The following is a 57,671-nucleotide window of genomic DNA, read 5'->3' as shown; positions in this document are numbered from 1 at the left end:
CTTAGAAATAAAAATATTTCCGCAATAAATTTAACACCAACAACTTAAACTGACTTATTACCAATATTTATTACTCAATAACCTTAAAACTAACCTAACACATAAAAACATTACCAATCAAGCTAGCCAATTGCATTATTTTAAACTAAATTGGTAATACAAGAATGCAACCATTGGTGTATAGTGGTTTTTAACCATAACATCGCGTTAGAATTTTGACATAATAGTGAATTTTGAGGTAACCTCTGGTATTCACAGTTGGTTTTGACTTTTAGGCCCCAGAGGCCACTATTCCTTAAGGTAATGAAGGTAAAGTATGGGTAATCGTCGCTTATTTTGGCGCATAGTTGATAAAATTGAGTCTTTAATAAATCAAGGCGAATTTTCTGCTGGGAGTCGTTTACCACCTGAACGTGAACTTGCAGAAATGTTTGATGTAAGTCGCCCTACGATTAGAGAAGCAATTATCGCATTAGAAGTACGTGGCAGAGTTGAAGTTAAAACTGGCTCTGGTGTTTACGTAGTAGAACAAAAAAATGCTTCTATAAAATCAAAAGAGATCAGTGCATTTGAACTTACACAAGCTCGCGCATTGATTGAAGGCGAAATTGCCGCTTTAGCTGCTCAAAGCATTACAGAAGAAGAACTAGAGCAACTAAATAAAACGTTAATAGCCATGGAAAAAGGCCTTTATGTTGAGCAAGCTGACCGTGAGTTTCATGAAATAATCTCGCGGGCAACACGCAACAAGGCACTTGAATTTGCAGTATCTAACTTGTGGGATTTACGTTTAACAAACCCACAAATTGTTGCTGACTATAGCAGTGTATGTAAAAACAATAACGAATGCGTTATGGACGAACACACCGCTATTTATACTGCTCTTAAATCTCATGATGCAAATGCAGCACGTACTGCAATGCACAAACATTTTAACCGCTTAATTAATGCTTTATTCGACGCAGTAGAATCGCGCGCACTTGAAGAAATTAAACGTAAAAATGATGAAAAACGAGGCCTTTACTCGCTTGACGGCTTAGTTAATAAAAGTGCCCACTAAAGCCTTTTAACCAACTTATTAAAGTTAGCAAGCGCCTGTTTGCTAACTTTATCGCTTACTTTATTTACTCGCCCTATTTAATATACTTTTAATTGCGCTATTTTTGGTCGCAAACACTTACCTATAAATTTAAAAAAAGATACTATGCCGCCATTAATATCGAGCGGGTTTAGCTTTTATACTCCCTGCATTACAATTTAACTATTTGATAGAGTTACTCAACTCAAGGATAAAAATGCAAGCATCTTCAAAAAGTTACTTACTGGCTATCGTGTGTGTTCTGCTTGCCATGATGACCATTCAAACGGGCGCGTCGTTTGCAAAACAGCTTTTTCCTATTGTTGGCCCTGAAGGCACAACGGCACTTAGGCTTGGTTTTTCTGCCCTTATACTTTGCTTAGTATTTAAACCGTGGAAACACTTACCTACTTCTGGTAATCGTATTTCTATAATTGTGTATGGTTTAAGTTTAGGCGGCATGAACATTTTGTTTTATTACGCTATTGAACTTATTCCGTTAGGCATTGGTGTAGCGCTTGAATTTACAGGCCCGCTTGCTGTTGCCTTGTTTTCATCGCGCCGTAAACGTGACTTATTTTGGGTTGCGTGTGCTATTGCAGGTATATTACTTTTACTTCCTGATATGAGCGGCCAAGACAGTCTTGATCCGTTAGGTGTAGCGCTTGCGCTTGGTGCGGGTGCATGCTGGGCAGGTTATATATTATTTGGTAAAAAAACGGGCACACAAAGCTCTGGTGGAGCCACTGTTGCATTGGGTATGACTGTTGCAGCAATTGTACTTGTACCTTACGGCGGTATTATGCAAAGTGCCGCATTTTCATGGGAAATTATTCCTCTGGGTATTGGTATTGCTATTTTATCAAGCGCATTACCTTATACTCTTGAAATGGTTGCGCTGCGTAACATGCCATCGCAAGGGTTTAGCGTAATGATGAGCTTAGAGCCCGCAATTGCTTCGCTCGCTGGGTTTATTATTTTAAGTGAGCTACTTACTTTATGGCAGTGGCTAGCTATTTTACTTGTGATAGTTGCATCTGTTGGTAGCTCGTTTTCAAATGCAAAAAAGCAGGTTGCTTAAATAAAAACTGTAATCGACTAATTCTAAAAAATAAAGCCACCGCGTAAGCAGTGGCTTTTTTGTAGCAACGTAATTAGCTTATGGCCTTACCTTGCTTTTTAGTTGTAACCAAATACCCAATCAACGAAATAAGTGGCATGCCCGTAGCAACCAGGGCAATACCTGTCCAACCACCCGCTTCATATAACGGGCTGGCAATAAGCGACCCCACCGCACCACCTACAAATATACTGGTCATGTAAATAGCATTTAAACGTGCTCGGCTTTGTGGCTCTAGTGCGTAAACTGCGCGTTGCCCGAGTACCATATTGGCTTGCACAGCAAAATCAATAAACACACCCGTTAACGCTAAAATTACTATCCCGTAAGGTAAATCAAACAAGCTGGGCAAAAAACAACCAGCTGCTATAACTTTTGCAAGTAAAGAGACCTGATGTGTATAGCCTTTGTCGGCCAAACGCCCAACAATAGGGGCCGCTACAGCACCTGCCGCACCGACAAGTGCAAACAGTGCTATTTCTGATTGCGATAAACCATACTCACGCGCAAGCACTATCGGCACACTCGTCCAAAACAAGCTAAATGATGCAAACATTAACGCTTGAAAAAGAGAGCGTTGGCGCAGCACTGGTTGGCTTATCATTAACTGTTTAAGCGATTTTAATAACTTAAAGTACGTTGTTTTATGGGTTGGTTGCCGAGTTGGAATAGCAAAATAAATTACGCCTGCAATAAACACCATACAGCCTGCGGCAAAATAAAATACAGCGCGCCAACCAAAGTGATCGGCTATTAAGCTCGATATAGGCCTTGCAAGCAAAATACCTAACAACAGACCTGCCATAATATTACCAAGCACCTGCCCGCGTTTTTCATCCGACGATAAATGCGCAGCAAGTGGAATAAGCACCTGAACAGACACCGAGCTTATACCTATCATCAAACATAAAATAAGCATTACATTAGGTGAGTCAGCCAGTGCTGTACCTATTAAACTCAAAAACGACACAGCGAGCGTTATAAGCATTAAGCGTTTATTTTCTATTAAGTCAGCTAAAGGCACTAAAAAAAACAAACCTAAGGCATAACCTATCTGTGTAAGTGATACGATAAGGCTGGCACTATGCGAGCTTAATCCCACCTCTGGTGCTAGTAACTCAATAATAGGTTGAGCGTAGTAAATATTGGCAACAATAAGGCCGCAACACAAAGCAATAATAGTGACGAGTGTATTGCTAAGTGGTTGTGGTGAAATGCCTATTTGAGTCATGTGTGTCCTACTTTACAAAAATAATAAAACCCAACCAGCAAACGCGGGTTGGGTTTTGCTTAATAGCTATAATTTACTTTATTGGCGATGGTTGCCCATGTGGGCTTGAGCGTAAATACTGTTTAGGTGCAGTCACTGTAGCACCAAGCTCTGCAGCTGCATGCCACGGCCAATGCGGGTTATATAAAATACCACGCGCAAGTGCTACGCCATCGGCTTGCTGCTCACTAATAATATCTTCGGCTTGTTGCGCCTCAGTAATTAAACCCACCGCTATAACAGGCATTTTAACCGCTTCTTTGATGGCTGTTGCAAATGGTACCTGAAAATTAGGTTTTACTGGTATTTGTTGCTCAGGGCTTAAACCCGCCGTACTTACATGAATAAAATCGCACCCGAGTTCATCAAGCGCTTTGCTAAGCACTATCGATTGATCTAAATCCCAGCCGCCTTCAACCCAATCGGTTGCCGAAATACGCACACCCACTGCTTTTTCACTTGGGAATACCGCGCGTACTGCTTTAAATACCTCAAGTAATAAACGTATTCTGTTTTCTAGGCTGCCGCCGTAGTTATCATCGCGCTTGTTTGAAAGGGGCGACAAAAATTGGTGTAACAAGTAACCGTGCGCACCATGCAGCTCTATTAAATCAAGGCCGAGCTCATCAGCGCGTTTAGCCGCACTTACAAAGTCTTTAATTAATGAGTCAATACCAGATTGGCTCATTGCTTTTGGCACTGGGCTTTTATCGTCGTACGCAATTGCAGAAGGAGCTACAGTTTGCCAGCCATTTACTTCATCTGGTGCAATAGCACCTACATTTTCCCACGGCTTACCTGTAGAGGCTTTACGCCCAGCATGCGCCAGCTGAATACCAATAGGCATAGAGCTGTATTGTCTCACTGCTTTTAAGCTTTTATCTAACGCTTGTTGTGTTTCGTTATTCCAAAGCCCTAAATCACCGTAGCTAATACGCCCTTCTGGGTTAACTGCTGTTGCTTCTAAAATAAGTAACCCGGCACCACTTAAGCTCAATTGTCCTAAATGAATAGTGTGCCAATCACTAGCAGCGCCATTATTTGCTGAGTACTGGCACATTGGTGCAATAATAATACGGTTATCTAACGTTACTTGCCCTAGTGATAAAGGCGAAAATAGTTGGCTCATTGTTAATCCTTAAAAACACGCACAAAAAAATGCGGACAAAATAAAAAAGAGAATACGAAGCGGCAATCAAACACGCTCACTCAAAAGCTTACACAGCCACTTATAATTACGACTACCACTCATAATGGGGATAAAAATACACTTTAATAGTGCTAATAAAAGTATAAGTAATGACATTATGAGATATATTTTTTAATGTAATTATTTGTTGAGTAAACGCAGTAAAAATCTAGTTTTACAAACTGAATGACTATTTACCTTTAAACAAGGGTACAATTTATAACCTAACCGTACCTAATAACACTAAGCTATTGCTTGTGTTGCCTATTAACTGAATAAAAACCACTTACGAGCACTATATTTATTCTATAAAAGTGAATTAAAATTCAATTTAAACATTCCAAGCCACTTCACTCCCTGATAAACTACTTTACTTAATTAACTGATGTTAAATTTTTGAATCTGGGGATCAATTTTTATGTTTAAACCAAGCTTGTTAACCTTGGCTATTTCGAGCGCTGTTTCTAGCGTATTTTTATTGCCTAATGCCGCACTTGCTCAAGAAGAAGTTGCCGCTAAAAACAAATCACTCGAAGTAATTGAAGTAACAGCAACAAGACGCAGCGGCTCTGTGCAAAATGCACCGTTAAATATTACCGCCCTTGACGCTGATATAATGAAAGATCAAAATATTAGCGAACTTGCCGACGTAGCGCGTTGGGTCCCTGGTTTAACAATTACCGATCAAGGTGGCCGCTCTGGCTCGCCTATTATTGTTCGTGGTTTAAATACAAATTCATCTGGTCCATCGTCAGATGGCGGCACGGTATCTACTTACATTAACGAAATTCCGGTTTCGGTAGATATGCGCCTAGTAGATATTGAGCGTGTTGAAGTATTAATTGGGCCACAAGGCACGCTTTATGGTGCAGGTACATTAGGTGGTGCAATTCGTTACATGCTTAAACAGCCTGAGCTTGATTTTACATCGCTTGAAGTTTACGGCGACCTATTTCAAACAAAAGAAAGTGACTCTTTAGGTGGCGAAGGCGGCTTTATATTTAACCTTCCTATTATTGAAGATAAATTAGCAGTACGCGCCAGCTTAAACGTATATGAAGATCCAGGTTTTATCGATTACGGCTACGTAGTACGCGAGCCAGGCGTATCGTTGCCAGATCCTGATTGGAGCGATAGCTCAGCAGTTAACAACAACCTTAAAAATGTAAAAGACGCCAACGGCGAAACCACCACTACTGGTCGTATTTCTGTACGCTTTAAACCAAATGAATCATTTGAAGGTACGCTTAACTACTTTTACCAAAACCAAGACAGCGAAGGCCGCTCGATTGTTCATTACAACAGCCTTAATGCAAACAACGGCTTAAGCGACGTAATAGGTAAATACGAGTCAGCCTATCGCTTTGAAGAACCACGGATAAAAAAAGATCAATTACTAAGCCTTGAGCTAAAAGCCGACCTAGGTTTTGCAGAGCTAGTATCGGCAACCGGTATTTCGAGCTTTGATGCCGACGGCCAACGCGATCAAACAGACTTACTCATTCGCCTTGATTATGGCTATGAAGAATTTCCTTCGTTTTCAACGTTTACCCGTGAAATAGACGAAGAAGACACCTTCACTCAAGAAATTCGCTTAGTGTCGCAAGGCGACAGCGACTTTAACTGGATTGTGGGTGGTTTTTACAACAAAACAGAAACCGAAGCATCAAGCAGAGAGTTTACCCCTGGGTTTGACCAATTCGCTATTGATAACTTTGGTGGCGAGCAGCTAAGACCTGACTCATTAGAATACTTAGAGCTTACAAAAAGTACCGTCACTGAGTCTGCACTATTTGGTGAAGTTGGCTACCAAGTTACCGATAAGTTAGATATTACTATTGGAGCACGTTTTTACAAATACGATATAGAGTCGCAAGCGGCTTTTGACTTCCCGCTAGCAAATACATTGTATGGTGGAGTAGATCCTGATGTAACCACCGTTGCATACGAAAAAGACGAAGCAGGCGATAACGGTAACTTATTTAAATTTAATGCTAAATACCAGTTCACTGACTCAGTAATGGGTTATGTAACCGTAAGTGAAGGCTTTAGAATTGGTGGTTCAAACGGTTTAGTGTCTTGCCCAGACCCTATTCCTGAGGATCAACAAACAGGCTGTGGTAAACCTGACGAGTTATTATATGAAGCCGACACCACAACAAACTACGAGCTAGGCTTTAAAAGTACATGGTTTAGAAGCCAACTTCACTTTAACGCCGCATTATTTAACGTAGATTGGGATGATGCACAAATTACGGGCGCTACGGATATAGGCCAATTAACATATATTTCAAACGCAGGCAGTGCTAATGCAAAAGGGATTGAAATTTCAACCCGCGCTATTTTATCTGACTCGTTTTCAGTTTATGCAACTTATGCCTACACAAAAGCAGAGCTAACATCAGACGCACCATTTTTGTTTAACGCCGATGGTACCGGTGGCGCAGAAGACGGCGACCGTTTACCTGGCTCACCTGAAAACCAATTTTCGATGGGTGTAAACTATCAAACAGACGTGTTTAACGACAAAACGCTTGATATTAACTACGGTTTAACCGCGCAAAGCGACGTGCTTTCAAGAGTAGGGCTTCGTGATAACGGCGAAACACTACCAGGTTACAGCTTAAGTAATATATCAGCTAAATTAACAGCCGATGCATGGTCAACTACCCTATATGTTGATAACCTATTCAACAAATACGCGGTTACCTCAGTTCGTCGTTCAGATGCCGATATAACATCAGCTAATGGCGCCGACATACAACGTAACTACGGCCATTACATTAATCGCCCGCTTACTGTAGGTGTTAAATTTAACTACAAATTTGAAATATAATTTAAGCGACTTTTAAACAGTCTCATTTTTTAAACACTGTTTTAAGGCTCAAATTTATTTGAGCCTTTTTATTTTCTTTTACAAAATAATAATTACCAAAAACCATGCAGCCAAATTTAAAGCAACTTCATCAAAGCGCAATACAGTCCCTAAACCAAGGTAAAATAGAGCAAGCACACAAAGCCCTAGTGGAGTTAGTTACACAAAAGCCCGACTTTGCTGATGGATACTTTTTGCTGGCCATGGTTAATTTAACTGTTGGGCAAATACACAAAGCCATAAAGCTCATCGAAAAAGCCCTCACCCTTGGTCAAAGTATTGAATACACCGCGCAACTTGCTAAATGTTATGCACTTACTGGCGAATTACAAAAAGCAAAAAACACCGCCTTAACTATACCCATTCAACAAATACAAAAACCGCTCGATGCCGACACCCTAGGCGTAGCCCTTACTCAAGCAGGCTTGCACGAACACGCAATTAACTATTTTGAGTGCGCTATTAAACGGGCTAAGGCAGCTCACAAAGCCCAGCCACAGTTTTATTATAACTACGGTGTAAGCGCTAAGTTTTTAGGATTATTTGATAAAGCACAAGATGCGTTCGAACATGCCATAGCGCTTAGCCCACTTCATCATCAAAGTCATTTTGCGCTAAGCGACTTAACTAAAGCAACCGCACAAAACAATCATATTGAACGCTTAAAAAATGTATTTGAGCAAGTAACACACCCCGATGCAAAACTACATATTGGCCATGCTTTGGCAAAAGAGTATCAAGACATAGGTGAGTTTACTCAGGCTTTTAACGCGTTACAGCAAGGTAAACTAGCAAAACGTGCTGTGCAGCCGTTTGATCATAAAAGCTCAACTGCGTTATTTGAACATATTAAACGCTTAAGTGAACAGCACACACAGGCGCGAGTACAAGGTAACCCTACGGCAGAACCTATTTTTGTATTAGGCATGCCCCGCTCTGGCACCACATTAGTTGAGCGTATAATATCGAGCCACAGCGACGTGCAATCAGCTGGTGAATTACAAGACTTTGGCTTAAGTGTTAAAAAGCTAAGCCAAACGCAAACACCTCACGTGCTCGACTCTCAAACGCTCAGTAAAGCCTACGAGCTTGATTTTAATCAGCTTGGGTCAACCTATTTAAACGCAACACGCGTAATAACAGGCAGCCATAAACACTTTATTGATAAGCTCCCGTTTAACTTTTTTTATATCGACTTAATAACCAAAGCACTGCCAAACGCCAAAATAATTTGTATGCTGCGCGACCCAATGGACACCTGTATTGGCAACTATCGCCAGTTATTCACAATTAATAACCCCTACTACGCGTACTCGCTCGATTTACTCGACACAGCAAAATTTTACAGCCGTTTTTACAAACTAATGCAGCACTTTAGCGCCCTGCACAGCAATATAAAATTAGTAAAATACGAAGAGTTAGTAGCAAAGCCCGAAACACAAATAAAAGAGTTAGTCAGCTTTTGTAACCTAGAGTGGCAAGAACAGTGTATAGACTTTCACTTAAACACCGCACCGGTTTCTACCGCAAGCAAGGTGCAAGTACGCCAACCACTTAACAATAAAGCAATTGGCCGTTGGAAAGCGTTTAAGCCGAATACTGATGAAATTGAAGATTACTTTTTAAAGCAAAATATCAGTTTTGAGTAAAGGTTTTATAGCTTAGGAGTTAGGTGTGTGAACCTTGAATAACCCGCTTGTGCAAGTGTAGGTCGGATAAGCGAAGCGCCATCCGACACAGTAAAACACCTGGCCAATTATTATCAATATTTTATGTTGTCGAGTGAATAGAGAGTGCCAATAGCGAACCTTCAAGGCGTAAATCTGAAATTCTGTTGGGTGGCGCCTTCGGCTTAACCAACCTACCTTTTGACGTAGGTCGGATAAGTGGCGAAGCCACGTCATCCGACAAAAATGATGAATTGACTAGCAACAACACGACTTACCGCGTTTATGTTGTCGAGTGGCCAGAAAGTGCCATAAACTGAAAGTGGCAAAAGGCAAGACGCGACCCCATTATCCTGCTTGATTAAAAGTGTAAATGAGTCAAACGAACAAAGTGTTACTGCACTTATAACCTTGATAGACGTTGATTTACAACTAGGACAAACAGCGCACTCATATTATGGGTCCTATATTAACGTTAATAATAGATTTTAATGCACTTTGTAACTTTTCATTTAACTGTTTCGGGTAGACTTCAGTTAAAGAAACGGAGTCACATTTCTGAAAACTACAAAATGGTATAATGGCGTCTACAAAGGCTGTAATAACTAACGCTTGCTCAAAGTTATGCTGCTCAAAATGTAGTGATTTAATTTCTAAATGAGACGTTTTCCTATGCACTTTACAATCCATACGACCAACAAATTCACCGCGATAAAGTAGCGGTAAGCAAAAGTAACCATACTGTCGTTTCACTGCAGGAACATAACATTCTAGTTGATAGTTATATTGAAAAAGCAACTTGAGCCGATCACGTTGAATGACACTATTATCGAATGGCGAAAGGATCAACATTCGATTATTCAGACGAGGAAGGGGTCGTTCAATCGCCTCGGTTTCCACTAACAATATTTCACCGCTACTCATTTGCACTTGTTGTAAAATGTTCTGCGCTAATCTTTCATTGACCAAGTTTTTCACTGCGTTGCGCAATTCGTTATCTCGACGTAAATAAGTCAAGCCTTTAAGTGAGGTACCCCCCAAGCAGCGGAACTGTTGATCGACAATGTGCGTGGCCAACTCATCCATACTGGGCATTTTTAAGTTTACCTCAGAAGGTAATACCCGTTCAGTTAGATCATACGTTTTTTGAAAACCTTCTCGGTTACTAACCATCAGGTCGCCTTCCATATACAACTGTTCAAGTGCTTTTTTTGTAGGCTTCCAATCCCACCAACCCGCACGTTTTGTTGTATTGGACTCTAAATCTCGAGATCGCAACGGACCGTCGATACGTATGCGTGTTAATAATTCTTGCATCAGCTTGCTATCACGCTCTTTATGCCAATGAATTTGGCCATTTTTAATCGCGTGTTTATAAGGTAATGAGAAGCGAAAATCTTTAATCGGTAAAAAAGCGGCAGCGTGAGACCAGTACTCAAAAATGTCTTTATTGAGTAATAACTGATTGGTCATAGCGGGTTTGAAATTAGGTACTCTAGCATGAAGAATATGATGATGAGCACGCTCTACCACCGAAATAGCATCAATTTGTACGTAACCTATATGGTTAATCGCATTACACGCACCAGCCAAACCACGGCCAAAAGCTTGTGTTTGTAGCAAACCTTGTGCTGACAGGGCAAGGCGACGCAAACGCGCTAGCTGTTGAGGGTGTTTAATTTTAATCATATTTGCCTAAGAGATAATTAACGAGTATCCGTGCAACGTGTAAACCTAAACCTAAACCTAAACCTATTTTAAGGGGTTTGGTTTAAACCGAGCTCTTTTTGTTTTTTCTTTGTCAGGCCTAATGAAACAAGCCGATAAGACTCTTTAAGGTAATATGATAAGTCGTCATCAGTATCATCGTTGCTTTCGTAGTGTTGTATCCATTTCATTCCACGAGAAGCAAAATACGGTGCAGGCTTATAGCTAGGTATTTCACTGAGAAAATGAAAGTTAAGTTCAGATGTTTTAAAAATAAATGCTGGGTTGTCATCTTTTCCCAATCCGCCGATAGCAAAAACCTTTCCGCCGACTTTCCATACATGAGAATTATGCCATTGGATAACATAAGTAGTCGCTGATAGTCCGCGGCAAAAATCATTAAATTGTTTATAGTTCATCTTGTCGATCTTCGTTTGTATAGTCTATTGGCTATAGAGCCCATTATATGGACTTATAAATATATGAGCTCGCTTTATATTTTAGCGATAACGCGCATATAACCTACTGGCTAAAAATGCGCCAATGAGCATTTCAAACCATGCGATTGGGACCAAAGTAACTGCCATTTCCCACGTTCCTAATCCTGAGTTCACAGAGCCTATCCAAAATACCCCCAGCGTTGCCATGCAAGTAACAGTGGCTGATATAACAATCGTTTTTACATTGTGACCAAAGCTTTGAGCGCACAACCAGTAAATAAATACCAAGGTACTCGCCAGTATGGTATCCCATATTCCCCATATCAATGCATTACTGACAGCCATTGGCCCAACGACTAACTTTCCGGCATAGAAGGCCTCCATCATAGGAAACGCGACTAAAATAGCTCTTGCTACCTCGGCGACGTGGATCCAAATACTCGTTAGTAACATCACGAAGATAAATTGCTTAAATTTGAATGTGCTATTCATAAATATCCTGTACTTCCTAGGTTATTGGTTAACTGTGGGTAATTAAAAAATAGATTCTGTAGTGCATGAAACAATGCGAAATATTGAACTAAGAGTAACCAAAAATAGAATTCAAAGCATGATCAAGGACTGACTTTAATTCATCTTCAACCAGACCTACTTTTGCTTGAACAGCCAGTCCATAACTTACTGATAAGAGATAGTTAGTCAGTTTTTCAGCCGTCTGGCCTTGGGGCATATCCGTCTTCGCAATGCCAGACGCGAATAAACCTGTCAATGTTTGCTGAGTTTCTGTTCCTAATTTCTTCATATAAACAACCGCATCTTCTGGAAACGCAACACTATCTGATTCATTAAAACTCTTTACAAGCAAACATCCACGGGGCGTTTCATCGCTGGTGAATAGCTCAATAAGTCCATAGAAACAAGCTTGTAACCGCGCTTTTAATGTTGCATTTGATGGCTCTACTAGATGGCTGTAGTTAACTTCTACATATTGTTTTTGATAATGTGCCAATGCATCTTTGAACAATTGCTCTTTATTGACAAACGTGCCGTACAAGCTCGACGTATTAATGCCAAGCTCAGAAGAAAGATTGGCAACAGAAGTACCTGAATATCCATTGGCCCAAAATAACCGCATCGCTTTATCTAAAACGACTTCTTTATCAAACGCTCTTTTTCGTCCTGCTTTCACTCTGTGGCCCTTAAAAATAATATTAATTAACTCTATTTTGAAGCAGTCACTTCAAAATGTCAATTCGCCCTATTGACATTACAAAGTGATCGCTTCACAATTAACTCAATTCTGAAGCGATCACTTCATAAAAATAAAATAAGTGAACTAAAAATGTTTAAAAAATTCGTACAAATTACGGCGCTATTCAACTTTCCAATCGCACTAGGCATGATTATTTCAGCGCTGATGGCACCTCAAGCAGACACGTTAATTATCACAGTGGTATTGGGCGTATCTTTTATGCTTATGGGCGCTGCGTTACTTTGGGCTACTTCAGACATTAAAACCCGTGCCCCTCTTATTGTTTGGAACGGATTGGTAAGAATGGTCGGCTTTATCATTGTTACATATGCCGCTTCATTAGGCTTGGCTCCAAAGGTATTTATCTTTATTTCAGTCATGGATCTTATTACCGCCTTTGTTTACATCATTGGCAGTATGCGAGCATCCGAGCAGCCCTTTAAATCCCTATTTTTAGGCAAAACTCAGTAACTTATAAATTAATAATTTTAGCATTGATAACATTAACTTAAATAAACTACTTTTCAGGAGAAATATTATGACGATTAAAGCATTAAGAACACCAGAAGAAAGATTCTCTGTATTACCGGCCTTTCCTTACCAACCTAACTACATTGATGATTTAGCTGGTTTTGAATCTTTACGCATGGCCTACATCGACGAGGGTGATTCTTCATCTGAAAACACTTTTTTATGTTTACACGGTGAGCCTTCATGGAGCTACTTATATAGAAAAATGCTTCCTATATTTACGGGCGCTGGTCATCGTGTTGTTGCGCCTGATTTGTTTGGCTTTGGTCGCTCAGATAAACCCGTTGATGAATCGGTTTATACCTTTGATTTTCACCGTGATAGTTTAATGCGATTAATTGAACGCCTTGATCTGAAAAATATTACGTTGGTCTGTCAAGACTGGGGCGGAATTCTAGGGTTAACAATCCCAATGGATATGCAAGATCGATTCAAAAATTTGATTGTTATGAACACGGCAATATCGGTGGGTGAAACCGCCCCTGAAGGGTTTTATCAGTGGCGAGATTTCTGCGCAAATGCCCCTGAAATACCAGTCGGTGGTTTATTTGCCTGTGACGCAGGGCCAGCCGTATCTGTGATGGATGTTATAGCTTACGATGCGCCATTTCCAGACAACAGCTATAAAGCAGGCGTAAGACGCTTTCCCGCCATGGTGCCTGTCGAGCCAACGATGGATGGTGTTGAGCACGGAAAACGCGCAAGAGAGTTTTGGTCAAAAGACTGGAACGGTCAAAGTTTCATGGCGATAGGCATGAAAGATACAGCTTTAGGCGAAGGCCCAATGGAGTACTTAAGAAACTTTATTAAAGGCTGCCCTGAGCCCTTAAAAATTGCAGAAGCAGGACACTTTGTTCAAGAATACGGTGTTGAAATTGCAGAAAAAGCGCTTGTTCACTTAGAAATGAATAATAAATAGGCTATATCCAATGAATACAAATATTGAAAATAAAGTGATTGTTATAACGGGTGCAAGCAGTGGTTTAGGTGAAGCAACTGCGCGTTTTCTGGCTCAAAAAGGCGCTAAAGTCGTATTGGGTGCGCGTCGTAGTGAAAAACTAGCAGCTATCGTAAATGATATTCGTGCTGAGGGTGGTGAAGCTGAATATATCACGATGGATGTCACCAAATCCGATCAGGTTAAAATGCTTGTCGACAAGGCGATTGAGACTTTTGGACGCTTAGATGTCATGGTCAATAATGCCGGCTTGATGTCAATTGCTCCGATGGCTGAGGTTAAGGTTGATGAATGGGATCGCATGGTCGACATTAATATCAAAGGGGTACTTTACGGTATCGCCGCTGCACTTCCCGTGTTTACCAAACAAAATAGTGGTCACTTTATTAATCTCGCTTCCGTTGCTGCACATAAAGTTTCACCGGGTTCGGCTGTCTATAGCGGTACAAAATTTGCGGTTAAAGCGATAACAGAAGGATTGAGAGCGGAAGTGGGTGGCAATATACGTACAACGCTATTATCACCTGGCTTAATTGATTCTGAATTAAAATTCGGTAGTTCGGATGAAGCCACCTCTCAATTTGTTCAAGATATTTATAAAGTCGCTATTCCAGCGTTATCTATTGCTAAAGCTGTCGCCTATGCGATTGAACAACCAGATGATGTCGATATTAACGAAATTATTATCAGACCAACAATTCAAGACTTCTAATCTAATGTGAGTTGATCCTGCCTTTTTTGTATTTTGTTTGGCAGGTCAACGTGAAACAGTTGCTTTAAAAGGTATAAAAAATGAAAAAAACACTCATTATTGGCGCTAATGGCCAGATTGGTAAAATAGTGGTTGAGTTGCTTCACAATCAGGATCGCCCAGTTGTCGCAATGGTTCGTAGCAAACAACAAGCTGAGAAGTTAGAAAATATGGGTGTAGAGGCTGTTGTTGGCGATCTTGAAACTGATTTTGAACACGCTTTTAAGGACTGCGATAAAGTAGTATTTAGTGCAGGTTCTGGCGGTAATACAGGCGACGATAAAACACTTCTAATAGATTTATGGGCAGCAAAAAAAGCAGTTGATTATTCTTTAAAGGAAGGTATACAACATTTTGTAATGGTAAGTGGTTTAGGCGCACAAGACCCTGACGAATTTGAATCAGAAATAAAACCCTATTTGGTGGCAAAGTATTTTGCCGATCAGTACCTATTATCCAGTGGCCTAAATTACACCATTCTTAGACCGGGACTCCTTACTAATGATAAAGGCAACGGGCTCATAACAACCACGCGTTCGACTTCTACGAATGATTTATTCATTAGCAGAGAAGATGTCGCTAAATCAATAGAGTATTACATTAATCGTGACGAAGTCAGTAACCAGATATTTGAACTTTATCATGGTAATGAAGTAATTAGCTCGGCATTAACCGCTAGCAATTAATTTATAACCAACGATTCGCTAACCACTATAAAATAATATATTAGCGAAAGAAGCTATTAATATTAGAGTTTTAAATAATATGCAAAACTACCTTCAAGAAATAGAAACAATCACTTCTAAAGCAGGTGAAACCGTTCCTTTACAAAGAAAAGCTTTTGAAAGAGGTTTTTCTTTTAAACACATGTCTTTTTATGAACAACTAGCGATATGGAGTTATATCTGGACGAACACCAAAGTGTATAGAGCTGAAATGTTTTGTTTATATTTCTTGGAGGAGCATATTAAAAACAAAGATGAAATGCTGGCCGCTTGGCCAACGATTAAATTATGGCAAGACAAAATTAATCGATGGGAAACAAGCGATGGCATTTCAAAAATATATGCTCAATTAGTAGAATATGATGCAGCATTAATTTTGCCAACGTATAAAAAATGGAATACGTCTACAAACCCATGGCATAGAAGACAAAGCATAGTGGGTTTACTTTATTACAGCGCTCATAGAAAACACTATTTACCTTTTCAAGTACTTATAGATTTGGTAGCACCTTTAATTTCTGACCACGCTTATTATGTTGAAAAAGGAGTGGGTTGGACACTTAGAGAAATAGGAAATATATACCCTAAAGAGCAGGAAGAATTTCTATTTGAAAACGCAACTAAAATATGTGCTTATGGATATAGTGCAGGTACAGAAAAATGGGATAAAACAAAACGGGAAAAACTGAAGCAAATTAGAAAAGCAGCAAGAGTTTTAAATCGCAAAAATTCAATTTAAACATTTAAAAAGGAATAAATATGTCAAACAACAAACTAATATCAGCAGCGTTTCCTTTTGAATCTAAATTTCAAGCTGTATTAGATTCTAAAATGCATTATGTAGATGAAGGAGACAAAAGTTCTAAAGATACTTTTTTACTCATACACGGAAACCCTACATCAAGTTATTTATGGCGAAACATCATTCCGCATGTAAGTCCGTTAGGTCGTGTAGTTGTTCCCGATCTTATTGGAATGGGTAAGTCTGACAAGCCCGATATAGACTATACATTTGAAGACCATATTACCTATTTAGATGCGTTTATTGAAAAGTTAGCCTTAAAAAATATCATTATAGTCATTCAAGATTGGGGTTCTGCTTTAGGTTTTAACTATGCCAATCAGCATAGAGAAAATATAAAAGGGATTGTTTTTTTTGAAGCTATGTCTCAAGTTTCTTATTGGAAAAATACGACTAAAGAGACAGAAACATTATTTAAAAAATTTCGTGACCCTGCAGAAGGGCATGAAATGATTGTTAAAAACAACTTCTTTATTGAGGCTATGCTACCCATGATGGCGGGCAGAGAATTAACTCAAGAAGAAATGGACCATTACCGAGCGCCTTATTTGGAAGAAAAGAGCCGTAAACCACTGCTTATGTGGCCTGGTCAAATTTCGTTTGATGGCGTCCCAAAATTTACCACTGACATTGTTAATTCATATAATGAATACCACAAAAATTCAGATGTGCCTAAGTTGTTATTTTATGCAGAGCCAGGACTAATTATTAATCGAGAATTAGGTGAGCATATCGCTGAAACGTGGAAAAATATTACTGCAGTAGATTTAGGTGAAGGAAAGCATTATCTACAAGAGTCGCATCCACACGAAATTGGTGAAGGTATTGTCGATTGGTATAAAAAAGTTATTAAATAAACACTAATTATAGGGCTAGTGGTCAAATAGAAAAAATGCTTAAGCGTTATATTGGGTAGACTACGGAACCATGAGCAGATTTATTTGACCGCTATAATTTGACACTATAATTTGACCACGACAAAGAAAGTACCGATGGCAGCTAAATTATCCACGTTTGAAGCAGTTGATGGCTCTGCTACATTATATACCGCCACCAAAAATAGCCTTAGATGCACGGCTATTAAACTGAGAACAGGTGGCGTTTGTTTATATAGTCCAGTGTCAGGCCTCAGTGAAGAGGCTAAAGATAGCCTAATCGAATTAGGCGAAGTCCAATATCTACTCGCCTCTATACCTACCATAATGCTGGTTTGATAGAATACTCAAAAGCCTACCCCAAAAGCTCATTTAGTGGCATCTGAGAGTGCTCATGCACGCTTGACTGACAGGACAGGGCTAACGTTCAAAGAATTATCATCGCTAGCCAATGCACTACCAGAAGGACTTACCCTAGAAGAACCCAGTGGTTTGAAAAATGGTGAGGTTTGGCTTATAGAGTCAGCGCAGATTGGCTATATTTGGCATGTTGTGGATGCCTTTTCGGGCCAAAAACATACTGAAGGCCCAATATGTGACATTGTAAAAATGGTTAAAGTATTTCCTAATTTTGGTATTAAAGATCGAAAAGTCTTTGCCAGCGCGGTAATGCAACTTATTGAAATTTCACCGCCTAAAATTTTACTTCCTTGTCATGGTGCTTTAATTAAGTCACCTGATCTAGCTGATAAGCTCCGTAATTTAATACTAGAACTTGGCTAGAGAAAAACGATACTTGTGTAATTTTAAAATAGTATCATTTGAATTAAATCATAGGTCTGGCTACTCATTTAGAGATGAATTTTCAAGTCGCTTTATGCCCATTTCCGCCTTAGGAAGCTAATCCACAGTCGCTCCAAAGCGCCTAAAAAACCAAAAAATTATAGCTAATATTAATTAGCTATAATAAAGACTACTTTTCCCAAGCAAATTTTTGAAAAGGTTTATCTACTGGCGTTTTTGCAATGTGATTTACCAGAAGAAGTGCACCTAAACCCTGAACGTGAAACCGTTAAAGTGGAGAGTGCATAACGAAGTGATCGCGACAACTAGTTTGACAAACACCGCCAACAGCACACTACTTTTACCATTATGACCGCTTGTTATTCAGTTTTTAAAACCAGCCCTTTCGATTGGGCAAATATCACTAGCGCAAATAGTATTTCGGTTATCCCGCCAATAAATGCGCCAATTACAAAATTGGCATTTAATATAATACATAACATGCCAAAAAACATAAGCAAAGCACCCAAAATCCAATAGATTTTCATGCCATATAAGGTGTTAAAAATTAAATAACGAACACCAATTATCATCAGCATTATTGGATAAAACCATTCAGCTTGAAGTTTTGCTACGTAAAACGCTAAAAACAAACCAACAAATAAAATAATAGTGCTTTCTAAGGCCAATTTACCTAATGGGTTTTTAGGGTCGTGATTGCCAGAGCGTTTAAGCGCTTTTGAAAGTAATATGGCTAAAGGATGTATAAACATGCCACCAAAAAACAAAGTAAGCATACTTACTTGATTTGAATGCAGTAGTGCGACAAAGCCAGCTATACACCAAACCAAGCCAGACACTAATACGCCCGTTCCACCACCAAAATATGCGAGGTTCATATTTTGTTGCGCATCTTCAAATTTCATAGTAATTCCTTAACTTTAAAACAAGAACCTAAGGCAGCATGATCGCACTAATAATAATTACAGCTCGTTACTCGAATACACACTTAAAATAGGAAACTTATGCTCGGCAAACGAGACGGTGACTGATTGTGTTTCACTACCTTTAAAACCGAGCTTAAATTCTATTGGCGTTAATCTGCTGCCATCTGCAAACAATGCTAATATATGTTCTTGATTGAGTTCGCGGTTGCCTGACGATAAATTATTTAGCGTAATAACGGCCCAGCGCTCGCCTTCGTTATTGCTCATAAGAACGTAATTTAAAATTGTGAAGTCAGATTTTTTAGGCGTTATTTTGTTATCGTTTGGAAACGATAAATGAATACTGCGGGGTATAGCACGATCAACATTTAATACATTATTAAGAGTGTTTGAGGTGTTGGCAGCGACTGCCGATGAAAACACGATAAAAATCAAAACTAAGGCTTTAAACACAGTGCAACTTCCCTTTATTAAATTGTGTTTTTAAAAACAATCGTTGAAAATTTATACTCTCAGTTTTTACCTATTATGTAAACGCACAATAATCATAATTTAACGTATATTTTGAATAAGCGCACATTCAGTGAGACTACTGTAAGGTTTATACCTTGAAAAGCTAGCGTAATCATAAGGTTATTAAACAGGAGTAAACTACATGCCAACCACACCTAAAAGTCCCCAAGCGGTTAATAATGCACAATCGGCTTTATTAAACCCTGAGCACAGCATTCAAGTAAGAGGCGCACGTGTTCATAACTTAAAAGATGTGGATGTAGATCTCCCCCGTAATTCACTTGTTGTTTTTACCGGTATATCGGGCTCGGGTAAGTCATCACTAGCCTTTGGAACATTATTTGCCGAATCGCAACATCGATATCTTGATTCGGTATCGCCCTATGCTCGCAGATTAATAGATCAAGTAGACGAGCCCGATGTTGATTCAATTGAAGGGCTACCACCTGCGGTTGCATTGCAGCAACAACGCGGTGTGCCGTCGGTACGCTCATCTGTGGGCAGCGTAACGACTATTTCTAACGGACTGCGTATGTTGTACTCGCGCGCGGGTGAATACCCAAAAGGCCAAGGTATACTTTATGCCGATGCATTTTCGCCTAATACCCCGCAAGGCGCGTGCCCAGAATGCCACGGTATTGGCCGTGTATTTAACGTAACCGAAGAGCTGCTAGTGCCCGATCCCACTAAATCAATTAGAGAGCGCGCAATAGCCGCGTGGCCACCAGCATGGCAAGGTAAAAACCTAAGCCGCATACTAACCTCGTTAGGTTACGATATTGATAAACCTTGGAATACTCTGCCTAAAAAAGCACGCGATTGGATTTTATTTACCGACGATACGCCTACGGTGCCGGTATTTCCTGAGTACACACTTGAGCAAACACAAGCGGCTATTAAAAATGAAGAAAGCCCAAGTTACATGGGTACATTCTCGAGCGCTAAACGTTTTGTTTTACAATCGTTTGCGAGCACTCAAAGCCCTCGTACTAAAAAGCGCGTGTCGCAGTATATGCAAATATCACCCTGCCCACAGTGTAATGGCAAAAAGCTGAAAAAAGAGTCGCTGTCGGTTAAATTTGCTGGGCTTGATATTGGCGAAATCTCGCAGCTAACATTAAGTGAACTGGCTCAAACACTTAGTATTGCAGCTAATAAAAAACCTAAAAACAACACTGCCAACCCAGAAAAAGCCATAGTAGCAACGCGTATAGCCAGCGACATTCTTAAACGAGTTGAAGCACTTACCAAACTTGGCTTAGGGTATTTATCGCTTGAACGAACCACTCCTTCTTTATCGCCTGGTGAATTACAGCGCCTAAGGCTTGCTACGCAAATTCGCTCAAAACTGTTTGGGGTGGTTTATGTATTAGATGAACCTTCAGCAGGTTTACACCCGGCAGATACACAAGCATTATTAGCCGCGTTAGATGAGCTAATAGCAGCGGGTAACTCAGTATTTGTGGTTGAGCACGACGTAAGTGTTATTCGCCACGCCGATTGGGTGGTTGATGTAGGCCCAAATGCAGGTACTCACGGCGGTAATATTGTTTATAGCGGCCCTGTTGAAGGCTTGCAAAAAGTGACCAGCTCGCACACTAGTCAATATCTTTTTAAAAATGATGAGAAGCTTTTAAGCCAAAGTAGCAAACAACAACGCAGCGTAAAAGTATGGTTAAAGCTTACCGGTATTGAGCGTAATAATTTACAAAAACTCGATGTAGAATTTCCGCTAGGTGTTATTACAAGCGTTACGGGCGTGTCTGGCTCTGGTAAATCGAGTTTAGTCAGCCAAGCTTTAGTTGAACTTGTTTACGATGCACTTGGGCAAAAATCGCTGCCACAAATACCTACAGATGAAGCCGAACTACTCGACCAAGAGCTCGATATAACAACCGAGGGTAAAATTACTCAAGGCATTGAGCATATAAAACGCCTAATAACGGTTGATCAAAAAGCCATTGGACGCACACCTCGCTCTAACCTGGCAACTTACACGGGGTTATTCGATCATGTTCGTAAACTGTTTGCCAATACCAAAGAGGCAAAAGCGCGTAAGTACGATGCAGGTCGTTTTTCGTTTAACGTAAAAAAAGGTCGCTGCGAAAACTGCGAAGGTGTTGGCTTTGTAAGCGTAGAGCTTTTATTTTTACCTAGTGTGTATTCGCCTTGCCCTGTGTGTAACGGTAAACGCTATAACGAAAAAACACTTGAGGTTACTTACAAGGATAAAACCATTGCCGATGCGCTTAATTTAACAGTTGAGTCGGCGCATACATTTTTTGCCGATGAACCCGCTATTTTACGTGCGCTAAATGCGTTGCTGCAAGTGGGTCTTGGTTACTTACGTTTGGGGCAACCAGCTACAGAACTTTCGGGCGGTGAAGCGCAGCGCATTAAACTTGCCACAGAGTTACAGCGCACACAACGCGGCGATACCCTCTATATTTTAGATGAGCCAACTACCGGCCTGCACCCTAAAGATGTGGCCATGTTAATGGCGCAATTAAATGGGCTCGTTGATGCCGGCAACACCGTTATTATGGTTGAGCACGATATGCAAGTAGCCAGCAATAGTGATTGGGTTATTGATATAGGCCCTGGTGCAGGCGATGAAGGCGGGTTGATAGTAGCGCAAGGTAAACCTACCGATGTAGCTCAATCTAAAATAAGCCGAACAGCACCCTTTTTGAATGGCGCAATTTAGCTAAACACTAAATAATAAAAAAGAGCCAATGGCTCTTTTTTGTTATTAGCTTTTTAAAAAGCGTTCTATTTTAGGTTTTACTGTAACCGACATTATCAGCATTATAGTTAAACCTATTGGTAATGCAGCTAATAGCCCTTCAGTCCATCCAGTTACAAATACACGCATATCTGCATAGCCAATATTGTTAGTAGCGGTAACAAACGCCATCACCGACTCCATTATCAACGCCATAAAAACACTAATAACTAAGTTACGTTTTAGCTCGCTACTAGGGCGTGTTTATCTTTGTGGATTGAAATTTGTTCAATCTAGGGGCGATTAAATCACGGCGCGAGGTTTGTAACCTAGTGGGCTAAGTAAAAACCGAGCAACAAAGAGTTAATAGTCCCTAGAAAGAACCCTTCGGGCAGCGCATGTTTGGTATTTATGCTGCGTTATCGCCTATTTATGGGGAATAACCACACTACATAGGCTCTGCCTTGCCTAAAAACCAAACACACTGCTGCAAATTCAACCACCAAAGGTCAATACGCCCTAAGTAATAACTTAGCAACTAGCGTATGTATTAAGGTCATCATTACAAAACCAATAGGTGCCATAACTAATACCGCACTTATAAACGAGGTAAACCAGTCGGCATAAAAATGCTCTGTAACACCCACATTCACATAGGTCATCACGCCTGTTAAACTCCCGCCAATTAAAGTAATAGCACTCATTATTACCAGTATTTTATAAATAAGAGGCGTTTTTTTAGGCTCAACTAGTGCTAGATTTACGGTTACAGGAGTACTCATTTAGGCATACCTTAGGCTTTAAATTAGATGACAAAGTCTACCATATCAAATTGATTGACAATGTCAACCAACTATAAGACCAAACTGTTTTACAAATAATGAATTAATAAATCTGATTATTAACTGTAGTTTCTTACTAACTTTATTTTGGGCTTTCTAAGTTAATTAACTGTAATATACTCATCTAAAAATAAGAATAAAGGCTTATTTAAAAGTATATATTCATCTATATGGTTGACCCTCACAGTAACAAATGTTAAAAACACTTTAAATGAACGCTAACTTAATAAAGGACTAATTAGATGATAAAGGGAATAAAAATCGCTTTAATATCAAGCATAATGCTTTCTGGCTGTGTAGTTACTGACACTCTTAACAAAGGTATTACTAGTTTAAATAACTCCCTCACAACGGCTAAATTACCTATTATTTATACAGAAGCGGCAAAAGAAAGCGGCACTGAGAAAATGAAACGTATTGCGGTTATTTCAAGTAACAGAAGCGCGGCTACAAGTATAATTGAAACAAATCTTTCAAGCATTCGTGTGAATGGCCAATCTTACTTCACCTTTGTTGATAAAACTTCGCTTAGTAAAATTATAGAGCAACAACGGTTCAATGAAAGCGATATCACTAACTCAAAAAATAGAACCCGCTTAGGTAAACTTACAGGTGCAGATACACTTGTCACTGCTAGTTACACAGCAGATGTAGACACCTCTACTTACTACGAAAAAGACAGTGAATGTATACAAAAAGGTGATAAATGGTACAAGTGTGAAAAATCTAGAGAAGTAACGGTTCAATGCTCAGAAAAAATTGCGAAAGTATACTTTATGCCTAAGGCTGTATCTGTAGAAACAGGGCAAATTATTTTTACTAAACAATATTCACACCAATCTAGTAGTAAAGTATGTAAAGGTGACGACCCTCATCCATCTGATTCAGTGCTAAGAGGCAAAGCCCTCGCTGCTGTAATAGAAGAATTAAAACAAGATGTTGCACCACACCAAGTAACTAAAAACATAGAATTAATGGAATCTGATGATTCAGATTTAACTGATAAGGCAGAAGAGTTATTAGACCTAGCTATTGAGTTTGCAGAAAAAGACATGCCTGATAACGCTTGTAAAATCTTTGCCAAAGCCCAAAGCCAATATTCAGAATCATTAGCGATAAACTATAACAATGGTCTGTGTGCAGAAAGAGCAAACGATTTAGAATTAGCAAAAGCGTATTATGATAAAGCGAGCAACTTAACATTAGATGTTGACGAACTTAAGTTTGTTATTGAAGGCCAAGTAAGAGTTACTGAGCGTGAATCTGATAACGCAAAGCTAACTCTAGCAACAACCTCAAACCGTTTATAATTTAAGTTAAGGCCTATCATCTTTTTGTTAGGCCTTATTGCTATTGGTGAAACTATGACTACTAGAATACTCTCACTACTATTAGCGGCTATAGCATTAAGCCCTTTTTTTACTAATGCAGCATCACATTGTAGTTGCAGTTCATACTATTCAAAAAATACCCAACCTAAGTGGGTAGGAATCGATATTGTTGATGATGAAAAATTAGCTAGTTCAGGCTCCTCACAATGCTCTGGTTTAAAAACAATTGATGAACGTCGGTCAGCTAAAAATGCTCGTGAAGAGCTCGCAAAATTACTAAACACTGATATTTCAGTGAAAGAAATAATTAAAAACACCTCATCAAGCACAGTAAGCCATTCTGATTACAAATCGGTAATTGAGTCTCAAACCAATCAGCTATTAAAAAGCGCAAAAGTATATGATCGTTATGTAGACCCTATTAACTGTACTGTATATGCAGCTATTTCAATTAGTAAAGCTGATCTTAAAGAAGGCCAACAAGAAAAAATAAAACAACAACAAGCGATGCTAGGCGCAAAAAATAGTTGCTTAAAAGTAACGGGCGAAAATAGCTCTCAACTTACAGAGTTATTAACTGAGCAACTTTTACAGCATGGATATAAATTAACAAACTCGGCTTGCGAAGTGACCTATTTAGTTAAAAACTCGATAATAAAAGCACAAAGTAAACTTGTGATTACACAGTTAAAACTTCAAATAGATACACAAAGCAAAAAGTCTATTTGGCAACAACGTTTTGAAGGAAAAGGTTTGAGCTACTCTAAACGCTCAAAAATCGAGCTAACTCATTTAGCAAATCAAGACAGCACAACTAATTTAATAAATAGCATTGTAAAGTTAAAAAATACTGCAATCGATTCTTATTAGCGATTATGTTAAGCCATGTTTTAAACAATTATATTTAACACTGATAAACTATATTTTAAGGATGAAAATGTCTGTAGGAAATAACTTAGAGCCTGAGGCTAACACTGAAGAAAATAAATCTTTGTTAGCTAAATTGAAAGGTTACTTTATTTTACTTATGGTTACTTTAATGGGTCTTGGAAATTGGGCCGATAGTAAAGCACTCATAATTGAAGGGTACGACGGATTCGTTACTCACTTTACGAACCAAATCGAAGAAAAAAAGATTACTGCGCTAGATATTGGCAACTATTTACCTTACGCTGAAAAAAAAATAGGTATTCCGCAAGTAATTAAAACATCATCTTTGAATGCTGATTACGAATATAGGTATTACAAAAATACGAAATATTTACTCACACTTATTAATAAAAATACTCGTATAGTTGGCATCGCTGTGCACAGCTTAAAATACGATAAAGCTATGGTACCGGAGTTTACCCCCTTAATTCCTTTTAATAAAAAAATGCTCAGAGTTAATAGTCTAAGCGATGTTATAAAATCAAGTAACGAATTTTATTTTGATTCTCATAATATTAAATATTATATGCAGTCAAAGCAGTTAAATGCTCAAGGTATGTTTTTGAACCTTAGCGTTGGCTTTAGTAACTACGCACCATTACTTGATGAAACGCAAAAAGCTTTATTTAAACTTGATGAGTTAATGCTTACTCAAGACGATGAAAAAGCCTTAGCTAAAACAACCGAGATACTTGCTAACACTGCGGCTACATTTTATGCAGTTTCTGAGCTATCTAGTGAATACATCTCTGATTCATTACTGACCAAGTATGAATTTAACGCTTATTTTTAAGGATAAAAAATGCGTCACACTTTATTATTTTTTGCTTTATTTAGTGCTTACAGCGGGGCTACAACGCCGACGTTTGAAGAATTTAAAAAACAGCAACTTGTAAAACAGACCACTTTTAAAAACGATCATCAGTTGGAATATCAAGCATTCAGACAAGCATATCTCGAGGAATACGATAAATTTAGAGATGGATTATTGCAAAACTGGTCAAAACCAATACAAAGTTCATTATTAGAGCGTGTTGAATATAGTGCGGATAAAAAAACACGTATTATTATTGATGAACAAAATTCGACAGTGACTGTACAAACACTTGAAGACTCAAATGAAGCAGGGCTAAAAGAAAGTTCTCAAGAAGAATTATTAGCAACAAATCAACTGTTAAATAATGTTAAATTATCGCCAGTTCTAACTGATATTTTTAAGAGCCCTAGCTTACTCGATAAAGCAGTAAAAACAGCAAAAGTTGATATAAAAGCACAGCCAGACGAACATGAAAGTGAAGTCGCGTTAATTAATGAAATTACTTTTCAACATGAGCAATCATTGAGTAGTTTAGATAAAAACGAGCAATTACCTAAAGCACAAATTGATACCCAAAAAGAGCAACTTACCAAAGAAAAAAAACAACGTATTAGTAAGTTAAACAATGCGCTTAAAAAAACAAAAAAACAAAACCTTACCTACAAACGCATTAAGTCGCATACTTTCGCTTTACCCGATACTTATCTACAAAAAAAAGTAGCACCTTTTGTTACTTATTACAGCCAATTTTCTAAAGACCAATTATCTTTACTATTAGCTATTTCACATGCTGAGTCGTCATTTGATCCTAATGCAAAATCGCATATTCCAGCGTTTGGATTAATGCAAATAGTGCCAAATTCAGCAGGCTTAGATGTTGCTCGCAGACAATTTAAAAAAGATATAGCCCCAACAGCTAAAGAGTTATTCGACCCGAAAACTAATATAACTTACGGTGCCGGATACTTAGATATTTTAACTACCCGATATTTGCGCAAAATTAATAATCCTATAAGCCGAAGATATTGTGCCATTGCAGCTTATAATACTGGCGCTGGTAATGTAGCCAAAGCATTTAACTTAAATAAAAGTACGAATATAAATAAAGCGGTAGTCTTAATAAACCAATTAGATAGCGAAGGTGTGTACGCGCAACTTGTAAGTAATTTACCGTACGACGAAACAAAAAAGTATTTACAAAAGGTAAGTAAATTAGATATTCAATATCAAAAAAACTTAGAACAATGGAACCTAAACAATAAGGAAGTAAATCATGCGAAATAAACTTTTAATATTGGCAGTTGCTGGAGTTATTACAGCATGTGGTACAACGCCACAACAGTCTCAACCTCTTGCTGAAAACGATTCTGTTCCAAGCTGGGTTTTACAACCTACAGCACCCGAGGGCGGTTTGGCTTCATCTAGCTGTGTAGTGTGGACAGGAAATATGGCTGCAAGTAGAGCACAAGCTATTGCCAATGCACGTGCAGATCTAGCAACTCAAATTAGTGCTAAAGCGCAAGTAATGGATACACTAATAAACAAACAATCTCAACAGCAAGACTCAACGACGACTAATTCATCATTTACTCAAATAAGTAAACAGGTAGCTGAGCAAAGTTTAGTAGGAGCTATTGCTAAAGAAATTGGTTTTGCTCGCTTAGATGGAAAGAAGCAGTTATGTGCGCTTGTAACTATGGAAAATACTAAGCCTTTATTTGATAAATTAATCGAAACGTCAGGAAAGAATTTAAGCCCTAATGATGAAGATATGCTTTATCGTGAGTTCAGATTAAAAACAACAACTGATGAGCTTAAAGCGCTAGATAAATAAGCGTTTCATAACAACCCTAATATAAGTTAGGGTTGTTATATTAATTAGAGAACCTTAATAATTAGCCCAATGCTAACCACACACCTACTACAGCCATTAAGCTGCCCGCTATTCGGTTCATCCATTTGATGTTATCGCCACGGGCTAAAAATAAACGTAGGCTTTTACCACCTGTTGCGTAAGCTAACATGCATACAAATTCGCTGACCATTATTACACCAAGCAATACTAAAAGCTGAGGGGCTACAGCATGCTCAACACTAATAAACGGCGGCAGTAGTGAAATCATAAACGCCCACCCTTTAGGGTTAGCAATTGCGGTTACAAAACCTTGCGTAAATAGTGATTGCCTACTTACGTCACTTGGCTTTGAGGTATCGACCGACATTTTGCCTTTGGCTCGCCACATGTTAACGCCAATATAAATTAAGTATGCACCGCCTACCCATTTTAAAATAGCGAACGCATCTGGGTAATTTAGCATGATGCTTGCAACGCCTAATACCGCAGCTATGGCAACGGTTGCTACGCCTAGCAGCTCACCTATCATCATCCATAATGTGCGGCGCACGCCAATGCTCATACCGAGTGTCATGGCGAGCGTCATACACATACCTGGCGTTATAGACACAAAAAAGAAGGTAGGAATAAAAACCGCAAGTGCTGCTACATCAATCATTAATTTACTCTTATATAAAAGGCAAAAACGCGGCTATAAGTAGCCGCGCTGTTGCTTACTCATGTTTATTACTATTGCCCAGTACTTACCACGGGTTCAGTAATGACCTCTACTGGCTCTGCTGTATCATTTAACAAATACTTATCTAGCCACTGCTCTTGTTCCCACAATACATGTAATAAGCTTTTACGTGCGCGGTAACCATGTGCCTCGTAAGGGAGCATGACTAAACGCACGTCTTTACCTAGCCCTTTAAGTGCAGCGTACATGCGCTCGCTTTGCATTGGGAAAGTACCCGAATTAGGATCCTCTTGACCGTGGATCATTAGCATTGGCTCGTTAATTTTTTCAGCATGGAAAAACGGCGACATATTAGCGTAAACACTTTGTGCTTGCCAAAAATCACGCTCTTCTCCTTGAAAACCAAACGGCGTTAATGTGCGGTTATACGCGCCGCTGCGGGCAATACCCGTTTTAAATAAATCAGTGTGAGCCAACAAGTTAGCAACCATAAATGCACCGTATGAGTGCCCTGCTATGGCTATTTTATTTTTATCAGCAATGCCTTTTTTAACTAATACATCAACAGCGGCTTGCGCGCTTGATACTAACTGCTTTCTAAAATTATCGTTTGGCTCGCTGCCATCAATACCTACAATTGGCATTTTAGGGTCGTCAAACACAGCAATCCCTTTGGCAAGGTAAGGCATTGGGCCCCAGTAGCCAATGTAGGTAAATGCATAAGGCGATTCGCGTACTTGCGATGCTACGGCTTTATCTTTGTATTCAAGTGGGTAAGCCCACATAAGCACAGGTAATGGGCCTTGTGTTTTATCGTACCCTGGTGGTAAATAAAGCGTGCCTGAAAGCTCAACACCGTCGTCGCGCTTATAACGTAATTGCTCTTTAGTTACGCCTTTAAATGCAGGGTACGGGTGAGCAAATTTAGTTAGCTGTGTTAGCGTGTCGTTGCCTAAATCGCGTATAAAAAAGTTAGGTTGCTCAGTTTTAGATTCACGAATAGTAATAAATCGCTCACCTTCGTCGTCAAGCAGTGCACGTACACGTTCGTAATACGGCGCTTCTGATTGCCATAATCGCTTGCTGCTATTTGTTTTAACATCGTACCTATCTAAAAACGGCACATTGCCTTGCTCTGATGCGCCATTACCACGCAGGTAAATGTAACGCCCACCTACAATTTTAATAACGTTTGCGCCTAAATCGTTGCGCTCATAAATTGCATTACCAGGGTCTTTATACGCATCGTTATAACTACGCTCTGAAAATAAAACGCGGTTTCTGTCGGCATTTCGTGGTTGCACTATGTAAGTACGAACTTGGCGATCGCTAAAGCGCCAGTCTGTCAGCATGGCTACGTTTTCGTTGCCCCACTCAATACCAGAATAACGGCGTTCTACTTTGGCAAATAATTTAGGCTCGCGTTTAAAGGGTGCACGTAAGCTGTAAACATAATCATGATGCTCAACGTCGGTTTTCATATCGCCGCCATCTTGCGCCTCAGCCCAAATAACCTCAGCGCCTTGATCGGCTCGCCATTCAAAGTCTCGGCGGCCAGTGCGAACACTGTCATAACCTTGCGGGATGTTATCGGCAAGTGGCTGTTTTGCCAGTTCTGCTAATGCATAGCCGCGCATACCCCATATTTGCCATGTGCTTGCAAATCGGCTGTAAGGCACTTGATACGAAAACGGCTCATTAATACCGGCTACTAAAATGTTGGTAGAATCAGGTGATACCGAAAACGATTTAAATAAAGAAGGGCTACCTATTGCTTGAGTATTACCGTCAAGTGTTACGTAAGCTAATTGCCCTTGACCGTAAAACTTAAATTGCGCTTCATCAAACGGGCTTGTTAATAAATTTTGGTAAGTACGTGCTGGTGCTTTTTCGCCGGTACTTTGTTGAATAACTGGCACTACACTTTGGCTGTTATTTTCAAGCCTAGGCTTGCCAAAATTAACAGCGAGGTTTGCAACTATGGCGCTGCTATCTGGTAGCCATTTATAAGGTGATGATGTTAATACCGAATTTAATGCCGCGCTTGAAAGCTCTTTTGCTTGTTTAGTTTCAACGCTGTAAAGCCATAAGTTGGCTTGGGTTGGTTGCTCAACAACAAAGGCTAAATATTTACTATTAGATGACCATTTAGGCGAGCGAATAATGCCATTAGGTAGGTTATTAATGCTAATAACCGTGCCACTTTGAACATGCTTTAGCTCCAACGCACTAAATTTGGCACTCACACGAGAGCGCGAAAAATTAGCAGGGTTTAGCTTAATACCCGCAAGCTTAAGCTCTTCTTTTGCAAGTTCATCAAGGGTTACTACGCGTTTGCGTTCAAACAATGCTAGCCACTGGCCATCGCTCGATAAGTAACTAGTGGGTGCTAACTTAGCATCAACCAAAGCGGCAAGCTCAGGTGACGGGGTTTGATACCCTTGCTCTGCGTAACTTGTTGGCACTAATGCCGCACAACAAATAAAGGCAACTAACAGCCTAAAAGCGCTCATGTTTTTATCCTTTTGTTATTTTTTACTCTTATAGACGTATATAAACACGTTTTGCTTTGTTCATAAAGTATTAAGGTAAGTTAAACGGCTCTAAAAGATGACTTAATAGTGCTGATTAAGCTAAACTACAACGCTATTTATTCACCACTGCGGTACATAAAATACAATGTATAACAAAGCTAAATCCGTCACTATTTTTGATGTTGCAAAGCGTGCTGGTGTATCAAAATCAACCGTATCTTTGGTACTTACCCAAAGCGATAAAGTGGGTAATGCCAGCAAACAAAAAATATTAAAAGCGATTGATGAGCTAGGTTACGTTTATAACCGTGATGCTGCAGCTATGCGCTCAAAGCGCTCTAACTTAGTGGCCATAGTAATAAACGATTTAACTAACCCAACTATGGCGAAACTTGCCACCAGCCTACAACTTTTGTTAAACGAAAGTGGCCTACAAGCCATGATTGTAAACAGTAATAACAGCCTTGAACTACAAGCAAATGCAGTTAAAAACTTAAAAGAATACAACGCTGCCGCATTTATTATTTGCCCTGTTGCTAATACGTGCGCCCAATGGCTTGATACGCTCAGCGCACAACACAAAGTCATTACCCTTATGAGTGAAGTGCCCTTTAGTGCAGCTCCTTGTGTGTTACCCGACTATAAAAAAGCCAGCCATGTAGCCAGCATGCATTTGCTCGCACAAGGCGTGACAGACATTGCATTTATAGGCAGTGAACTTACTTTAAGTGATTCACAAGCACTGCAAAGTGGCTTTAATACAGCGTGCGCACAGCATAGCATTGCACCCTTTGCGCCCATTCACTGCGAAGTAAACACAGCACTTAGCGCTAAGCATGCCTTTATAGAAGCGTATAATCACAACCCAGTATTAAACGCGGTTGTGTGTGCAAACGATATAATTGCTCAAGGTGTTATTGCCGCTATTAACTCATTAACACATCACTCTATTAAAGTAGTGAGTTGCCACCATATTCCTAATAGCGCGGTTATAGATAACAACTTAACCACCGTTGCTATAAGTACAACTGATATAGCCAAGCGGTGCCTTTTAATACTGCAAGAGCTACTACAAAATACAGCCCCGCCAGTAAAAACACTGGTAAATGTAAACTTACAAATTAGAGATTCTAGCCAATGAAAAAAGTGCTGGTAATTGGCTACGTATGGCCAGAGCCAAATTCGTCTGCTGCAGGAACGCACATGATGTCGTTATTAAATGCATTTAGAGCGCAAAACTGGGACGTTGAATTTGCAACGCCTGCGCAGCGTACCGACCACATGGTAAACCTTGACGACTTTGGCATAACGAGCCAAAGCATTGCACTAAACTGCGATAGCTTTGACGAATACGTTAAAGCCTACAATCCAGATATAGTAATGTTTGACCGTTTTATGATGGAAGAACAGTTTGGCTGGCGTGTTGATAAACATTGCCCTCATGCAGTTAAAATTTTAGATACCGAAGATTTACAATGCCTGCGTAACGCTCGCCACGAAGCATTTAAAGCTGAGCGTGAATTTACAACCAGCGATTTACACTCAGACATAGCAAAACGCGAAATTGCCGCTATTTTGCGCTGCGACCTAAGCTTAATTATTTCAAGTTATGAAATGAGCCTACTAAACAGTGTATTTAAAATAGAGCCAAGCTTATTACACCATTTACCGTTTATGGTTGATTTAAGCTCACTACCTACAAGTACAAAAACGTTTGAGCAGCGCCAGCACTTTATGACCATAGGTAACTTTAGACACGCACCAAACTGGGATGCTGTACTTTACCTACAAAAAATATGGCCACTTATTCGCAAGCAACTACCAAAAGCAGAGCTACATATTTATGGCTCATACCCACCACCAAAAGCCACGGCTCTTAACAACCCTAAAACAGGGTTTTTAATAAAAGGCTGGGCCGACAATGCGTTTGATGTAATGCAAAGCGCACGCGTATGTTTAGCGCCACTTCGCTTTGGTGCAGGCATTAAAGGTAAATTACTTGAAGCCATGATTATGCAAACACCCAGCGTTACCACCAATATTGGCGCAGAGGGCATGCATAACGATTTACCATGGCCTGGTAAAATAGCCAACACAGCTGATGATTTTGCAAGTGCAGCCATTGAAATGTACACCAATCAAAGTGACTTTGTTCAAGCGCAGCAAGATGGCAATACACTCCTTAATACGCTGTACAACAAAGCCCAATTAAGCGCTGCGTTAATTAAAAAAGTTGATTCAATAAGTAGCGATTTAAACGCCCATCGCGAAAAAAACTTCACAGGCCAAATGCTCAAACATCATACAATGCGCAGCACTCAATACATGTCGCAATGGATAGCTGAAAAAAATAAAAAATTAGATTAAAAATGACTAGACACACACCAATTAGTGTTTAAAATCGCGCCCATCAAACGTGGGCAGTTTTAGCTGTATTGTCTATATTTTTAGCTTAGTTATCGCAATATTTGGTCCAAAAAGATTTGAAAACTGCAACCTTTACAGAAAAACGCAAATTTATCGTTAAATTGGGTAAAATGCTTCATAAATATGGTACGCCTGCTTACCGCTTAGAAGCTCACCTAATGGAAGTAGCTACATACTTAGGACTTAAATCGTCATTTGTTATGTCGCCAACCTCTGTAACGTTTGTTATTTGGACTGATGGCCACGAAGACGAGTATACCCATGTTGCACGTGTAGACCCTGGCGATCACGATTTAGGCTCACTTGCCGACACCGACGATCTTGTAAACCAAATGCTTGACGACAAGCTAAGTTTACAAGAAGTTGACGCGCAACTAGACGCTATTTTTGTTATGCCAAACCCATACAATAAACTTATTACTGGTGTTGCGTTTGCAACCTCTGGTGGTGCGTTTGCAATGTTAATGGGTACTAGCTGGACTGATGTTATTTGGTCATCGCTACTTACTTTAGTGGTTTATGTGTTTGTGCTTTGGTCGGGTCGCTCAAAACGCGTAGCTCATATGCTTGAGCCATTAGTGGCCATAATATCGGCAATACTTGCGTGTGCAGTGAGCGTGTATATAACACCCGAAATAAACATACGCTTGGTGGTACTTTCAGCCATTATTGTGTTTATACCCGGTTTAGCACTTGCGCTTGGTTTAGCAGAGCTGGCAGCGCGGCATTTAGTGTCGGGAACTGCGCGAGTAATGGACTCGTTTATGCTGTTGTTTAAGCTTTATTTTGGCGGTTTTATTGGTATAGGTATTGGCTTTGCACTCTTTGGGCAAGCCGACTTTGTACAACCTGAGCCATTACCAAAATGGACCGCATGGCTAGCTATATTTTTACTTTGTAGCAGCTTAATAGTTATTTTTAGAACCAAACTTAAGCATGCTGTTTGGTCTATTGCATCAGGCTTTATAGCTTATGGCACCAGTATTGGCTCGGCTATGTACCTTGATTACACATTAGGGACGTTTGTGGGTGCTTTATCGGTAGGTATATTTAGTAACTTGTTTAACCGCGTTGCTAATGCGCCCGCCTCTATTGTGGCTATGCAAGGCTTGATTGTATTAGTACCGGGTAGCAAAACGTATATTGGCTTAAACTCGCTCATTGAAGGCCAAGACTTTGTATATGCAGAGCACATTGGTCAACAAACGTTTTTAATATTTATGTCGCTTGTTGCAGGGCTAATATTTGCCAACGTAGCCCTACCGCCTAAAAAGAGTTTGTAAGTAAAAAACCTATTAACAAAAAGCCCAATAACTTTAAAGTAATGGGCTTTATTATTTATATTGCTATTGGCTGTGCGGTATTGTTAAAACAATTTTTCCTACGTGTTGTTTTTCACTAAACGCCTGCTGCGCATTCACTATTTCTGTAAGAGGAAAAGTATGCGCCACGATTGGCTTTATTTTTTCTTCTTCAATAAAGCGTATTAAGTTTTTAAATACCTCAGGCTCTAACACCGTACAGCCAAAAAAGCTTAAGTCTTTCAAATAAAGTGTGCGTATATCAAGCTCAACTAATGGGCCACCAATCGCTCCTGAAACCGCATAACGCCCTTTTGGTTTTAATACTTCTAACAATTTAGGCCATTGCTCGCCGGCAACCAAATCGATAACTACATCAACACTGTTTTTACCTAATGTTTGGATTAAATCATCTTCTCGAAAAATAACGTTATCTGCACCTAAATCTTTTAATTGCTGCGCCTTACTTTTACTTGTAACAGCCACAACATATGCGCCACGTGCTTTAGCTAGTTGCACAGCAGCTGAGCCTACGCCACCAGATGCACCCGTAATTAAAACCGTTTCGCCTTGTTTAGCTTTTGATCTATAAAGCATATTTTCGGCTGTGGAATACGAGCAAGGAAATGATGCAAGCTCTACATCACTATAGTTACTATTAATTTTATAAGCATGGCTAGTATCAACAGAGGTAAACTGTGCAAACCCACCATCGCATTCAGAACCAAAATACCAAGGAGTCTCAAGCACTTCACCTGCAGCATTAACAATACAAGGCTCAATTAATACACGCTCACCTACTCGACTTTTATCAACACTTTCGCCAACAGCCACAATTACACCGCATACATCTGCACCTTGAATGCGCGGAAATACTAATGCGTTACCAGACCAGCTGGCATCTTCACTGCCTTCATCTTATTTAGAATACCAAGCTGTACGCGTATTTAAGTCGGTATTATTAACGCCCGCCGCCATAACTTTAATTAAAGCATCGTCTGCGCCAAGTGTTGGCAGTGCTATGTTTGCCGCGTATTTAAGCATACTAAAATCGCCATGCCCCGTAAGCTGTACACCTTGCATAGTTGTTGGTAAATGAGTCATTACTTTTTCCCCTTAATTAATAATAAAGCGCTTTGCTGCGCCGAAATAACCGCATCATCACCCATTACAGGCCATGCACTCGAAACACCTTCGTGCAGTAAAAATAAAACATCACCAAGTGACGGCTGTAAGCTCTGCTGCGCAAGTAATTGCCTTACCTCATTTTTATGTTTTTGTACGGCGCTACTAATTTCTAAATCATCAGGAAAAGCACTAAGCGCATTAATCGACAAACAGCCATTAGGGGCAAATTGCTCCATCCAATGCTTTAATCGTGAAAAAATATGCACTATGCAATCAGCCCCTTTTGTTGGAGCTCCTTCTAGTAAAAAAGCGATATATCGTAAATGTCGATACTCAAGTGCAGCAACGATCATTGCTTGTTTGGAAGGGTAATATTTGTAAAGCGTGCGAAGGCTAACGCCACTTAGTTTTTGCAGTTTTGCGACGCTTGGCTCAGCAAAGCCATGCTGACTAAAGGCGACTTCTAAAGCCGCTGCTATTTCTTGTTTAAGCATAGTATTAAACCCATGTAGAACGAACACTCTACCAACATGGTAGAGCATTCATTCTACACGGTCAATATTTGAAAATTTATGCGGGGTTATTAATTGAATAAAATGTAGGTTTGGACTAAAAGAAAGTATTACATTGCACTTGAATCAAACTCAAAAACCTCATAATGATTCCAGCGTAAAAACAGTTCGCCGCTTTCTAAATAAAAATTTATATCATCACTTGATGAATAACAAAAATCATCCCAGTGATCACAAAAAACTAACCAAGGAAGGGTTAATGCTGTTTCTTGATCCCAACAAATTGTTACTGTTTGCGAATCATTTCCTAAGCCCTTTAACCATTGGCGGGTTAATTCACTTCCTTCTGTGGAGTCGAATCTTTTTGCGCCAACCGGAAAGTTAATAGGAGTGGTGGCAATTAATGCTCTTGCTTGCTCTTCACTCAACGGAATAAGTTTGTTTAATGTATCTTTAGAAAAATCACCATGGGATGCGCTAATCCATCGCCATGCTAAAGAAAAGTCTTCAATTTTAATCAACGCTTTATACCTACTTTTACAAACACTTAATTGACTCTACAACACTATTACAACGCTCTAAATACCCTATTAATTCAGGGGCTTCGGGGTAGTCAGAGCAATTGCCTATTATAAGGCCTGCAACTTTACCTGCGGGTTCTATTTCTACGTCCATGTATGATGCAAACATAGCGTTGTTTTTGGTTTCAGTCCACGTAAAGTGGTAGTGAGTATTATGTGTACTAAGAAATTTACGATCTGGTTTATTAAACTTACTGGTTGTTGCTGTCAGCAACGTATTTTTGTTCTTAACGGTAATTTCTGCGCCGCTTATAGCCCAAGATAATGGCCACTCTCTTGTAATTTCGGTCGAAATCTCACATTCGCCAAGTGAATTAACCTTATCTAAATCAGAAATTATATTTGCGTATTCACTGGTGCGTAAACTGCTTTGCTGAGCTTGAATAAGCCATAAAACAGCCAGCGACAGTAAAACCGATTTCCATTTCATTATTGCTCCGTTCCCTCTATGAAGTAGAAGTGTTTTATGCGTATTTTTATTAATTTAATGATAAACCATATATGATTTTCTATTTTAGTTCAGTTACTTACAAACAGCAGCCTTAGCTTATTAATAATAAAAGATGATAGTGAGGATTATTACTTAGCACTTCCCTATCGAGATATAACACTCAATAGGGAAGTAACCTAATTAGCGTGACCAGTTAGTTTTGGCAAGCTCTATAATTTCGTTTCCTTTGCCGTTTATTAACGCCTTCATCATGTACACACTAAAGCCTTTTGCTTGCTCTAGCTTAATTTGCGGCGGCATTGAAAGCTCTTGTTTTGCAGTATCGACTTCTAAAACAACAGGTCCTGAGTGATTCATCATTTCGTTCATTGCCGATGGTAATTTTTCAGGGTCCTCCACATGAATCCCTTTTAAGCCACAGGCTTCTGCAATTTTAGCAAAACTTGGGTTTTCTAAATCAGTATCGCTTGATAAAAACCCACTGGCTTTCATTTCCATCGCCACAAAACTAAGTGAGCGATTATTATAAACAACAATTTTGATAGGTAAATTAAGCTGTTTAAGCGAGATTAAATCACCCATTAACATGGAAAATCCGCCATCACCACACATTGCAATTACTTGGCGGTCTCTATCTACAGATTGAACGCCCATTGCCTGCGACATCGCATTTGCCATAGAGCCATGATTAAACGAGCCGATTAAACGGCGCTTACCGTTCATTGATAAATAACGCGCAGCCCACACTGTTGGCGTACCTACATCACAAGTAAAAACAGCATCGTCTGCTGCTTTCTCATTTAGTAAACGCGTTAGATATTGCGGGTGAATTAAATTTTGCGACGTTTTTCCACTGGCAAGTTCATCGAGATCTTGTCTCGACTCTTTGTAATTTTTAACACTTTTTTGTAAGTGCGAACTTGTCCGCTCACCTTTAATATAATCAAGCAGTGTGGTTACTGAATTTTTTGTATCGCCTAATACACCACAATCAATTTGCACGTGTCGCCCGAGTGACGCTGCCTGATTATCAATTTGTAATATGGTGGTATTTTCGGGATAAAATGCACGATAAGGAAAGCTCGTACCAATCATAAGTAACGTATCGGCTTCTTGCATTGCATGATAGCCCGATGCAAAACCAATAAATCCGGTCATACCAACATCGTAAGGATTGTCGTATTCAATAAATTCTTTACCACGCATGGCGTGCACTATGGGTGCTTGTAATTTTTTGGCTAGCGCAACAATTTCGTCGTGGGCATCCTTACAACCAGCACCACATAATAAGGTTACTTTTTTACTTTTATTAAGATGAGTCGCCATTGCTTCAATATCAGATAAAGCGGGCGTATACGTTGCTGGTTTTGGCACGTTCCATTTTGGCTTGATAGTGTTAGGCATCTCTTTTAATGCAATGTCGCCAGGTAATACAAGTACGCTTACGCCTTTGTTTAATATTGCTTGTCGCATTGCGGTTTCAAGCAGGTAAGGCATTTGCTCGGGGCTCGACACCATTTCGCAATACACACTACATTCTTTAAATAATTCTTGCGGATGGGTTTCTTGAAAATAGCTGCTGCCAATTTCAGATGAAGGAATATGTGCAGCAATTGCTAATACAGGTACATTATTTCGCTGACAATCAAATAAGCCATTAATTAAATGAAGATTACCCGGACCACACGAGCCAGCACACACCGCAAGCTCCCCTGATAAATGCGCTTCGCCACCGGCTGCAAATGCGGCAACTTCTTCATGGCGAGTGCCTAGCCATTCAATTGTGCCCATTTTTCGCAGGCTTTCACTAATGCCGTTAAGTGAATCGCCAGTTACTCCCCAAATCCGCTTTACGCCAGCTTGTTCAAGGGTTTTAGTGATAAAACTTGCAATGTTTTGACTCATAATAAAGAACTCCTAAATATTCAGCTATTCTGTAAATTGATTTTTGCCTCTGATCTATCCGGTAAGTTATCGTTTCGAAATGCGCTCAATTAATGAGAAAAAATAAGCTTAGATATTTTAATAATGATAGATATATTACTACTGAGACTTTGCTAACAAACAAAATGCATTAAGTTTGTTGCGACCTCATACTGATACATAAAACATGAATGTGGGCTTTAAAGTGTCCATAAATAAGCGGGTGTGAGATTTTTAGTGGCTTAACTATGAATATGTTATTATGCGCTCAATTATTTTACTGAATACTTTTCTTATATCTATGTCAAATTCTGCTTCTTGCTTTACGTTATTTTCTCAAAATATTGATGCTCTCGCGCTTCCTGAAAAGTTTACTTTCCCTTTTTATTACGAGCCGCAACCATTAGCTGTAGCAGCCACAAAACAATTACAGCAACAACTTGAAACTTTAACGCATTTAAAAGCAGACAATGCCGGTAAAATGTTTGGGGTTTTAGTAGTGCAAAACGCTAAGCAACAGTTAGGCTTTTTGAGTGCTTATTCGGGGCAAATTGAAGACGATAAAGGCAATATTAGCTTTGTACCGCCGGTTTCTAGCATGCAATTACAAGACGAAAGCTATTTGGCTCAAAGTAAAATAATTAACGATATTAATGCTCAAATTGAGCAGTTAGAAAATAGCGAACAACTACTTGAAGTTAATAGCAAACTTGATGATGCAACACAGAGCTACCAGCAGGCGCTATTAGCTCAACAGGCGGTAATGCAAGCTGGTCGTCAGCAACGTAAAATACAACGTACCGAAGGCGAATTAGAGCTTAGCGAAAGTGATTTTGAGCAGTTAAAAAATAAGCTTGCAGGGCAAAGCATCGTAGAAAAAAAGCAACTACTGGCACTTAAAGCCTATTGGCAAAATATAATAGAATCATTACAGCAAACACACACTAATATTACTGATGAAATTGCTCATTTGAAAAAACGCCGTAAAACGCTTTCTAAAAGCTTACAAAAAAAGTTATTTGCGCAGTACCAATTTTTAAATGCAAATGCTGAGGTTACAGACTTAAATGCCATATTTGCAGCACTACCAGAGCACACTCCACCTTCGGGTGCTGGCGATTGCGCAGCGCCTAAATTATTACAATACGCCTATAAGCACGATTTAAAACCAATTGCTATGGCAGAGTTTTGGTGGGGAGCTGCGCCTAAATCAGCAATTAGGCAACATAAAAACTACTACCCTTCTTGTTATAGCAAATGCCAACCAATACTTGGGCACATGTTAAAGGGCTTAAACGTTGAAGATAACCCGCTACTTATCAACCCAGCTCAGGGTAAAGATCTAAGTATTGTTTATAAAGATGACGATTTACTTGTGGTAAATAAGCCTGCTGAGTTTTTATCAGTACCTGGCGTTAATATTGAAGACTCAGTGTATATGCGTATTAAAACGCAATTTCCAGAGGCTTCAGGCCCGCTAATTGTGCACAGATTAGATATGTCGACTTCTGGGTTATTGATGATTGCACTTAATAAACGCGTGCACAAAGCGCTGCAAAAGCAGTTTATTGACCGCACCATAGATAAACGTTATGTCGCATTAGTTAATGGTAACGTAGCTGAGGATAGCGGAGTAATCGATTTACCCTTAGTGCTCGACTTTGATGATAAACCGCGCCAAATGGTGTGTTACAAACACGGAAAACCTTCACTTACTACCTGGCAGGTTTTAGATCGTAATAACAATATTACCCGATTACAGTTATACCCTAAAACAGGGCGAACTCATCAATTAAGAGTGCATTGTGCCCACAGTTTAGGTTTAAACATGCCTATAATAGGCGACACACATTACGGAAAAAAAGCCGATAGATTACATTTACATGCAGAATACTTAACATTTACTCACCCAATTACGCTTAAGCGATTAGAGTTTGAAGTAGCCGCAGATTTTTAAGCTAAAGCCTATCTAAGATCATTTGTTTGATGGTCTTTGCTTTTACAAAATGATCTAATTTATGAATGTGTATCCACCAAGTAGCTGCTTCCATGAGTAGCTCTGGGTTGTCGTTTTTATTGGCAAAAAATGCATAAAAAGAAAGCCCAACGTTTTCGCCTTTGCTGGCTATTTTTTTATCGCATACAGTAATTATTTTTGCTCTTAGTTCTTCCCTCATACATACCTTATTTAATTATATTTTTACTATTAAAATACGCTATTTAAAAAACTAACCATTAGCTGTAAAAGGCTTCGATCAACCAAGCCATGATTCTCAAGCTCTTTATTAGGCGTATTTACTCTTGTAGCTTTGCATTCATTATCTAATGGCTCATTTTTAAGTGTGTCGGTTTCGTATGCAATATCAGCTTGCTCCATGCACTTTGCTGAGCCCGCATAAGGTTGCGCTGCACAGCCGTTTAATAATAATAAAAGTGAAATTGTTATCAAAAATTGCTTCATAACTAATCCTATTTTTACGCAACTTATTTGCTTTAGACTATAGCTGAAAGTTAGCCGTATTTACTTTTCTACCACCATTACAAAAAATTCAAAAAAGAACGCCCCCACTGCATCAAAGAAAGTGTCGTTTTTTTCATCTTTTTTTATTTGCGCACTTATGCATTGATTATAAACCTCTGTGCTTGTTTGAGCGCCATTTCGATCAACCATTTCAGCCTCTTCAATGCAAAAGTTAGGGTCTGAACGCGGGGCTGTACTACATGCACTTAATAAAGCGCACAGTAATAATGCGACGACGAGGCTTTTTATGTTCATCCTTAAACTATCCTATTAAGTTAACGTGCTACTTGCATTTATACCGATTGGTATTATATGTGGGAGTAATATATAGGTTGTACCTAAATAACGCTGCTACTTTATCACTGCAATAGAATAAACAACCAGTAAGTATTTGTAAGGTTCTGTAGGGATTTATACTCTATTTATAATTGAACTATGTAAAAGCCTGAAATTTTTGCATTCATGTCACTGTAAAATTTACAGTAATAGCAGCCTGAAAATAAAAAATAAAAATAAACTCATTAAAATACATCAACTTAATATTTGGCATTTAGTTTGCTAATTAATGATATAAACAAATAAATTGTAAAAGGATGAGTTATGAATATTTTTGAAGCACTACGTCACGATCATGACAAACAACGAGAATTGGTAGATGCGCTTATTCAAACACACGGCGACACAGAGCAGCGCCACAAGCTAATGGATGAGCTAAAAACGGAATTAGAAGATCACGCAAAATTTGAAGAACGTTACTTTTATAACCCCCTTATGTTTGATGACTTAACTCATGAAAAAGCGCGCCACAGCGTAGCTGAACATCACGAAATTGATGAATTAATTGAACAACTTGAAGATACCGAAATGAGCTCGTCTGCATGGTTAGTTGCAGCTAAAAAGTTGCATCATTTAGTGCACCATCATCTGAGTGAAGAAGAACATGAAGTATTTCAATTAGCCGGTAAAGCATTGACCGAAGGGCAAAAAGAGAGCCTAGCAAAACAATACAACGATGCTATGCACTAGTTGCATAAATCATAAACCGAATTTAACACTCCCTGTGTACTTATTGGTTATAAGCCACTTGGCTTATAACCATTTTTTAAGCCTATGTGCTAATTTTTCTCTAGTAAGGGAGCTTCTGTTGGATCAAAAACTTTATAGGCAATTAGTTTTAAGCCATCATTAATAAAAAACCACACCAAGGCATATCCCCATACAGCAAATGCCCATCCCCATCCTAGTGGAGTCATAAACACGCCGTAAACAGCAATCAACGTTGCTATAATTTGCGTACCAAATACCGCTGCCATTAATATATTTGACGGCTTAATTGACCAAAATGGACCACGAGTACGCGCTGAAAATATAGTTAAGTGCCCCGCTACCGATAGTAATAAATACATTAAGGTTTGAAGATGAGGGCGGTCAAATTCAAATACTTTATCGCCTAAATAAAACAAACCAAAGGCAGCTATTGGACCAACAATCCCCAGTACTGAAGAGATCCCTAAAACGAGTCGCATATTCCATGTTTCGGGCTTATTTTGATAATGCACATTATCGTACGCAATAGATAAAATGGCCGCATCGTTAAGTAGCGCAAGCATCACTATCATCACGGCTGTTAGTGGATAAAAGTTAAAAATTAATATCGCCATGGTCATAAACAGTAATACGCGAAGTGTTTCTGCAACGCGGTAAATTGCATAACTGTTCATGCGTTGAAAGATTTTTCGGCTCTCTTTAACTGCATCAATAATAACCGACAAGCCATCGGTCATTAACACAATAGATGCTGCTGAACGGGCAGCATCGGTGGCACCCGATACAGCAATACCACAGTCAGCTTTTTTAAGTGCTGGCGCATCATTTACACCGTCTCCGGTCATACCAACAATGTGCCCTCTATGCTGTAGCACATCAATAATATGGTATTTATGCTCAGGGAATACTTGCGCAAAACCATCCGCGCTCTCGATAGAGTCATCTAGCTGCGTTGTTTTATGATGCTCAACGGCACCAAAACCACTGGCATCTAAAATATTTGTTCCTAAACCGAGTTTACTGGCAGTTTCGCGTGCAATCGCCACTTGGTCGCCGGTGACCATTTTAACGCTCATTCCCATTTCTTTTGCATCGGTAATCGTTTGTATTGCCTCTTCACGCGGTGGATCAAAAAGCGGCAATACACCTATAAATTGCCATTTACCCTGACCGTCTGTTTTAGCAACCGCTAAAGAGCGAAACCCACGTGCTGCAAATTCATCTATTGACGCCTCAACTTGAGTTTTAACTGCCTCAATATTAGCCGACAAGGCTAAAATAACTTGTGGTGCACCTTTGGTTACTTTAAACGTTTTGCCGTCAGCATTTTTAACTGACGCTTCAGTGCGTTTGCTTACAGGATCAAATGGTTGAAAATGCTCTATATAGTAGGAATCTAGATGATGCTCAGCTTTTACACTTTGTAATACTGCTAAGTCAATCGGATCGTTATTTTCTGAGCGAGATGCCAATGCGGCGTTCAATATAACGTCATCGCGGTTTACTTCATTAAGTGCATTATCAACACAAAACGGGTCACCTAACGTTAATAAATTTTGCGTAAGTGTGCCGGTTTTATCAGAGCACAAAATATCAACGCCTGCTAGCTCTTCAATTGCAGCTAAGCGCGTTACAACTACTTGCTTTTTAGCCAATAAACGAGCGCCTACCGCCATAGTAACTGATAGCACTGTTGGCATTGCTACCGGTATTGCCGCAACGGTTAATACGAGTGCAAACTGTAATGTGGTGATCATTGGATCATCGCGAAACAAAGCAACAATAACTATAAGCAGTACTAAAGCCGCAGCAAGCATTATTAAATAATTACCAATTTTAAGCACTGCTCGCTGAAAATGACTTGCAGTTCGCTCCCCTTGTACTAACTGCGCCGTTTTACCAAAAAAGGTATTTGCACCGGTCGCGTATACTATTGCCTCTATTTCACCTTGGCGGATAATAGATCCCGAATAAACAGTTTCACCCGCCGACTTTATAACCGGTAACGACTCACCCGTAAGTGATGATTGATCGACCTCTACTGTATCGCCATCTAACAAACGCGCATCAGCAGGCACTATATCGCCCATACGCATTCTTATAACATCGCCTGGCACAAGGTCACTGGCATTTAAGTTTTGCCATTGAGTATCGCGGCGTACTCTCGCCTTATTTGCTAATTTTGCTTTTAATGCAGCAATTGCATTGCCCGCTTGGTGCTCTTCCCAAAAACCTACCAATACGTTAGATAACAATAAAACCAAAATAATAAAAAAATCAGCCCAGTGTTTAGCAAGTGCCGATAAAATAATAGCGGCCTCGATCATCCACGGTATTGGCCCCCAAAAGTAAGATAAAAATTTGAGTAATAAGTTTGTTTTTTCTTCGGCTAGTTCGTTAGGCCCGTATTGTACCAATCTTTGTGTTGCGTCAATTTGGCTTAACCCGTCGGATGATGTTTTTAGTTTTTCTTGAAATTGCGCTAAATCGAGGTTACTCCATTCATCACTATTTTGATTGTTTGTTGATTTATTTGCTGAACGGTTTGGTGATTGATGTACTGATGAGATTTTGACCTTTTTCATGCAAGCCTTCTATACAACATTGAGTTGAATAATTTTTAAAACCGACTAACCGTATAGCTAACATAAACTAAAGCTGTCGATATTGTTCTTAAAAATGTATTAAATTTGATCTAACGCAATATTGAGACTGAAATAAAATGAAAAATTTATTTTAAAAGGATGACTAAGAAATTGGATTATGAGGAGAATTGCCGAAAGGCTATATACGGGGCCGAAGTAGTAAATAGCTTAGCCCCGTGTACTTTTTAGTTACAGCTCTGTCGGCTTATAACGATTAGTTTTGATTACTTTACAGTAAACTTAACGTCTTGGTCACGTAGTAAGTAAAGTGCAAAACACGCTGCCCACATTGGCCACGCTGTAAAGAATAATAAGTTGTTAAAACCGTCTATATACTGATTGTACGAAGAAAGCGTAGATAAGCCGTGCATTACAAAAATGATACCGTAAGTAACGCGCTTTTTAATACCCGCTAAAAATGCCAACACTAAAACAAGTTGAAGAGCACCAATTACATAAGCAACAATATCAGATGAGCCACTAATACCGTAAAAATGTTCAAAAATACGTGCGCTATGACCAGGATTTACGAATTTATCAAACGTCCACATAACCATTACAATAAACACGCCTAAACGCAAAGATAAAAGTGACCATTGTAAACGGTTTTGAACATCAGAATTGATTGAGCCTGTCATAAAACTTCCTTAAATAAATATTAATAAACGATGAAGTAACCTAGACCGTATAACTTAATTTTTATTTCAAAAAATAGTAATTATTTTTATTAACGATCCGCTTTAAGTCTTTGTTGATAAAACTTAAACAGTGCCGTACATGCTTTATAAAAGTATACTATGCTTAAAAATATCTTAAAAAGCAGTTATTTACATAAACGATTAAATTAAAGCACTTAAGTACTACTTTAAAATACTTGCTTAGGCTTATGTTCTAAAAAACAAAAAAGAAACACAAATTAACTGAAAGTTATTTTTATAGCCTTCGGTCTTTATCGCCAACAACATTTTAACCGTAGAGAGAAAACGTTTGAAACACGCATATTTAGCACTATCCCTTGCCACTATATTAAATACACCACTTAATGCTTTTGCTGCCGAAGAATCAAAAACAACAAAAGATGGCACAATAGAGCGCATTGAGGTGGCAGGCCAAGTTATTAAATCTCAAGGCCTTTCAGTTAAAAATGCCACGGTAGATGGACCTTTTGGTGACAACTTAGCCCTACAAGATATAGCCCGCTCAGTAACGCCTATTTCAAGCGAATTAATAGAACAACTTAATATTACAAGCCTACAAGACGTACTCGCAGTAAGCCCTAATACCTATTCAGCTAGTGGTTTTGGCGCACCCAGTTTACCTACTATTCGTGGGCAACTGGGTGAGCTTTTTCAAGATGGTACACGCCGTCAAGCTGGTAATAATGGCTTTGGTGTGCCGTTATCGTTCAACTCTATAGAACAGATAGATGTAGTAAAAGGCGCGCCACCAGTATTATTTGGCTCAAGCCAACGCAACGGTGGTTTTGTAAACTTACATTCTAAAAAAGCATCTACGGATGAAAGCAAAGGCAAAGCAACTGTATCTGCAGGTCGATGGGATCAATACAGTGTCTTAGTTGATTACAGTGCACCCATTGTAAAAGACAAAGTAGGTTTTAGAGTCAGCGCTGAACATATTGATAACGGCAGTTACTACGATTTTTCGGGAACTAAAAGCGACAGCTTATTTGCATCATTACGTGTATTACCCGATGACAAAAGCAGCTGGGATATTAACTTTGAGTTATACCAAGTTGAATTTACCGATAACGCCGGAATTAACCGCCCTACTCAAGCGCTAATAGATAGTGGCCTTTATATTACCGGCCAAGGCGTGCAAGCAAACGGCAGCACGGTACCAGCAGCAGGTTCAATTATTTCACCTACTGGGCAAGTAAAAATTAACCGTAGCACAGTACTTACCGATCCTGATAATCAAAACGAAGCCACCACGTATTTACTACACAGTATTTATAAGCGTGAGCTTTCTAGCAATGCATCGATTAAAAACATTACGTATTTTCAGCACCTACAACGTGAAGAAATTGCACAAAATAGCTTTGTTGAAATTATAGATGGTGCCGATACCGCGCAAAACCGTACCGAGCTCACTTACCTTTGGAATAGCGAACAGCAAACCATTTTTGCATTTGATGTGCGTTACAACCGTGTATTAGGTTACAGCCAATTTACCACCGAAGCCGACCTCCCTATTGATTTAACTGGTCCACTTTCAAATCGTCGCATTCCTTTAACAACAGAACAACAAGCGCGTTTAATTGAAATTAGTCCAGGTGTATTTGTATCTCCAGGTGGCCAGTACGATATTAATAACGATGGCAGCGGCGACTTTAACTTATCAGACACGACCGATTCACGTTCATGGCAAACAGGCTTTGCTATTCAGCAAGATTCTGATTGGACAAGTAAATTTCATACGAGTGTTGGCTATCGCATAGATTTTTATGACGTAGACGCACATGACCCAATAGCACCACAAGGTCAAATTGCAGCCAGCGATAGCATTAACGATAAGCTACATTCGGGGCAAATAAGCTTTAACTACCGATTAAACGGTGATTACACCACTTATGGCGCAGCAAGTTATAACGAAGCCACATCAAATAGCATGGCTGGCGGCACATCTCTTGGTGGCGACAACACGATTAGTGCGCAAAACTTTTCAACCGAAAATACCTTAGTTGAATTTGGTTTAAAATACGCACCAACCGACAGCGATTGGTACGCCGATGGAGCGGTATTCAGCCAACGTCGTAGTTTACGTAATCGCGATGGGAGTAATACCGGCATTCGTACTACCGGCTTTGAAAGCCAAGTATTTTATGATGCTTACCCTTATTGGCTAAGTGCTGGCTATAGCTATATTGATGCTCGCTACGACAACTCTGCAAGTAGCCAAGATTCAGCGCAAGTAGCAGATGCTTTCGACAACTCACGTCCAGATATTATTGTAGGCACCAGTGTTGGTGCACCTAGTTTTACTCCATTTGCACGCTCTAATCGCCAAGTTCAAGGCATTCCTGAGCAGTCGTTCAGTTTTAACGGAAATTATTCAATTAATTCGAAATGGCAAACGGGTTTTTCAGGTCTATATACAAAGAGTTACCCATTAGACTTTTTGGCGACAGTTAAGATTCGTGATCAGTACACATTAAACGTTAATACTAGCTATGCTTTTACGCCTAGTACTAAGTTACGTTTAGATGTAAACAACGTAACGAATCAAAAAAACTGGCGCCCTGTATTTGAAGGCGGTTACTTTGGTGCAACATTGGCTTTTCCTGAGTTGCCAATAAACGCCAAGCTAACGCTTACCCATAATTTTTAAGAGAGAGAACATGATTAAAAAAATATTTTTGTTATTGATTGCAGCGGCTGCCATCGGCCTGTTCTTTCATTTTGACTTACACCAACTGCTTACGCTTGATGGCTTAAAAGGGTCTATGGATCAGTTTAGCGATTACAAAGAGCAATCACCGTTACTCGTTATTGGTGGATTCTTTTTATTGTATGTAGTGGTAACAGCTCTCTCTTTACCGGGCGCGGCTATTTTAACACTTGCCGCAGGTGCATTGTTTGGTTTAGTTGAAGGCTTATTGGTTGCCTCTTTTGCATCAACTATTGGCGCAACACTTGCCTTTTTAGTATCACGCTACTTACTACGTGACACTATTAAACAACGTTTTCCTGAGCGCTTAGCTGCAATTGACGCAGGCGTTGAAAAAGAAGGTGGTTTTTACTTATTCACTCTTCGTTTAGTGCCTGTGTTTCCGTTCTTTTTAATCAATTTACTAATGGGTGTTACCTCAATAAAGTCATGGACTTATTACTGGGTAAGCCAAGCAGGCATGCTAGCAGGCACATTTGTATTTGTTAATGCAGGTACGCAACTGGCTCAAATAGATAGCTTATCTGGCATTTTATCGTTCAACTTAATTTTATCATTCGCTCTATTGGGTATTTTCCCTTTCATTGCAAAAGGAATCTTAAACGTGTTTAAAAAACGTCGAGTATACAAAAATTATACTAAACCTAAAAAATTCGACCGCAACATGATTGTTATTGGTGCTGGGGCTGGTGGTTTGGTAACAAGTTATATTGCTGCTGCTGTTAAAGCAAAAGTAACCCTTATTGAAGCGGGCGAAATGGGCGGCGACTGTTTAAACTACGGTTGTGTTCCAAGTAAAGCAGTTATTAAAAGCGCTAAAATTGCAGAGCAAATTCGCCACGGCGAAAACTACGGTCTAGAAAACGCAACACCGCAGTTTTCGTTCAAAAAAGTAATGGCACGTGTACACAAAGTTATTGCCGATGTAGCACCGCACGACAGTGTTGAGCGTTACACCAACCTAGGCGTAGATGTTGTAAAAGGTTACGGTAAATTAATCGACCCGTGGACTGTAGAAATTAAGCTTAACGATGGCGGCACGCAAACACTCACCGCTCGTACTATTGTGATTGCCACTGGCGCACGCCCATTTGTACCGCCATTACCTGGTATTGAAGAAACAGGCTATGTAACAAGCGATACATTATGGAATAAATTTGCAGAGCTAGACGAAGCCCCTAAAAAGCTTGTAGTACTAGGCGGCGGTCCAATTGGTAGCGAATTAGCACAAAGCTTTGCACGTTTAGGTTCAAGCGTTACGCAAATAGAAATGGCGGAGCGCATCATGATCAAAGAAGACCTAGAAGTGTCTACCTTTGCTCACGAAGCGTTAACCGAAAGTGGCGTTAATATTTTAACATCGCATCAGGCACTACGCTGTGAAGCCCGCGATGGTAAAAAATTCATTATTGTTAAACATAACGACCAAGAAATCGAGATTGAATACGACGAGCTATTATGTGCTGTTGGACGAAGTGCACGCCTTAAAGGTTACGGCCTTGAAGAGCTTGGCATAGAAACAAACCGTACTGTTGTAACTAACGAATACCTTGAAACGCTATACCCAAATATTTTTGCAGCAGGCGATATAGTGGGCCCGTACCAGTTTACTCATGTTGCCGCTCATCAGGGTTGGTACGCAGCAGTAAATGGCTTATTTGGTCACCTTAAAAAGTTTAAAGTAGATTACCGTGTTATTCCATGGACTACGTTTATTGACCCAGAAGTTGCACGTGTTGGCTTAAACGAGCAAGATGCAAAAGACAAAGGCATAGACTACGAAATTACTCGCTTTGAATTTGAAGAACTAGACCGTGCAATTACCGACAGCGCTACAAAAGGCTTTATTAAAGTAATTACACCCAAAGGCAAAGACAAAATACTCGGTGTTACTGTGGTCTCTGAGCACGCTGGCGACTTAATAGCTGAATTTGTTTTAGCAATGAAACACGGTTTAGGCCTTAATAAAATACTCGGTACTATACACAGCTACCCTACTTGGGCTGAAGGTAACAAATACGCAGCAGGCGAGTGGAAACGCGCTCATGCACCTGAAAAAGTGCTTAACTTGCTTGAAAAATACCATACTTGGCGTCGAGGTTAATTATGTTTAAAACACCTCTAAAGGCATTACTCCTTGGCTCGGCTTTAGTTGCAACATCGTTTGCAACGTCATTCGCAGCCCAAGCACAGAGCATGCACGATAGCTGGAATACATTATTAAATAAGCACGTTATCGAAATTAACCAAGGTCACAGTACTGAGGTTGATTACACTGCAATAAAACGTGAGCATGTACAGCTAAAAGCGTATTTAGATTCGTTAACGGCGGTAACGCAAAGCGAATTTGATGCGTGGGAAAAGCCTAAGCAACTTGCGTTTTTAATCAATGCTTATAACGCCTGGACTGTTGAGCTTATCGTCTCTAACCTTGCAAGTAAAGAATACCCAAATCTTGAATCAATCAAAGATTTAGGGAGCTTTTTTAGCTCACCATGGAGTAAAGAATTTGTGCCATTACTTGGCAAAACTCGCAGCCTTGATGATATAGAGCATGGTTTAATACGTGGTAGTGGTAAATACAACGACCCACGCATTCACTTTGCGGTAAATTGCGCGAGTATTGGTTGCCCAGCGCTTCGAGATGAAGCGTATACAGCCTCTGATTTAGAGAGCCAATTGCAAGAGCAAACAGTGCGCTTTTTATCAGATATGACACGTAATATGGTGCAAAAAAATACGCTAAGCGTGTCTTCTATATTTAAGTGGTACGGCGATGACTTTGAAAAAGGTTTTAGAGGTTCAAATACGCTACAGCAGTTTTTCTTGCAGTATCCTGATGCCCTTAAACTGATACCCGCTCAACAAAAAGCGCTTAAAAATGATGACATGAAAGTTAAATTTTTAGACTACAACTGGGATTTAAATGTTCGCCATTAAGTTTTGGCAAACACAGGCGCGATACAGCTTTTGCTGTGTCGCGTTTTGCGTTTGTACAATCGCAAATTCAGCTGTTTTTTCGAGGACTGTGCTTGCCAATACTGTTATTAATTCAAATAATAAAAGTAATTTAGTAATAAACACACAGCAGCAATCTCGCTGGCAACAAGTTCAAACACTTGGTAGTAATCAAGATGTATACTTTTATGCATGGGGTGGCGACGCGCAAATAAATGCTTATATTCAATGGGCTGCGCAGCAAGTTAAAACTAAGTACAACATTAATTTAGTCCATGTGAAATTAAGCGACACCAGCGAAGCAGTAAGTCGTGTACTTGCCGAAAAATCAGCAAACAATAGCAACCAAGGCAGCGTAGATTTAATGTGGATCAACGGGGCTAACTTTGCCACCATGAGCGAGCACTCTCTCCTTTTAAAAGAATGGGCGAATAAATTACCTAACTTTGTATTTACCGATCCTATTAACAATCCTGCTGTAACCTTTGATTTTGGACTACCTACCAATGGAATGGAAGCACCATGGGGGCAAGCGTCACTTACCTTTTATTACGACAGCCTTGCAATAAATGGAAAAGCAAACAATAAACTACCGACTACATTAAACGAATTATTAAACTGGAGCGCGCAAAACCCTGGTCGCTTTAGTTACCCAAAGCCGCCTGACTTTTTAGGTATGAGCTTTTTAAAATACGCCTTAGTTGTACTGCATCAGCAAAGCAGCGAAAACATTAAAGCGCAGTTAAACCAACCAGCTACTACTAAAAACACGGCGCAAGTGTTAAACCCTTTGTGGGAGTTTTTAAATAAACTGCACCCAACGCTTTGGCGCGGCGGCACTCATTTTATGCAAAGTGGCGCGCAAATGCGCCGCCTAGTAGACGATACAGAGCTGAGCTTAGCCTTTACTTTTTCTGCCCCCGAAGTACCAGCTGCTGTAAAGCGCTATGATTTACCAAACAGCATTCGCAGCTATGCAATGAGTGATGGCAGTTTAAGTAACACCCATTTTGTGGCAATTCCTTATAATGCAAGCCACCAGCAAAGCGCGCAATTAGTCGCTAATTTTTTAATGAGCCCAGAGGCGCAAGCTGAAAAACAAAAAGCGCATATATGGGGCGATAAAAGCGTACTTATTCAATCAACGCTAACGCCTGAGCAACAAGCCTTATTTAAAACAGCTAAACCGCATCCAAGTGCACTGCCTTTAAACAGTATTAAACGCACATTGAGTGAACCTCATCCAAGCTGGGTAAATGCCATTATGCAAGGTTGGCAAACCCGTTATGGAGTAAGCCAATGAGCGTTATTTCAAAAAGTGTACCAGTAAATACCAAAGCAACAACGCAGTGCAGCACCGATATGTTTACGCGCATTGTAAAATTTAGCCCGCGATTTTTACTCGCTTTACTTATACTACCCGTACTTGGTGGCTTAATTAGCGTATTGCTACCGGCCTTTGGTTATGCGCCCGTACTTGAGCAAACAACGTTTAGCTTGCAAGGTTTTAATGCCCTTTGGCAAACACCTGGCCTTACCCAAATGGTTACCCTAAGCGTTGCAACAGGCTTAATAAGTACTTTGCTTGCATTTATCATTACCTTAATGATTTTAGCTGCGTTTTTTAATAGCCCTTGGCTTAACCGAATTCAGCGTTTATTGAGCCCTATATTAGTGATACCTCATGCCGCCGCAGCTATTGCAGTAGGGTTTTTAATTGCCCCTTCAGGTATGATTTCACGCTTAGCGTCGCCTTGGTTGAGCGGCTGGGAACTTGCGCCAAACGGCATGTTTCCGCATGATTCGTTCGGTATTAGTATTATTTTAGGCCTAACACTCAAAGAGCTTCCCTTTTTATTATTAATGGCATTGGGCGTACTTGCCCAACCTGAGCTTGGCAAAAAATTACGCCAACAACATAAGGTTGCGCTTAACTTAGGTTATTGCCCAATGACCGCCTTTTTTAAAGTAATACTGCCCAGCCTTTATCCGCTACTGCGTTTGCCCCTTTTAGCCGTATTGGCTTATGCCAGCGCAAGCGTAGAAATGCCTCTTATTTTAGGCCCAAATACACCACCCACGTTGGCCGTTGCAATAATGCATTGGTTTAACGATGTTGATTTAAACCTGCGTATTAAAGCCTCAGCAGGTGCTTTATTACAACTGGCTGTTACAGGCGGGTTATTAGCCCTTTGGCTTGGAGGCGAAAAGGCTGTAAAAGTGTTATTTAGTGACTCTCTTACTAACGGAGTGCGTGAATACGGCGGATTTTATTGGCAAAAAATAACGGTAGTACTCACCGCATTAGTAATTAGCTTTATACTGTTGTCACTTATTGGTTTAGTTATGTGGTCGGTTGCAGGCTTTTGGCGCTTTCCAGATGCAATGCCTGAACAATTTACGCTACTGCATTTTAAAAGTGCGCTAATGCAAATGAGCAGCCCACTTTTTAATACGCTAGCAATTGGTTTAGTAACCACACTATTTGCCATTATCCTTACTTTATTATGTTTAGAATCAGAGCAGTTGAGTGACAAACCTATTTCTCGTTTTACCAGTTTAATTATTTACTTACCGTTATTAGTACCCAGTATCGCCTTTTTGTTTGGGCTAGTATGGATACAACAATTAGTGAATAACCAAGCTGCATTTTTTAATGTAGTACTTACTCATTTATTGTTTGTGTTGCCTTATGTGTTTTTGTCGCTTGCGAGCAGCTATAGGCGCTTAGATCCTCGTTTTGCTCATGTTGCAGCAAGCCTAGGCGCAGCGCCATGCAAGGTGTTTTTTAAAGTAAAACTGCCTCAGTTGTTTGCCCCTATTTTAATTGCAGCCGCACTGGGCTTAGCCATTAGTTTTGGGCAATACCTACCCACGCTTTTAGCAGGCGGCGGGCGCATTGCTACTATAACAACCGAAGCCGTTACGCTTGCCAATGGCGCAAGCAGACGTACCAGTGCCGTGTACGCTATTATGCAAATGGCGTTGCCGCTTATTGGATTTATATTGGCATGGGGTTTACCTAAATATCTTTTCAAAAGTGCACGTGTTTAAACGTACACATATATAAAGCACCCATGTTTAACACTATCAGGGTTAAGGTTTTTTAATGCAGTCATCATTACAGATTAAAAATTGTCAGCTTTATCGCCAAAATGAGCTGTTACTTAGCTTAAATGAGCAAGTTAATGGCGGTGAAATTCTAACTATTATGGGCCCTTCAGGCAGTGGTAAATCAAGCTTATTAAATTGGCTTACAGGTACTTTACCAAGTAGCTTTAAGGCTAATGGTGAAGTATGGCTTAACGGTCAAAATATCGATAACACTCCTCCACACTTGCGCCATATTGGTGTGCTTTATCAAGACGCTTTATTGTTTTCGCATTTAACTGTTGCTGGTAACATTGCCTTTGCAATGCCCAAAGGTAATAAAAAACAACGCTTTGAGAAAATAGAACACGCGCTTGAGCAAGTAGGTCTTAAAGACATGGGTAATCGTCACCCCGATAACTTATCGGGTGGGCAACAAGCCCGTGTTGCATTATTACGCATGCTACTGAGCGAACCTAAAGCCATTTTACTCGACGAACCCTTTAGCAAACTCGACACCCAACTGCGTGTTGATACACGCGAACTCGTGTTTAGCCAAATACGGGATCACAAACTACCCGCAATAATGGTAACCCACGACCACAGCGACGCAGAAGCTGCGAATGGCACACTCATTACTTTAAGCAACGCACTTTAATACATGACTTTAATACATGATTTTAATACATAGCTTTAAACGCATAAGGCACCAAACATGTTAGACAAATATATTACCCCTGTAATAAAGCCGCTGTTAACCCCGGTTGTAGCGTTAATGCACAAGCGCGGTATAACGCCCGACCAGCTTACCGTAGTTGGCTTTTTAGTGGGGCTATTAGCCGTGCCGTTACTTGCATTTGAAATATGGTATGGCGCATTAGTTGCTATTGCTTTAAATCGAATTTTAGATGGACTTGATGGTGCATTAGCACGCTATGCAAACCAAAGTTCAAGCGCGGGTGGCTTTTTAGATATCACACTCGATTTTTTATTTTACGCGGCTATTCCACTTGGGTTTATTTTGGAAAATCCTGAACAAAATGCGATTGCAGGCGCTATATTGCTTGCCACATTTATTGGCACGGGTTCAAGCTTTTTGGCATTTGCGATTGCAGCCGAAAAATTTAAACTCGAAAAACCGCAATTTAAATACAAAAGCTTTTATTACTTAAACGGTTTGACCGAAGGCACTGAAACAATAGCGCTATTTATTGCATTTTGTATTTGGCCTCAGCACTTTGCGGTTATGGCGAGCATTTTTGCTATTGCGTGTGGCATAACTATTTTTACCCGTATACATGGCGGATATCATACACTTAAGCAACAAGAAGCCGATGCTAACAAAGCAGCTGAAGACACCCTTCGCAGTGCAAATTCTGAGGTAATAAATGACTAACGAAATATGGTGGCGCTTAGGTTTCTTTTTTAGCATTTTAGTTATTATGATGCTGCTTGAATCGCGTATGCCTGCGCGTACATCTCCCATTAAAAGCAGCACTCGTTGGTTTGCTAATTTTGGATTAGTGTTTGCATCATCAGTTATTGCGCGCTTAGTGGTCCCTATTGGGTTAACTGCCGTGGCACTTTATAATCAAGAACACGGCATAGGCTTATTTAATCAAATCGCCATGCCAAGCGTAATAACTATTGTTTTAAGCATGCTATTACTCGATATACTCATTTACTGGCAACATAGGTTATTTCATAACGTGCCTATTTTATGGCGTTTGCACCGCGTACATCACGCCGACGCACACGTAGATACCAGTACAGGCCTGCGCTTTCATCCTATCGAAATTGTGCTGAGCATACTTATAAAACTCATTGCAGTAACTGCTCTTGGCGTACCTGCCATTGCGGTACTTATATTTGAAATAGCACTTAATGGTTTAGCGCTATTTAATCATGCAAATATACGCCTACCTAATGCCATTGAAAAACCACTGCGCTTAATACTAATGACGCAAATATTGCATCGAATTCACCATAGCCAAGTAGTTAGTGAAACTAACTCAAACTATGGTTTTAGTGTAATTTGGTGGGATAAATTATTTGGCAGCTACAAAGATAAAGCAAAAAAAAACGACGCAGATATAAACATTGGCTTAAAAGAATACCCCAGCCAAAAGCAAAATGCCTCGCTTTGGGGTTTACTGTTTATGCCATTTAAGAATAAATGAGTGGTGGACTCATTCGAGAATTAAACTACGCAATTAAACTAGACACACACCCTAATTTTACTGCGCTAGGTAAACTAGCGCCTACAGCAGTGATGTTATATTTGTAGGCGCGGCTTTATGCCGCGTTTTTGGTGCTAGTAATAATTAAACTAAACACTAGGGCGTGTTGATCTTTGCGGTATAAAAAACAAACAGCATGAGAATAAGGTATAATTGAATTCGCTAAAAAACGTTACACCGAACCCTCATGCCAAGATTAATGTTAACAGACGCGACATGGAATGTCTTATCAAAAGTAATGCA

The 57,671-nt window shown here is 39.7% G+C and carries 51 protein-coding genes and 1 pseudogene; 30 read left to right on the top strand and 22 right to left on the bottom strand.

All coding sequences use genetic code 11. From position 1 onward, the window contains the following. Nucleotides 1–316: 316 nt before the first annotated feature. Nucleotides 317–1,060 carry a FadR/GntR family transcriptional regulator gene (locus I6F53_RS05710; protein WP_197238845.1) on the top strand — a complete coding sequence of 248 codons (744 nt, stop codon included), beginning with the start codon at nucleotides 317–319 and terminating at the stop codon, nucleotides 1,058–1,060. Nucleotides 1,061–1,295: 235 nt separating this feature from the next. Next, nucleotides 1,296–2,159: an EamA family transporter gene (locus tag I6F53_RS05705; protein ID WP_197238844.1), complete on the top strand. Its 864-nt coding sequence runs from the start codon at nucleotides 1,296–1,298 to the stop codon at nucleotides 2,157–2,159. 73 nt (nucleotides 2,160–2,232) lie between these two features. Here the strand turns inward: I6F53_RS05705 and I6F53_RS05700 are convergent, their stop codons facing one another. Together I6F53_RS05700 and I6F53_RS05695 are read right to left on the bottom strand one after the other, a co-directional pair. Continuing rightward, nucleotides 2,233–3,429, bottom strand: a complete 1,197-nt coding sequence (locus I6F53_RS05700) for an MFS transporter (protein ID WP_197238843.1) — start codon at nucleotides 3,427–3,429, stop codon at nucleotides 2,233–2,235. 73 nt (nucleotides 3,430–3,502) lie between these two features. Next, on the bottom strand, nucleotides 3,503–4,597 hold the full coding sequence (locus I6F53_RS05695) for an NADH:flavin oxidoreductase/NADH oxidase (RefSeq protein ID WP_197238842.1): 1,095 nt from the start codon (nucleotides 4,595–4,597) through the stop codon (nucleotides 3,503–3,505). A gap of 478 nt (nucleotides 4,598–5,075) precedes the next feature. Between I6F53_RS05695 and I6F53_RS05690 the strand changes: the two genes are divergently transcribed. Then, on the top strand, nucleotides 5,076–7,493 hold the full coding sequence (locus I6F53_RS05690; protein WP_197238841.1) for a TonB-dependent receptor: 2,418 nt from the start codon (nucleotides 5,076–5,078) through the stop codon (nucleotides 7,491–7,493). A 104-nt stretch (nucleotides 7,494–7,597) separates the two neighbouring features. Next, the gene (locus I6F53_RS05685; RefSeq protein WP_197238839.1) at nucleotides 7,598–9,181 is read left to right on the top strand and encodes a tetratricopeptide repeat-containing sulfotransferase family protein; all 1,584 of its coding nucleotides are present in this window, start codon (nucleotides 7,598–7,600) and stop codon (nucleotides 9,179–9,181) included. Nucleotides 9,182–9,649: 468 nt separating this feature from the next. Here the strand turns inward: I6F53_RS05685 and I6F53_RS05680 are convergent, their stop codons facing one another. The 4 genes from I6F53_RS05680 to I6F53_RS05665 form a co-directional block, all read right to left on the bottom strand. Beyond that, a complete protein-coding gene (locus tag I6F53_RS05680) occupies nucleotides 9,650–10,888 on the bottom strand; it encodes a winged helix-turn-helix domain-containing protein (protein WP_197238838.1) in 1,239 nt (412 codons plus the stop codon). Nucleotides 10,889–10,956: 68 nt separating this feature from the next. Next, entirely contained in the window at nucleotides 10,957–11,325 is a 369-nt protein-coding gene (locus I6F53_RS05675) for an MmcQ/YjbR family DNA-binding protein (RefSeq protein ID WP_197192986.1), read from the bottom strand. 81 nt (nucleotides 11,326–11,406) lie between these two features. Further along, nucleotides 11,407–11,838, bottom strand: coding sequence for a hypothetical protein (locus I6F53_RS05670; RefSeq protein WP_197192985.1), 432 nt, complete (start codon nucleotides 11,836–11,838; stop codon nucleotides 11,407–11,409). A gap of 88 nt (nucleotides 11,839–11,926) precedes the next feature. Further along, nucleotides 11,927–12,535, bottom strand: a complete 609-nt coding sequence (locus I6F53_RS05665) for a TetR/AcrR family transcriptional regulator (RefSeq protein WP_197238837.1) — start codon at nucleotides 12,533–12,535, stop codon at nucleotides 11,927–11,929. A 153-nt stretch (nucleotides 12,536–12,688) separates the two neighbouring features. Here I6F53_RS05665 and I6F53_RS05660 point away from each other — a divergent pair, with 153 nt between their 5' ends. The 7 genes from I6F53_RS05660 (at nucleotide 12,689) to I6F53_RS05630 (ending at nucleotide 18,023) form a co-directional block, all read left to right on the top strand. Next, the gene (locus tag I6F53_RS05660) at nucleotides 12,689–13,069 is read left to right on the top strand and encodes a hypothetical protein (protein WP_197238835.1); all 381 of its coding nucleotides are present in this window, start codon (nucleotides 12,689–12,691) and stop codon (nucleotides 13,067–13,069) included. 67 nt (nucleotides 13,070–13,136) lie between these two features. After that, nucleotides 13,137–14,048 carry a haloalkane dehalogenase gene (locus I6F53_RS05655; RefSeq protein ID WP_197238834.1) on the top strand — a complete coding sequence of 304 codons (912 nt, stop codon included), beginning with the start codon at nucleotides 13,137–13,139 and terminating at the stop codon, nucleotides 14,046–14,048. Nucleotides 14,049–14,058: 10 nt separating this feature from the next. Continuing rightward, on the top strand, nucleotides 14,059–14,799 hold the full coding sequence (locus I6F53_RS05650; RefSeq protein ID WP_197238832.1) for an SDR family oxidoreductase: 741 nt from the start codon (nucleotides 14,059–14,061) through the stop codon (nucleotides 14,797–14,799). An 80-nt stretch (nucleotides 14,800–14,879) separates the two neighbouring features. Beyond that, nucleotides 14,880–15,524 carry an SDR family oxidoreductase gene (locus tag I6F53_RS05645; RefSeq protein WP_197238831.1) on the top strand — a complete coding sequence of 215 codons (645 nt, stop codon included), beginning with the start codon at nucleotides 14,880–14,882 and terminating at the stop codon, nucleotides 15,522–15,524. 79 nt (nucleotides 15,525–15,603) lie between these two features. Beyond that, nucleotides 15,604–16,302 (top strand): DNA alkylation repair protein, encoded by a 699-nt coding sequence (locus I6F53_RS05640; protein WP_165728952.1) that lies wholly within the window; start codon nucleotides 15,604–15,606, stop codon nucleotides 16,300–16,302. 20 nt (nucleotides 16,303–16,322) lie between these two features. Next, nucleotides 16,323–17,222: a haloalkane dehalogenase gene (locus I6F53_RS05635; RefSeq protein WP_197238829.1), complete on the top strand. Its 900-nt coding sequence runs from the start codon at nucleotides 16,323–16,325 to the stop codon at nucleotides 17,220–17,222. 393 nt (nucleotides 17,223–17,615) lie between these two features. Then, a complete protein-coding gene (locus I6F53_RS05630; RefSeq protein WP_165742160.1) occupies nucleotides 17,616–18,023 on the top strand; it encodes a hypothetical protein in 408 nt (135 codons plus the stop codon). 380 nt (nucleotides 18,024–18,403) lie between these two features. Here I6F53_RS05630 and I6F53_RS05625 read toward each other — a convergent pair whose 3' ends face one another. Together I6F53_RS05625 and I6F53_RS05620 are read right to left on the bottom strand one after the other, a co-directional pair. Beyond that, the gene (locus I6F53_RS05625; protein ID WP_165728955.1) at nucleotides 18,404–18,949 is read right to left on the bottom strand and encodes a DUF7010 family protein; all 546 of its coding nucleotides are present in this window, start codon (nucleotides 18,947–18,949) and stop codon (nucleotides 18,404–18,406) included. 57 nt (nucleotides 18,950–19,006) lie between these two features. Further along, nucleotides 19,007–19,423, bottom strand: a complete 417-nt coding sequence (locus I6F53_RS05620; RefSeq protein WP_197238828.1) for a hypothetical protein — start codon at nucleotides 19,421–19,423, stop codon at nucleotides 19,007–19,009. A 202-nt stretch (nucleotides 19,424–19,625) separates the two neighbouring features. On the opposite strand from I6F53_RS05620, the gene uvrA reads away from it, so the two are divergent. Then, the gene (uvrA, locus tag I6F53_RS05615; RefSeq protein WP_197238826.1) at nucleotides 19,626–22,190 is read left to right on the top strand and encodes an excinuclease ABC subunit UvrA; all 2,565 of its coding nucleotides are present in this window, start codon (nucleotides 19,626–19,628) and stop codon (nucleotides 22,188–22,190) included. Between the two features lie 45 nt (nucleotides 22,191–22,235). Here the strand turns inward: uvrA and I6F53_RS05610 are convergent, their stop codons facing one another. Beyond that, a complete protein-coding gene (locus tag I6F53_RS05610) occupies nucleotides 22,236–22,424 on the bottom strand; it encodes a DUF2798 domain-containing protein (protein WP_231609700.1) in 189 nt (62 codons plus the stop codon). 293 nt (nucleotides 22,425–22,717) lie between these two features. Beyond that, nucleotides 22,718–22,990, bottom strand: coding sequence for a DUF2798 domain-containing protein (locus tag I6F53_RS05605; RefSeq protein WP_231616547.1), 273 nt, complete (start codon nucleotides 22,988–22,990; stop codon nucleotides 22,718–22,720). 302 nt (nucleotides 22,991–23,292) lie between these two features. On the opposite strand from I6F53_RS05605, the gene I6F53_RS05600 reads away from it, so the two are divergent. From I6F53_RS05600 to I6F53_RS05580, 5 genes are all read left to right on the top strand, one after another. Beyond that, the gene (locus tag I6F53_RS05600) at nucleotides 23,293–24,360 is read left to right on the top strand and encodes a hypothetical protein (RefSeq protein WP_166420349.1); all 1,068 of its coding nucleotides are present in this window, start codon (nucleotides 23,293–23,295) and stop codon (nucleotides 24,358–24,360) included. Between the two features lie 54 nt (nucleotides 24,361–24,414). Then, nucleotides 24,415–25,251, top strand: a complete 837-nt coding sequence (locus I6F53_RS05595; RefSeq protein ID WP_231616546.1) for a TonB-dependent receptor — start codon at nucleotides 24,415–24,417, stop codon at nucleotides 25,249–25,251. 67 nt (nucleotides 25,252–25,318) lie between these two features. Next, on the top strand, nucleotides 25,319–26,104 hold the full coding sequence (locus I6F53_RS05590; protein WP_166420351.1) for an ETEC_3214 domain-containing protein: 786 nt from the start codon (nucleotides 25,319–25,321) through the stop codon (nucleotides 26,102–26,104). Nucleotides 26,105–26,113: 9 nt separating this feature from the next. Then, nucleotides 26,114–27,412: a transglycosylase SLT domain-containing protein gene (locus I6F53_RS05585; protein ID WP_166420352.1), complete on the top strand. Its 1,299-nt coding sequence runs from the start codon at nucleotides 26,114–26,116 to the stop codon at nucleotides 27,410–27,412. Continuing rightward, complete coding sequence (locus tag I6F53_RS05580; protein ID WP_166420353.1) at nucleotides 27,402–27,962, top strand: LPP20 family lipoprotein; 561 nt, start codon at nucleotides 27,402–27,404, stop codon at nucleotides 27,960–27,962. Before I6F53_RS05585 ends, I6F53_RS05580 begins: the two co-directional genes overlap by 11 nt. Before the next feature lie 61 nt (nucleotides 27,963–28,023). On the opposite strand, the gene I6F53_RS05575 is transcribed toward I6F53_RS05580, so the two are convergent. Beyond that, a complete protein-coding gene (locus I6F53_RS05575; RefSeq protein ID WP_166420354.1) occupies nucleotides 28,024–28,641 on the bottom strand; it encodes a LysE family translocator in 618 nt (205 codons plus the stop codon). Nucleotides 28,642–28,712: 71 nt separating this feature from the next. Then, nucleotides 28,713–31,175 carry a S9 family peptidase gene (locus tag I6F53_RS05570; RefSeq protein WP_197238824.1) on the bottom strand — a complete coding sequence of 821 codons (2,463 nt, stop codon included), beginning with the start codon at nucleotides 31,173–31,175 and terminating at the stop codon, nucleotides 28,713–28,715. A gap of 166 nt (nucleotides 31,176–31,341) precedes the next feature. On the opposite strand from I6F53_RS05570, the gene I6F53_RS05565 reads away from it, so the two are divergent. From I6F53_RS05565 to I6F53_RS05555, 3 genes are all read left to right on the top strand, one after another. Then, the gene (locus I6F53_RS05565; protein ID WP_197238822.1) at nucleotides 31,342–32,337 is read left to right on the top strand and encodes a LacI family DNA-binding transcriptional regulator; all 996 of its coding nucleotides are present in this window, start codon (nucleotides 31,342–31,344) and stop codon (nucleotides 32,335–32,337) included. Continuing rightward, nucleotides 32,334–33,563 (top strand): glycosyltransferase, encoded by a 1,230-nt coding sequence (locus I6F53_RS05560; protein ID WP_197238821.1) that lies wholly within the window; start codon nucleotides 32,334–32,336, stop codon nucleotides 33,561–33,563. The genes I6F53_RS05565 and I6F53_RS05560 overlap by 4 nt, the downstream gene beginning before the upstream one ends. Nucleotides 33,564–33,679: 116 nt before the next feature. Further along, complete coding sequence (locus I6F53_RS05555) at nucleotides 33,680–34,906, top strand: threonine/serine ThrE exporter family protein (RefSeq protein ID WP_166420359.1); 1,227 nt, start codon at nucleotides 33,680–33,682, stop codon at nucleotides 34,904–34,906. 63 nt (nucleotides 34,907–34,969) lie between these two features. Here I6F53_RS05555 and I6F53_RS05550 read toward each other — a convergent pair. The 5 genes and pseudogenes from I6F53_RS05550 to poxB form a co-directional block, all read right to left on the bottom strand. Continuing rightward, a pseudogene (locus tag I6F53_RS05550) lies at nucleotides 34,970–36,028 on the bottom strand (alcohol dehydrogenase family protein). Then, complete coding sequence (locus I6F53_RS05545) at nucleotides 36,028–36,546, bottom strand: TetR/AcrR family transcriptional regulator (RefSeq protein WP_197238820.1); 519 nt, start codon at nucleotides 36,544–36,546, stop codon at nucleotides 36,028–36,030. The pseudogene I6F53_RS05550 and the gene I6F53_RS05545 overlap by 1 nt, the downstream one beginning before the upstream one ends. 128 nt (nucleotides 36,547–36,674) lie before the next feature. Then, nucleotides 36,675–37,085 (bottom strand): hypothetical protein, encoded by a 411-nt coding sequence (locus I6F53_RS05540; RefSeq protein ID WP_197238819.1) that lies wholly within the window; start codon nucleotides 37,083–37,085, stop codon nucleotides 36,675–36,677. A gap of 16 nt (nucleotides 37,086–37,101) precedes the next feature. Then, nucleotides 37,102–37,575 carry a hypothetical protein gene (locus I6F53_RS05535; protein ID WP_197238818.1) on the bottom strand — a complete coding sequence of 158 codons (474 nt, stop codon included), beginning with the start codon at nucleotides 37,573–37,575 and terminating at the stop codon, nucleotides 37,102–37,104. A gap of 201 nt (nucleotides 37,576–37,776) precedes the next feature. Next, nucleotides 37,777–39,501 (bottom strand): ubiquinone-dependent pyruvate dehydrogenase, encoded by a 1,725-nt coding sequence (poxB, locus tag I6F53_RS05530; protein ID WP_197238817.1) that lies wholly within the window; start codon nucleotides 39,499–39,501, stop codon nucleotides 37,777–37,779. Between the two features lie 319 nt (nucleotides 39,502–39,820). Between poxB and I6F53_RS05525 the strand changes: the two genes are divergently transcribed. Beyond that, entirely contained in the window at nucleotides 39,821–41,476 is a 1,656-nt protein-coding gene (locus tag I6F53_RS05525) for an RluA family pseudouridine synthase (protein WP_197238881.1), read from the top strand. Nucleotide 41,477: 1 nt separating this feature from the next. Here the strand turns inward: I6F53_RS05525 and I6F53_RS05520 are convergent, their stop codons facing one another. The 3 genes from I6F53_RS05520 to I6F53_RS05510 are packed head-to-tail and all read right to left on the bottom strand — an operon-like array spanning nucleotide 41,478 to nucleotide 42,295. Beyond that, a complete protein-coding gene (locus I6F53_RS05520) occupies nucleotides 41,478–41,696 on the bottom strand; it encodes a DUF6500 family protein (RefSeq protein ID WP_166420362.1) in 219 nt (72 codons plus the stop codon). A 29-nt stretch (nucleotides 41,697–41,725) separates the two neighbouring features. After that, nucleotides 41,726–41,980 carry a hypothetical protein gene (locus I6F53_RS05515; protein ID WP_197238815.1) on the bottom strand — a complete coding sequence of 85 codons (255 nt, stop codon included), beginning with the start codon at nucleotides 41,978–41,980 and terminating at the stop codon, nucleotides 41,726–41,728. A 60-nt stretch (nucleotides 41,981–42,040) separates the two neighbouring features. Further along, entirely contained in the window at nucleotides 42,041–42,295 is a 255-nt protein-coding gene (locus I6F53_RS05510; protein ID WP_197238814.1) for a hypothetical protein, read from the bottom strand. Between the two features lie 345 nt (nucleotides 42,296–42,640). Here I6F53_RS05510 and I6F53_RS05505 point away from each other — a divergent pair, with 345 nt between their 5' ends. Continuing rightward, complete coding sequence (locus I6F53_RS05505) at nucleotides 42,641–43,066, top strand: hemerythrin domain-containing protein (protein ID WP_166420365.1); 426 nt, start codon at nucleotides 42,641–42,643, stop codon at nucleotides 43,064–43,066. 89 nt (nucleotides 43,067–43,155) lie between these two features. On the opposite strand, the gene I6F53_RS05500 is transcribed toward I6F53_RS05505, so the two are convergent. Further along, nucleotides 43,156–45,672, bottom strand: coding sequence for a plasma-membrane proton-efflux P-type ATPase (locus tag I6F53_RS05500; RefSeq protein ID WP_197238813.1), 2,517 nt, complete (start codon nucleotides 45,670–45,672; stop codon nucleotides 43,156–43,158). A 284-nt stretch (nucleotides 45,673–45,956) separates the two neighbouring features. Further along, nucleotides 45,957–46,370 carry a hypothetical protein gene (locus I6F53_RS05495; protein WP_165741369.1) on the bottom strand — a complete coding sequence of 138 codons (414 nt, stop codon included), beginning with the start codon at nucleotides 46,368–46,370 and terminating at the stop codon, nucleotides 45,957–45,959. A gap of 349 nt (nucleotides 46,371–46,719) precedes the next feature. Between I6F53_RS05495 and I6F53_RS05490 the strand changes: the two genes are divergently transcribed. From I6F53_RS05490 to I6F53_RS05455, 8 genes are read left to right on the top strand one after another with little or no spacing between them, the layout of a single operon-like run. Continuing rightward, the gene (locus I6F53_RS05490) at nucleotides 46,720–49,080 is read left to right on the top strand and encodes a TonB-dependent receptor (RefSeq protein WP_197238812.1); all 2,361 of its coding nucleotides are present in this window, start codon (nucleotides 46,720–46,722) and stop codon (nucleotides 49,078–49,080) included. Between the two features lie 10 nt (nucleotides 49,081–49,090). After that, nucleotides 49,091–51,244: an FAD-dependent oxidoreductase gene (locus I6F53_RS05485; RefSeq protein ID WP_197238811.1), complete on the top strand. Its 2,154-nt coding sequence runs from the start codon at nucleotides 49,091–49,093 to the stop codon at nucleotides 51,242–51,244. Nucleotides 51,245–51,246: 2 nt separating this feature from the next. Next, complete coding sequence (locus I6F53_RS05480; RefSeq protein WP_197238810.1) at nucleotides 51,247–52,080, top strand: DUF547 domain-containing protein; 834 nt, start codon at nucleotides 51,247–51,249, stop codon at nucleotides 52,078–52,080. Further along, on the top strand, nucleotides 52,067–53,401 hold the full coding sequence (locus I6F53_RS05475) for an ABC transporter substrate-binding protein (protein ID WP_197238808.1): 1,335 nt from the start codon (nucleotides 52,067–52,069) through the stop codon (nucleotides 53,399–53,401). The genes I6F53_RS05480 and I6F53_RS05475 overlap by 14 nt, the downstream gene beginning before the upstream one ends. Further along, nucleotides 53,398–55,152, top strand: a complete 1,755-nt coding sequence (locus I6F53_RS05470; RefSeq protein WP_197238807.1) for an ABC transporter permease — start codon at nucleotides 53,398–53,400, stop codon at nucleotides 55,150–55,152. Before I6F53_RS05475 ends, I6F53_RS05470 begins: the two co-directional genes overlap by 4 nt. A gap of 55 nt (nucleotides 55,153–55,207) precedes the next feature. Continuing rightward, complete coding sequence (locus I6F53_RS05465; protein WP_197238805.1) at nucleotides 55,208–55,846, top strand: ATP-binding cassette domain-containing protein; 639 nt, start codon at nucleotides 55,208–55,210, stop codon at nucleotides 55,844–55,846. A 57-nt stretch (nucleotides 55,847–55,903) separates the two neighbouring features. Then, nucleotides 55,904–56,584 (top strand): CDP-alcohol phosphatidyltransferase family protein, encoded by a 681-nt coding sequence (locus I6F53_RS05460; protein ID WP_197178926.1) that lies wholly within the window; start codon nucleotides 55,904–55,906, stop codon nucleotides 56,582–56,584. Beyond that, nucleotides 56,577–57,368, top strand: coding sequence for a sterol desaturase family protein (locus tag I6F53_RS05455; protein WP_197178928.1), 792 nt, complete (start codon nucleotides 56,577–56,579; stop codon nucleotides 57,366–57,368). Before I6F53_RS05460 ends, I6F53_RS05455 begins: the two co-directional genes overlap by 8 nt. Nucleotides 57,369–57,671: the final 303 nt, after the last annotated feature.

It is taken from the genome of Pseudoalteromonas sp. SWN29, assembly GCF_015864465.1.
Taxonomy (GTDB): domain Bacteria; phylum Pseudomonadota; class Gammaproteobacteria; order Enterobacterales; family Alteromonadaceae; genus Pseudoalteromonas.
The sequence above is the reverse complement of the archived record's forward strand: the minus strand, read 5'-3'. Positions and strand labels throughout refer to the sequence as shown.

Coding starts and splice junctions, on each gene's coding strand:
- I6F53_RS05635 (WP_197238829.1), top strand. CDS start 16,323: ATGTCAAACAACAAACTAATATCAGCAGCGTTTCCTTTTGAATCTAAA.
- I6F53_RS05685 (WP_197238839.1), top strand. CDS start 7,598: ATGCAGCCAAATTTAAAGCAACTTCATCAAAGCGCAATACAGTCCCTA.
- I6F53_RS05500 (WP_197238813.1), bottom strand. CDS start 45,672: ATGAAAAAGGTCAAAATCTCATCAGTACATCAATCACCAAACCGTTCA.
- I6F53_RS05525 (WP_197238881.1), top strand. CDS start 39,821: ATGTCAAATTCTGCTTCTTGCTTTACGTTATTTTCTCAAAATATTGAT.
- I6F53_RS05660 (WP_197238835.1), top strand. CDS start 12,689: ATGTTTAAAAAATTCGTACAAATTACGGCGCTATTCAACTTTCCAATC.
- I6F53_RS05470 (WP_197238807.1), top strand. CDS start 53,398: ATGAGCGTTATTTCAAAAAGTGTACCAGTAAATACCAAAGCAACAACG.
- I6F53_RS05465 (WP_197238805.1), top strand. CDS start 55,208: ATGCAGTCATCATTACAGATTAAAAATTGTCAGCTTTATCGCCAAAAT.
- I6F53_RS05650 (WP_197238832.1), top strand. CDS start 14,059: ATGAATACAAATATTGAAAATAAAGTGATTGTTATAACGGGTGCAAGC.
- I6F53_RS05605 (WP_231616547.1), bottom strand. CDS start 22,990: ATGAGTACTCCTGTAACCGTAAATCTAGCACTAGTTGAGCCTAAAAAA.
- poxB (WP_197238817.1), bottom strand. CDS start 39,501: ATGAGTCAAAACATTGCAAGTTTTATCACTAAAACCCTTGAACAAGCT.
- I6F53_RS05670 (WP_197192985.1), bottom strand. CDS start 11,838: ATGAATAGCACATTCAAATTTAAGCAATTTATCTTCGTGATGTTACTA.
- I6F53_RS05495 (WP_165741369.1), bottom strand. CDS start 46,370: ATGACAGGCTCAATCAATTCTGATGTTCAAAACCGTTTACAATGGTCA.
- I6F53_RS05520 (WP_166420362.1), bottom strand. CDS start 41,696: ATGAGGGAAGAACTAAGAGCAAAAATAATTACTGTATGCGATAAAAAA.
- I6F53_RS05515 (WP_197238815.1), bottom strand. CDS start 41,980: ATGAAGCAATTTTTGATAACAATTTCACTTTTATTATTATTAAACGGC.
- uvrA (WP_197238826.1), top strand. CDS start 19,626: ATGCCAACCACACCTAAAAGTCCCCAAGCGGTTAATAATGCACAATCG.
- I6F53_RS05460 (WP_197178926.1), top strand. CDS start 55,904: ATGTTAGACAAATATATTACCCCTGTAATAAAGCCGCTGTTAACCCCG.
- I6F53_RS05595 (WP_231616546.1), top strand. CDS start 24,415: ATGACTACTAGAATACTCTCACTACTATTAGCGGCTATAGCATTAAGC.
- I6F53_RS05690 (WP_197238841.1), top strand. CDS start 5,076: ATGTTTAAACCAAGCTTGTTAACCTTGGCTATTTCGAGCGCTGTTTCT.
- I6F53_RS05610 (WP_231609700.1), bottom strand. CDS start 22,424: ATGGCGTTGATAATGGAGTCGGTGATGGCGTTTGTTACCGCTACTAAC.
- I6F53_RS05565 (WP_197238822.1), top strand. CDS start 31,342: ATGTATAACAAAGCTAAATCCGTCACTATTTTTGATGTTGCAAAGCGT.
- I6F53_RS05625 (WP_165728955.1), bottom strand. CDS start 18,949: ATGAAATTTGAAGATGCGCAACAAAATATGAACCTCGCATATTTTGGT.
- I6F53_RS05695 (WP_197238842.1), bottom strand. CDS start 4,597: ATGAGCCAACTATTTTCGCCTTTATCACTAGGGCAAGTAACGTTAGAT.
- I6F53_RS05480 (WP_197238810.1), top strand. CDS start 51,247: ATGTTTAAAACACCTCTAAAGGCATTACTCCTTGGCTCGGCTTTAGTT.
- I6F53_RS05710 (WP_197238845.1), top strand. CDS start 317: ATGGGTAATCGTCGCTTATTTTGGCGCATAGTTGATAAAATTGAGTCT.
- I6F53_RS05545 (WP_197238820.1), bottom strand. CDS start 36,546: ATGCTTAAACAAGAAATAGCAGCGGCTTTAGAAGTCGCCTTTAGTCAG.
- I6F53_RS05535 (WP_197238818.1), bottom strand. CDS start 37,575: ATGAAATGGAAATCGGTTTTACTGTCGCTGGCTGTTTTATGGCTTATT.
- I6F53_RS05485 (WP_197238811.1), top strand. CDS start 49,091: ATGATTAAAAAAATATTTTTGTTATTGATTGCAGCGGCTGCCATCGGC.
- I6F53_RS05590 (WP_166420351.1), top strand. CDS start 25,319: ATGTCTGTAGGAAATAACTTAGAGCCTGAGGCTAACACTGAAGAAAAT.
- I6F53_RS05680 (WP_197238838.1), bottom strand. CDS start 10,888: ATGATTAAAATTAAACACCCTCAACAGCTAGCGCGTTTGCGTCGCCTT.
- I6F53_RS05705 (WP_197238844.1), top strand. CDS start 1,296: ATGCAAGCATCTTCAAAAAGTTACTTACTGGCTATCGTGTGTGTTCTG.
- I6F53_RS05655 (WP_197238834.1), top strand. CDS start 13,137: ATGACGATTAAAGCATTAAGAACACCAGAAGAAAGATTCTCTGTATTA.
- I6F53_RS05640 (WP_165728952.1), top strand. CDS start 15,604: ATGCAAAACTACCTTCAAGAAATAGAAACAATCACTTCTAAAGCAGGT.
- I6F53_RS05560 (WP_197238821.1), top strand. CDS start 32,334: ATGAAAAAAGTGCTGGTAATTGGCTACGTATGGCCAGAGCCAAATTCG.
- I6F53_RS05575 (WP_166420354.1), bottom strand. CDS start 28,641: ATGATTGATGTAGCAGCACTTGCGGTTTTTATTCCTACCTTCTTTTTT.
- I6F53_RS05645 (WP_197238831.1), top strand. CDS start 14,880: ATGAAAAAAACACTCATTATTGGCGCTAATGGCCAGATTGGTAAAATA.
- I6F53_RS05580 (WP_166420353.1), top strand. CDS start 27,402: ATGCGAAATAAACTTTTAATATTGGCAGTTGCTGGAGTTATTACAGCA.
- I6F53_RS05585 (WP_166420352.1), top strand. CDS start 26,114: ATGCGTCACACTTTATTATTTTTTGCTTTATTTAGTGCTTACAGCGGG.
- I6F53_RS05510 (WP_197238814.1), bottom strand. CDS start 42,295: ATGAACATAAAAAGCCTCGTCGTCGCATTATTACTGTGCGCTTTATTA.
- I6F53_RS05455 (WP_197178928.1), top strand. CDS start 56,577: ATGACTAACGAAATATGGTGGCGCTTAGGTTTCTTTTTTAGCATTTTA.
- I6F53_RS05505 (WP_166420365.1), top strand. CDS start 42,641: ATGAATATTTTTGAAGCACTACGTCACGATCATGACAAACAACGAGAA.
- I6F53_RS05475 (WP_197238808.1), top strand. CDS start 52,067: ATGTTCGCCATTAAGTTTTGGCAAACACAGGCGCGATACAGCTTTTGC.
- I6F53_RS05600 (WP_166420349.1), top strand. CDS start 23,293: ATGATAAAGGGAATAAAAATCGCTTTAATATCAAGCATAATGCTTTCT.
- I6F53_RS05570 (WP_197238824.1), bottom strand. CDS start 31,175: ATGAGCGCTTTTAGGCTGTTAGTTGCCTTTATTTGTTGTGCGGCATTA.
- I6F53_RS05675 (WP_197192986.1), bottom strand. CDS start 11,325: ATGAACTATAAACAATTTAATGATTTTTGCCGCGGACTATCAGCGACT.
- I6F53_RS05700 (WP_197238843.1), bottom strand. CDS start 3,429: ATGACTCAAATAGGCATTTCACCACAACCACTTAGCAATACACTCGTC.